We start from the raw sequence: 57671 nt of genomic DNA, 5'->3' as shown, positions 1-57671 counted from the left end.
GATGAGAGTCATCACCACAAAACTGATAAGGCAGTGAAGGATATTTGGTTTGAATATCGGCTAATGAGCGGCCAATTAAGCGCTTTGCTGAAACAATGGTATTTTCAGGATCGGAAATAGAAAATGACTTTGCTTCATCCCCTACAAGAATTTCATTTTCCTGATAACTGACAACGGAAGGCAAAATGTCACGTTGTTTATCATCAGAAATCGTTTCTGCTAAACCACTTTTAACAGTGGCGACCAATGAATTGGTTGTACCTAAATCAATACCTATTGCCAATTTATGATCATGAGGTACAGTACTTTGGCCTGGTTCTGCAATCTGTAATAACGCCATGTTTGAGCTCTTTAATTTTGTCGGTTTACGTGAGTCAGTTAATCGTCAAACAATAAATCTTCTAAACGATCTAACTCTACATGTAATTTTTGGTAAAATTTAAGCTTACGAAGCAATTCACTTGCTTGCTTGTTCGATGCTTCCGTATTATCAATTAAGGCAACTTGCATTGCTTTGAAGTGTTGTTCAAACTCAACTTCTAATACTTGAGACGCCTCAAAAACAGCACTTTCAACGTTATCAGCAAATTTTACTTCTGCAAGCATTTCACGCAATTCCATTTGTCTCATCAAAAAAGCATTATCGCTGAATGACGCCTGTTCGTTAGGTAACGAGACATGTCGTAACTCAAGCATATATTCAGCGCGACTTAATGGATTTTTTAACGTTTGATAAGCATCGTTTATCAGTGTAGATTTTTTTGCAGCAAGTAATTTCTCTTGATTGCTTGCATGAGCAAAGCGATCAGGGTGCACACTTTTTTGAATGGTTTGATAACGTTCTGTTAAGGTATTCAGTTCAAGCGAAAATTTTTCTTCAAGCCCGAATATTTCAAAATAGTTCACATTTACCACTTAGTGTTGGTTAGTTGTCAGAGGAAACTAGATCGGTAGCAGAAAGCTTAAACGTTAAAGCTTTCGCCACAACCACATTCGCCTTTGGCATTGGGATTTGTGAATTTAAAACCTTCATTTAACCCTTCTTTGACAAAATCTAATTCAATGCCATCAAGGTAAACAAGGCTCTTACCGTCAATTATGATATTAACGTCATCAACTTCAAACATTTGATCGTCATCGTTAAGCTCATCTACAAATTCAAGTACATAAGCTAAACCTGAGCAACCAGTAGTTTTTACGCCTAAACGCAAGCCAAGTCCTTTACCACGATTTGTAACAAAAGACCTGACACGTTCTGCTGCGGCTGGAGTCATTGAAATAGTCATTCAATGCCTACCTATTCACCGTGTTTTGTACGGTAATCTTCAATCGCAGCTTTAATAGCATCTTCCGCTAGAATTGAGCAGTGAATTTTCACTGGCGGTAGTGCTAACTCTTCAGCGATGTCAGTGTTTTTAATGCCCGATGCTTCATCAATACTTTTGCCTTTAACCCACTCAGTCACAAGTGAGCTTGAAGCGATTGCTGAACCACAACCATACGTTTTAAATTTAGCATCTTCAATGATACCTTCTTCGGTAATTTTTAATTGAAGTTTCATTACATCACCACAAGCTGGAGCACCAACCATACCGGTTGCAATCTGTGGATCTTCTTTGCTAAATGAACCTACATTACGAGGGTTCTCATAATGATCAATTACTTTTTCACTGTAAGCCATAATATTCTCTCCTGATAACGCTAGCGTATTAGTGCGCTACCCATTCAACTGAATCTAAATCAACACCATCTTTATACATTTCCCAAAGCGGTGACATTTCACGTAAATGTGCAATCGCTTTTGAAATAATACTGATAGCATGATCGACTTCTTCTTCGGTAGTAAAACGGCCAAAGCTAAAGCGAATTGAGCTATGTGCCATTTCGTCATTTAATCCTAACGCGCGTAACACGTAAGATGGTTCTAAACTTGCAGATGTACAAGCAGAGCCACTTGATACCGCTAAATCTTTTAGTGCCATAATGAGCGACTCACCTTCAACAAAGTTGAAGCTGACATTTAAATTACCGGGATAACGCTTATCAACGTCACCATTAATAAATACTTGTTCTAAGTTATCTATGCCAGCCCATAAGCGATCTCGCATGGCAGTTACGTGCGCTAAGTCTTGTGTCATTTCTTCTTTCGCAATACGACACGCTTCACCAAAACCAACAATTTGATGTGTTGGTAACGTACCACTACGCATACCACGTTCGTGTCCACCACCATGCATTTGAGCTTCTAAACGCATACGAGGTTTACGGCGAACATATAATGCGCCAATCCCTTTTGGACCATACATTTTGTGTGCAGAAATAGATAAAAGATCAACTTTTAACTGTTGCATATCTAATGGGATTTTTCCGGCACTTTGTGCTGCATCAACATGAAAAGCAATTTTACGTGCACGACACATTTCACCAATTTCAGCGATGTCTTGTATAACACCAATTTCATTATTTACGTGCATGATACTCACTAACACTGTGTCATCACGTAATGCTGCAGCAAGCTTGTTTAAATCAATTAAGCCATTTGCTTCTGGGTCTAAATAGGTTACTTCAAACCCTTGACGCTCTAATTCACGACACGTATCAAGCACAGCTTTATGTTCCGTTTTACAGGTAATAATGTGCTTGCCTTTTTTGCTATAGAAATTAGCAACACCTTTAATAGCAAGGTTATTTGACTCAGTAGCGCCTGACGTTATAACAATTTCACGCGGGTCAGCATTTAATAAGTCTGCAATTTGGTTTCTAGCAATATCAACCGCTTCTTCAGCTTGCCAGCCAAATTTGTGTGAACGTGATGCTGGGTTACCGTAACAACCATCTGTAGTTAGGTACTGCATCATTTTTTCAGCAACACGCTTATCTGCTGGTGTTGTTGCTGAATAATCAAAATAAATAGGAAGCTTCATTGACTAACTGTCTCCAATTTTAATCGACATTACTGCGCTAACAGTTTTGTATTAAATTCGTTGCGATTAAGGTCTCTAGTGCGTGCTTTTCTTCACGCTTTTGCAAGTTATCTTGCCGCTTTGAGACCTGTTTAACATTTCTTTGTTCAACTAACTCAGACAAAGAAATACCTTGTAAAAATTCTTCAATACGATTGCTTAAGTCAGTCCATAGTGAATGCGTTAAGCATTGATCACCTGACTGACAATCTCCTTTGCCACCACACCGGGTAGCATTAATGCTCTCATCAACAGCTGAAATAACATCAGCAACATATATTTGAGCAGAGCATTTTCCAAGGCGATACCCTCCGCCTGGGCCTCGAATACTATTAACAAGCCCGTGCTTGCGTAAACGAGAAAACAATTGCTCTAAGTAAGATAAAGAAATTCCCTGACGTTCTGAAATGTCAGCTAAAGAGACAGGCCCGTCTGCTGCATGGATAGCAACATCAAGCATAGCTGTAACGGCATAACGCCCTTTAGATGTGAGTTTCATTCTTTACCTCAATAAAATTGCGCGCAATTCTACATAACCCTATAAAATAGTCAAATAAATACCTGAGCAATATACTCAAGTATTCTACACACCTTTATAGTTTTTGCAATGAATACCTGAGTAATTTACTCAGGTATTTTAAGAAAGAAATGAACTTTTCTTTTATTAATAGGCAAGTCACTGATCTAATGCTTTAAACGATTATATTTCAGGGTCGAATGAATCTATTTTTTTTCTACGTCGTGCTGCTGCTGCAGCTTCGTCTTCGATAAACTCACCTACCCTTAATTCGGGTAAAGCATCTTGACAAACTTCGCCGCCCATACGGTTAATTTCTTTGCACAAATCAGCGACTTTATTGTCCATTAAATGCACATGATCTAATAAACGGCCTATCGCTTTTGCCACTGGATCAGGGCTATCTTCCGATACTGCGTATGCATCAAAGCCAAATTTTTCCGCGGTTTTCTCACGTAACTCATCAGTACCATTTTTGTTCGGATTAACAATTTTTCCGGGAATGCCAACCGCAGTCGCGTTATCCGGTAAATCTTTTACCACGACGGAGTTAGAGCCTACTTTACCGTTTTCACCAATTCTTATTGGCCCAAGCACTTGCGCGCCGGCACCAATAACAACGTTATTGCCTAACGTAGGGTGTCTTTTACCTGCTTTCCAACTGGTTCCACCTAAAGTAACGCCGTGATACAAGGTAACATCATCGCCAATTTCAGCTGTTTCACCAATCACAACACCCATGCCATGATCGATAAAAAAGCGCCGGCCAAGTTTAGCCCCCGGATGAATTTCCACACCGGTCAGCCATCGGGAAAAAGTTGAAAGCATTCGCGCGATTAACTTCCAGTTATTTCGCCAGAGTTTATTGCTTAGCCTGTGGATCCAAATTGCATGCATACCCGGATAATTGGTAAGCACTTCAAATGTGGTTCTTGCGGCAGGATCTCGATCAAAGACACTTTGAATATCTTCTTTGATACGACTAAACATAATTACTATTTCCTTTTACTGCTGTAACGCATTATTTCTTGGCTGACTTTTCAACCGAAGATAAAATTCCACGCCACATTTTAACTTCTTTACTATCAGGTCGTGCACGATTAATAAATCGACGTAACTTAGTCATAACCAATCCTGGGTGACTAGGTACGATAAAACCTGTTGCTTTTAATGCTTGTTCAAAGTGTTCAAACATTCGTTCTGTTTCTTCGACAACTGGGTAGTCTTCAATATCATTATTTTCGTATTGCTTATTTTCGCTCGCAAGAAAAGCCATACGCACTTCATAACTTAACGTTTGCACAGCCATGGCTAAATTTAATGAACTATATTCAGGGTTAGCTGGAATTTGCACATGAAAATGACACAACTGTAACTCTTCGTTAGTCAAGCCGCTACTTTCACGACCAAACACTAATGCAACCGGATATTTTTGCCCTTCAGCAACCATTTTTTCACCGCACGTCCTTGGTTCTAACATTGGCCAAGGTAATGTGCGAGACCGAGCACTAGTGCCAACCACTAAACCACAATCTTCAACAGCGTCTTCCAATGTTTTAACAACTTTTGCATTTGCTAAAACATCCGTAGCTCCTGCTGCTAATGCTTGCGCTTGGCCATTTGGCAACTCAATTGGGTCAACCAAATATAGTTCAGTTAACCCCATGGTTTTCATAGCTCGCGCTGCTGAACCGATATTACGACAATCCGAAGTGTTTACTAACACAATACGTACAGAATCTAACATTACCTTAAAATCTCTTTGCTTGATCAAACCGAGCGATTAAGTTGCTCAAATTAACTATCTAGATGGCTAAAACTGCGGATAATGTTAGCATAAAAACAATACCCCTGTATGGTAAAAAAAGCACGTAAATACGCTAAATTTAATAGAGCTTATCTTTCTGAATTATGATTATATTATCTATTAAAGTTTTACTCATGACATTACCGAACAAAAAACAACCTTTTCATTGTTCACATTTGCTCGCATTTATTATTTCTGTTTGCTATAATTCGCCGCCGAAATCAGAGTGTTGATTTTGTATTCGTTCTTTTACAAAGCTGTTTAAACTATTAAGGTATTGTTATGCACCCGATGCTAAATATTGCTGTGCGCGCTGCGCGTAGTGCTGGAAATATTATTTCTCGTTCTTTTGAGCAAGTAGATAAAATTGAGATTGAATTAAAAGGTACGAATGATTTTGTTACCAATGTAGATAAAATGGCAGAGCAAGCCATTATTGATACAATTCAAAAATCTTATCCAAATCATACGATCATCGGCGAAGAATCTGGTGCAATTGATGGCAGTGACAGTGATTACCAATGGATTATAGATCCCCTTGATGGTACAACAAACTTTGTAAAAGGCATTCCTCATTTTGCCGTTTCTATTGCATTAAAAGTAAAAGGTAAACTTGACCAAGCTGTAGTATTTGACCCTATTCGTGGTGAGCTTTTTACAGCCAGTCGCGGTAAAGGTGCTCAACTAAACGGCTTCCGTATTCGCGTTAAACAAAACAAAGAACTTTCTGGCGCTATTTTAGCGACAGGCTTTCCTTTCAAACAAAAACAGCACATGCCTGCATACATGAATATGTTTCAAGCCTTGTTTGTAAAAACAGCTGATATGCGCCGTGCTGGTTCTGCGGCTTTAGATTTAGCTTATGTTGCTGCTGGCCGAGTTGATGGATTTTTTGAATTAGGCTTAAAGCCTTGGGACACCGCCGCGGGTGAATTACTCGTGATTGAAGCTGGTGGTTTAATTACTGATTTTGTCGGCAACCATAATCATACTAATTCTGGTAACATTGTTGCTGGTAGCCCACGTTTATTAAAAGAAATATTAAAAGATATTCGCCCACATTTAGGCGAAGCGTTAAGTAAGTAATGGCTCGCGTTTAAACAAGAACAGAGTTGTTGTTTTCAAACACAATAACTCTGTTTCCAAGCGCATTTAAAAAAACATTCGCTTCCTTACACGAATTACGATCCAAACTATTAATGGTGATGTATAAATTCAATTAAGGCATCATCCTCTAACGGTTTGCTAAACCAATATCCCTGTATTTCATCGCATTCCATCGCGGTTAAGATGTCAAGATGTGCCGACTCTTCCACTCCTTCTGCGATAAGTGTTAACCCTAAACTTTTTCCTAGACCGATAATACTGTTAATAATGGCTTTATCTTGATCATTTTTATCGCAATCACGTACAAATGATTGATCAATCTTTAACTTATCAATAGGAAACTGTTTCAGATAACTCATTGAAGAGTACCCTGTGCCAAAATCATCGATTGAGAGTTGAATACCAAGTTGTTTAAGTTTATGCATCATTTCCAAGGTACTTTTTTCATGGTGCATAAAAACACCTTCTGTAATTTCAAGCTCTAAGTGCTGTGGATTAAGCCCGCTTTTCTCTAGGGCTTGCTCGACGGTTTCAATAAATTGTGGGTGTGAAAATTGTCTTGGAGAGATATTAACAGCTACGACTAATTCAATATTGTGTTGCTCAATGAGTTTTTGCCCAAATATACAAGCTTGTTGCAAAATCCACTGCCCTATCGTCACTATTAAACCAGACTGTTCAGCAAGCGGAATGAACTCTATTGGCGGAACAATTTTACCATTTTGACGCCAGCGAACTAATGTTTCTATTCCCGTTATCTTTTTGTGATTAATGCAAAGTTGCGGTTGATAAACAAGAAATAGTTCATCAAGAAGAACTGCATTCCTTAAACTATCGGTCATGGCAGCTTTCTTTTCAGCATGAGCGGCAAACTCAGGGGTAAAAAATGCATAATTTTCATGGGGATTTTGACAAGCAACGCCTAACGCAATATGTGCATTTTTTAAAAGGCTATTACTATTATTTGCATGCTCAGGAAAAGCAGCAAAGCCAAAATCAAATTCTATAAAAAATTCACCATAACGAGTGACTAGCGCATTTTCAGTTTGTTTATTTAGCTTATTTGCCAAAGTCACTAAAGTGGTACCTTTCTCACCTTCAAGCGTTAGCACAGCAAATTCGCCTTCACCAAGATGATAAAACTCAACGTGCTGGGTGATAGTATTACTGACAACGTTGGCAACACACCTAATTAACGATGTGGTGACTTCTCCTCCTAACGTTGCGACTTTGTCGTTATACTGTCTAATCGCAATAACCCCTAAAGAGAAAATGGCGTCACTCTCAATAAGTGCTGATAGTTTTTCTTTTAATTTATATTGATTTGGTAGACCGGTTTCTTGTGAGGTAAACGCTAAATGCTTTACTTCTTGTTGTGCAACAACCTGTTCGGTCACATCTTTAATGTGAATATCATACGCGTCGAACTCTTCTAACCAATTAACACTCACTTGCAGTATTTTATTTTTTAATGTTTGTTCAATAACAATATAATGATCATTAGATCGCGCAATTATCTCTCTTAGCGCTAAAAAATTACTGGGAATAAGTTTGCTTACCTCTTTATTATCGAAGCCTTCTTGCTTTAATAAACGCTCACAAGCAGGATTCGAAAAAAGCACCTCACCGTCACTGTTAACACTGATAATAGGGTTAGGGTTTCGTTGAGCAAAATGTGTAAGCCTAGTGCTTTTCGTTTGTGCCAAAATATACTGTCTGATATACCATGCAACAATCACTCCGATAACAACAATAAAAATACTATAAAAAGTGACAAGCATCGCAGTTTTATCAATTTGCTGAAGGGTTTCAACGTGCCCTTCATCAACTTGTTTTTTAGTAATTTTTTCAATATATTTAAGCGTAGGTAGCATTTGCAAACGTTGGTTTGATATTGCGGTTAGTACTTCCCTTAATGCATCCCAGTCCGGTTCATAAACATCCATTAACTGATCAAAACGATTAAATAGTTGAATAATCTCTTGCTGTTGCAATTGAATATTTTTCGTTTCTTGCCTGATACCTTGTTGTCCCTCTAATGCACTTAAATGCATAGCGAAAGTACGCTGTATATTACTTGATGAAGATAAAAATATTGCTTGTTCTTTAGAGCGATAATACTCATAAACTATTCGTTCTTGTTCTGTTAAATCAGCGATTAATTCATTGATGGCAGATAAGATAGGCAATCGATGTTCAACAACATCGACCGTTTGTACTTTAACTTTTTCATTGGCTTGAAAAACCAATAACGACAACACCAAACCAAACAATAAACTTAGTCCAGCTAATAATGAGGCCTTTAGTAGATATTTTCGTACCAATAATTGCATGCTTCAATTCACACCTTTCTAAGACAATAAACTCTGGTATTTTCATTTGCTTCGGCTAAACATTAAATCATTGCTGTACTTTTGCAATAGTAAACTGTTTAACAACCTTTAATTAGCGCAATTAATCGTAGAGCTGAACAAAATATATTAACGCTGCGTGGCGTATCAAATGATAAAAAGCTACAATCACTTCTTTTTAGTTTGTATGTTAAGCATGTCAGTATATTTTCCTCAAAATAAACAATCCTTTCAGGCTGGTGAAGTTGCATTAGTGGGGGCTGGCCCTGGTGATCCTGATCTATTAACACTTCAAGCATACCGTTTTATTCAACAAGCAGAAGTGGTTATTTATGATCGGTTAGTTAGCCAAGAAATTATGGCTTTATTGCCGAATGATTGTCAGCGAGTTTATGTTGGGAAAAAACAAGCTGAACATCGAGTTCCGCAAGATGGTATAAATCAACTACTGGTTGATCATGCGCTTGACAAAAAGAAAGTGCTTCGACTAAAAGGTGGTGATCCTTTTGTTTTTGGTCGTGGTGGAGAAGAAGCTTTATTCGTTTTAAAACATGGTATTTCATGTCATATTGTCCCCGGAATAACGGCAGCATCAGCCTGTACAAGCTATGTGGGTATTCCATTAACGCATCGACAAACCGCACAAAGCTGTACCTTTATTACCGGTCACGTTAAAGACTGTGGGCAATTAGATTTACCTTGGTCTACGTTACAAAACAGCAAGCAAACTATTGTGTTTTATATGGGTGTAAAAAGTATTCCTATCATTTCGCAGCAACTTATCGCCGCAGGTAGGGATAAAACGACTCCGGCTGCGCTCATTTATAAAGGTACTACCCCTGAACAGCGTGTTTACCGAAGCACACTCGAGTCGCTACATGAAACCGTCATTAAAGAAGCTATAAAGCCACCAACGTTAATCGTTATTGGTGACGTTGTCGGTATTTTCGACCAAGTAGAATTGAGTAATATTGGTTATTTAACTCCTCAGATAAGCTGATTAACTGAGAAAAAGGTTCTCAGCAATGTGATTGACAGTACGTTTAACACTGCGCAAATCAAACGACGCTTTAATTAATGTATATAACAACGTAAAGTAACGCTTGACCGATGAGTTACTCATCGCTTTATAGTTGTCTCACGTTTTATCATTCTGAGGATCACACATGCGCGTTAAGCAACTTGCTACTCGCAATAATATCAATATTGATACCGTAAAGTATTACACGAGAATTGGCTTATTAACGCCAACAACAAACCCTGTAAATAACTATAAAGATTACAATTTTGCAGATGAACAGCGATTACAATTCATCGTGCAAGCAAAATCGTTAGGGTTTTCATTACATGACATAAAACTCATTATTGAACAATCAACTCAAGGGCAATCTCCCTGTCAAAAGGTGCGAGAGATCATGCAACAGCGACTGACAGAAATTAAGCATAAAATCGATGCCATGCAACAAACCTATTACACGATGAAAGAGGCAACGAAGCACTGGCAACAACTGCCTGATTGCGTACCGACAGGCAACCACGTATGTCATTTGATTGAAAGTTTTGATAAGGGGAATTCACATCATGACTAATTGTTGCAACGAAACAGAAAAAAAGGGTGTGAATTCAACAACGGTTCAGCAAGATAACAACAATCAAAGCGCTTCATGCTGTGATACTGAAAAAAATCGCGTTGATTGGCTTCTATGGGTATCTAGCAGTATTGTCGCCCTAACGTTTATTGCTTATTGGTTCCAGAGTCCATCTGATCACTGGTATTACATTATTAGTAAAACCTCTGTTGAAATGATGAATGCAATGTGGATAGGTATGGCATTAGGGGTTATTGCTGTTGGTTGGTTAAATCGTGTGCCACGCGATATCGTCATCGCCACGTTAGGACAAGGACACACTGCTAAAGGTTTATTTAGAGCAACCTTTGCAGGCTTATTTTTAGATCTTTGTAATCACGGTATTTTAATGGTGGGTATGAAACTCTATGAACGCGGTGCAAGTTTAGGCCAAGTAATGGCGTTTATTATTGCTAGCCCATGGAACTCATTCACCTTAACATTAATTTTAATTGGTTTAATTGGCTTACCATGGACACTTGCCTTTATTGCGTTATCGTTAGTCATTGCTTGGATCAGCGGCTATATTTTTGACCGTTTAGAACAAAACGGTACGTTACCTGCCAATCCTAATAGTCACACCATACCAGAAAACTTTAATATCAAGGCTGCGCTTAAAACATTAGCACGTGACGCTGATTATTCTCCGAAAGCCAGCCTTTCTATGTTAGTTGATGGCATTAAAGGTTCTCGCATGGTGTTTCGTTGGGTGATGGTTGGTATTGTTATTGTTGCAGTTGTTCGTGCATTTGTACCGCCAGAAAGCTTTAACATGTGGTTTGGTGCAACAACAGGAGGCCTTTTATTAACCCTACTTGCCGCGACCATTCTTGAAGTTTGCTCTGAAGGCTCAACGCCACTTGCTGCAGATTTAGTCACACGAGCGAATGCACCCGGTAATGCGTTTACTTTTTTAATGGCTGGTGCTGCAACTGACTATACTGAAGTAATGGTGATAAAAGACACCATGAAAAGCTGGAAAATTGCTTTGTACTTACCCCTGATAACGGTACCACAAGTGCTGTTTATTGGCTGGCTAATCAACGCGAGTTTATAACCAATCTAATTTCTCAAAAAAAGCCCTATGTTATATTCATTGGGCTTTGTTACCTTTCTCGTATTCAAATAGTGCTAACTACCATAAATCTATACCGATCATCCAATAATGGCTCTTGGCTTGATACGTTGAGATATTCTCGCCGTAACCATTGAAATACGTTAGTTTTAAGGGGAAAAGGCCTGCAAAATGATGCACAAATTCAAGTCGATATGAGATATTATTCAGTTTATTTCCAGACGAGAGTGTCAAACTCCATTCCGTGTTATCTGCGAGATAATCTAACCAGTTTTTATCACCATTTCCGCCATGACAATCGTTATTCGCAATATCGGCACAACCTTGATAATCAAGTTTTCTATTCACCGTTAACTGGAAGGTTCGATAGTCATACACATTATCACCGGGGTGATCAATACCTTTTAACCAAGCAATATTTTCTTCACGCCCTTTTACGGCTCCTAACCCTTGCCAGTTAAAATAGGCTTTTGCAGTGAAATAAAAATCAGTTTGCACCGCAATTCGTCTACCAAATAAATCTCGCCGATGCATTAAAGTATATTTAGTAGAGGCGGCTAAGTAATCCCAACCTCTACTTAAATAATCTGTCGCCATAGCGTTTGCCCGTTTTTGATTAAAAGCATCAGATAAACAGCTTTCATGGCTTTCTTCACGACAAATACTGTCCAAAATATCTGCGACTTTGTTATCAAATACGCGCTCTTCATCTATTTCTTGGCCATTAGATTCATGAAAATAGCCCACTGAAAAGCTTTTATAACCACTCTGACGCGTTTCATATTCGTACTTATAAAATATACCTGGATTTTGCTGCCTAGAAATAACAGGGGCAGAATAGCGAGAGCCAAAGTAAAAATCATATTGCCCTGTATAAGCAAAGTAGACCGCTTGAGAACGCTCATCAATGGTATTTTCATCACCTATATCAACTAAACTTCCCCAAAGTGGGTATTTTAGCGAGACTTTAAATTCTAAATGTGAACCATCTAAGTGCTTCTCATCTCGACCAACATAGCCAAAATAAGAAGGTTCATAACCTGAAATACACCTAAAATACATGCCCTTTTGCTGGCATTTTTTTTCTTTAAATGCTTGGCCACTTTGTAAAAACTCCGTCCAAAAATCTTCTTCTGGTGAAGCTTCTAAAGGTAACAATTCTTGCTGAGAAGATGCCAACGACATTGCTGAATTAAGCAACAATGCTAAAGAAAATGTGATCAAAGTAAAACGCACTAAAACAATCCTTTTCGTCAAATAATAAAACGTTAACCCATCACCTTAATCGCTCTTGCCTGATGTAATTTTTTATAACTTTCAATCAGTCGTAAATGTTTATCTAACCCTTCAAGTTGCATATTAGTAGGTGTTAAGCCATAAAAAGTTACCTCGCCATTAATAGAGCCAATGACATTATCCATCACCTCTTGTCCGAACATACGGGTAAAGTTTGTTAGGTAATCATCTATTTCAAGATCTTCATTAATTGCCACTTCAAGCGTTGCAGCCATCGCTTGATAAAATAAACCACGCTCTACCGTATTATCATTAAACTGGAGAAACTCACCAACCAACTCTTGTGCTTCTTCTAACGCACCTAAAGCAAGGTAAATTAGTATCTTAAGTTCAAGAATGGTTAATTGTCCCCAAACAGTATTTTCATCAAATTCAATACCTATTAAAGTGGTAATATCGATATAGTTATCGAGTTGGCTGTCTTCTAATCGAGTAACTAACGCAGCAAGTTCATCATCAGATAAACGATGAATGTTTAAAATATCTTCGCGATATTGCAATGCTTTATTGGTGTTGTCCCAGATTAAATCTTCAACCGGATATACTTCAGAGTAATCAGGGACTAGAATACGACAAGCTTGGCCTATTTCAGTAAATTCAGCAATATACACCTCTTTACCCATCGCTGCTAAAATACTAAAAAGTGTTTCGCATTCTTCATCATTACTCCCTGAAAAATCCCATTCAACAAACTCATAGTCATGCTTTTCACTAAAAAAGCGCCAAGAAATAACACCTGATGAATCAATAAAATGTTCAACAAAATTTTCGGGCTCAGCAACTGCCATACTATTAAATGTTGGTCTTTGTACGTCATTTAATCCTTCAAAGCTTCGTCCTTGCAACAATTCAGTTAAACTACGTTCAAGAGCAACTTCAAAACTTGGATGAGCACCAAAAGAGGCAAATACACCGCCCGTTTTAGGATTCATCAACGTAACGCACATCACTGGAAATTGCCCACCAAGCGAGGCATCTTTAACCACAATAGGAAAGCCTTGGGCTTCTAAAGCTTGAATACCTTCATGTATACCAGGATATTGTTCGATAACCGCTTGTGGTACATCAGGTAAGACAATTTCTTGTTCAATTATCTGGCGTTTAACAGCACGTTCAAATATTTCCGATAAACACTGCACTTTCGCTTCTTGCAGGTTATTTCCTGCGCTCATGCCATTACTTAAGAATAAGTTTTCAATCAGGTTAGATGGAAAATACACGGTTTCACCATCTGATTGGCGTATATAGGGAATTGAACAAATCCCTCGCTCTACATTACCTGAATTAGTATCAATTAAGTGAGAGCCACGTAGTTCACCATCTGGGTTGTAAATATCTAGGCAATATTCATCTAAAATCTCATTTGGCAGTTCATCACTTTTACCCGGTTGAAACCACTGCTCACATGGATAATGAACAAAATCACTATTGGCAATGTCTTCACCCAAAAATTGATCGTTATAGAAAAAATTACAACTTAAACGTTCAATAAACTCCCCTAGTGCTGAGCATAATGCACTTTCTTTAGTCGCGCCTTTACCATTGGTAAAACACATTGGTGAGGCTGCATCGCGAATGTGTAAAGACCAAACATGAGGCACAATATTGCGCCATGATGCCACTTCAATTTTCATGCCGAGCTCTGCAAGCTTTTGTGTCATGTTTTCAATAGTTTTCTCTAATGGAAGATCTTTGCCTTCGATAAAGGTTGCCTCTCCATTACTTGAGAAATCAGTCAACATCGCTTGCGCGTCTTGCGCTAAATTATCTACTGCTTTAACATCAAATGTTGGCCCAGTTTGAATGACTTTTTTTACGGTACAGCGCTCAACAGAGCGTAATATGCCTTTGCGATCTTTTTCAGAAATTGCTTCTGGAATTTCTACTTGAATTTGAAAGGTTTGGTTATAACGATCTTCTGGATCAACAATATTGTTTTGAGATAACCGAATGCCATCGGTAGAAATATCGCGAGATTTACAGTAAACCTTAATAAAATAAGCCGCGCATAATGCTGAAGATGCTAAAAAGTAATCAAACGGACTCGGTGCTGAACCATCTCCTTTATATCGAATAGGTTGATCAGCAATCACTGAAAAGTCATCAAACTTCGCTTCAACACGCAAGTTATCCAAAAAGTTAACGTTAATTTCCATGAAAAATCCAAAACAGGCAAACAAATGTATATGACAATATTATCGTTGTTTTGAAGCCAATAGTCTTGGACTTTTTCGAAAGATTTACCTGACTAAGCCATTAAGATTTTTTTCGTGAAAACGGCGATGAATCTTCACGCTTTCATTCATAAACACAGCAGAAAAGTATAATTCTGTACAGGTAAAATGAAAAACACTTGCTAAAACATAAACCTAGTGTTTAAAGTGAACAATAGATTTAGAATATAATGTGGCAAACATTTCTCGTTGTAGTATCAATATGAACCCGAATTTATTTATCAATAGCAAACCGCCTGAGTCATACAGTCAAGGTTACTGGTTATGTTTAAAGCAACGGGATCAAAATAACCATTACCAGCAATATTATTAAACCAAGCAAGTTCAGCTAGGAGTTTAACTCTGAGGTCACAATGAAAATTATTTTCTCTCATGGCAAAGAAAGCGGCCCTTGGGGCAGTAAAATTACTACACTTGCAAAGATAGGCAAAGCTGCTGGCTTTCAAATTGATAGTTTAGATTACCGTCACATTGCCAACCCCGATGATCGGGTCATAATGCTCAATGATTACTTAGCAAAAGAGATGCAACCTTATGTTTTGGTTGGCTCAAGCATGGGCGGCTATGTTTCACTCGTAGCCGCGCAAACCAATAAACCACTAGGGCTGTTTTTATTAGCACCAGCTTTATATATGCCTAATTACGCACAACAAATGTATGACTCATCTGGTAACAATATTGAAATAATTCACGGTTGGTCTGACGATGTTATACCTGTTGAGCATTCGATTAGATTTGGACATCAAACGCAATGTGCTTTGCACCTAATTGATGGTGATCACCGTCTAAACTCTGCTATGGAACAAGTTTCAACGCTATTTGAATCTTTTATATTTTATATAAAAACGCAGTTTAAAAACAGGATAAACACATGATCCGTACTGCGATTATCTCCTCATTGCTTATCTTATTACTGAGTGCATCAGTCGCTTTTGCTGAGCGTGAAAATCACTTCGATAAGATACAATGGCAGTATGCCCATCAACATTTTAGCCAAGTAGGTACTGGGTTAGAAATTCAAATATTTGATGATTATTCCATTACTAAACAAGCGCTAACTCTCGGTAGCTATTTATGGTTCAAAGAACATAAGGGAGTAACGGATAAAACGAAAGAATTAGACCAGAAACTTGCGCAGCAATTGTTAATCTATGCAACAAACCAAGCTAATACTTTAAATAAATTCGATCAAGGTTATCTATTCAATTTGCTTGCACAAACTTATCAAGTTCAACGTATTACTCCTAAAGCTGCCTATTATTTTAATAAAGGCATTGACGTTGAATATCCCGATGCATGTAATAACTTAGGTGTTATGTGGGAGCAACAAGCAGACTTTAAAAAAGCAGAGCAAACTTACCTTCACTGTTTATCTCGTTCAAAAGAGTTTGCCACGGCATTACTTTATTTGAATCTTGGCACTATTTATTATAATGGCTTAGGGCAAGTAGCTTCAGATAAAAAGCTAGGTGCACTGTACTGGCAAAAGTCGTACGATCTATTTCCCTTTGATGCCGATATTAACTACAACCTAGGTGTTTATCATTTAAATCAAACGAAAAATTATGCTCAAGCACGGTACCATTTTGCCTATTGTGCTTATAAAGATTTACAGTGTGTGGCAGCCTTATCAAACAAAGCACTCATCGGAAAATATGCAAACAAACCCTATCTGCAAGATATTTTGACATTACAAGAGCAGTTTCAGCGGGAACATTTACTCAGCGATCGATTAAAACACGCTTTTGATGGCAATATTTATTTCGATGTTACGACAAAACACAATTTAATATTCACGATGCAAAAATCTCAAGTAGAGCAAGTAACAAGTGTATCTATCAGCTTTGAAAAAGCGCATGCAGAACGCGCAGTGAACATGCTAAATCGATTAATTTACATTGATATGTTTTCTGATCTTAATACCAAAACATTAACGCTAAAACATGCAATCAACAGCAATAAAAATTACACCTTTCATTATTTAGCACAGATGCATCAGTTAAAGTTTGAAGCCGACAAACTTCATTACAGTATTACCTTTAACGATTAACTGACGCTAAACATAATTAACGGGTAGTGCTGTAGTATACTTAATTTCTTCCATCGCAAAACTTGAGCTAATATCGGCAAAACTTGCCCGATCAATGAGTTTTTTATAGAAACTGTCATAGGCTTTCATATCGGAAACAACAACTCTTAACAAATAGTCTACTTCACCACTCATTCGATAAAACTCAATAATTTCTGGAAATTCTTTAGCTATTTTACCAAAGGCGGCTAACCACTGAGGGTTGTGTTGATTTGTTTTTATCATCACAAAAACCGTTAAGCCTACATTGAGTTTTTCCGGTTCCGCCAAGGCTACTCGCCCTTTAATAATGCCTTTTTTTTCTAACGATTGAATACGCCGCCAGCATGGAGTTGTCGACAAGCCAACTTTTGCTGCCACATCACTGACAGATAACGTGCAGTCTTGTTGAAGAATTTCTAGAATCTTTTTATCAAATTTGTCCATAAATATAACGCGAATTAACGCAACACAGGAATTTTATTCTACGTTATACCATTTTTTTGCATTTTTATAGCACAAATTTGGTATTAGCGAGTTTGGTATTACATCAATAACCTGTTGCCAATATTCTTGGTAGTTAACGGTAAACAAACACAATGGAAAATTACTCGCCAGCATCACGCGATGCTCACCAAACACATCAACACAGGTTAATACCATGGTTCTCAGCCATTGATGATCATAGCTTCTCGACACCATTTCCCAGCCAGAGCACTTTATTGCCACCGAAGGAAACGCCGATAATGCCAATAGCCCTTGATACCATTTATTGTTAATAACCTTTTCGTCAATTTGACTTGGTGAACCAAGATGATTAATCACTACTTTTAATGTTGGAGTTTGGGATAATAGCGTACACAACAATGAAACGGCTTTTTTATTGGCTAATGGCATTTGGCAATCAAAAATAAGTGAGTTTTCAGCAAGCCATAAAAAATTTTCTTTAACATTAGTGTTCGATAATATTTCAATGGCGTTATCATCAAGAATATATCGAATACCTACTACATGCCGATTCTGCATTAACGCTGTTATCGTTTGCTTGAAAACGACAGGTTCATCGGTAATATTTGCATATGCTATTGCAGTAAAAGGTAAAGTAACCGTTTGCTGTAGGTATTCGACCTCTTTAATCGGTTGCTGATTATCAAACCCTGCTTCAATGTGTACAAAACCACAAAGTGAAAATGGTGGCTGTAATTCGATATTTGCACAGGTAAAAGACCGATGAATGATAGGTTTATCAGCCCAAAACGGTGGATTTTCAGGCTTTAACCAATAATAGTCACCCTGCGTTATATCAAACAAGTGCAAATGTGGATCAATAATTTTTATCATATTACTGTGCGGTGTAACCACCATCGATCACTTGCAAGCTCCCTGTGATAAAGCTAGCTTCATCCGACGCTAAAAATGTGACTAAGGCCGCAACTTCCTCAGGTTGGCCTAAGCGATTTAACGGTTGTAAGCTTGCCTCCTCTTGATGCACTTCTGACTTGTCTGCCCCTGAACGTTCACAATAAGCGTTAATAGCATTATGATATAACGATGTTTCGATTGTTCCAGGGCATACGGCATTAGCTCTTATATTATACTGCGCGTAATCTAAAGCCGTTGTTTTCGCCATTGACGCAAGTGCAGATTTGCTCAAGTTATATGCAAAAGAATTTCGCTTCGCAATAATAGCTTGGTCAGAAGACATTAAAATAATAGCACCTTGTTTTTGCGCTTTCATTACAGGTAATACTGCTTGTATTGCTGAATAGGCGCCTTTTACATTGATATCGAATATACGTTGTAACTCATACGGCGAAGTATCTTCGATCGTCGCTGAAAAATGAACTCCAGCATTAGACACCAGCACATCAATACTTGATGACTCTGCAATCAATTCAATTGCCTGATGTACTGATTGATGATCAGTAACATCACAATGAAAAAATTCACCTACTCCACCGTCGTTAATATCTAAGTTACAAACTCGATAACCTTTTGCCATAAAAGACTGGGCAATACTCAGCCCGATACCTGAACTTCCGCCAGTTACAATACATGTTTTCATTATTAGTACTTGCCGTTAATTTTTATCACATAATACGCATAACCAGTATGTAGTACCAGTCTATGAAACTGTATATAAATAAACGAATGATGCTTTTTTCTAATTAATCAAGTGTATTGATAAGTTAAAATAAAGTTGCTAGTGTTAAAGATATTGAGGATCTTAGGATGTGTCGTTTTTAAAGGAATAAATACATGCACTACATTTTTTTGTGGAACCATCCGTTATTGCGCCAATTAAGCGCTTCTGAAAGATTTCGGCGTATTCATCATGCAATCGTTTTATTCAATGAAGAAAAAAGCACTGATTTTTATGGTAGGTATGCTGTTATCCTAATCCTTGCAATACTTCCCGCGGTGATCATCTTCATTAATTTTAGCTTTCTCTTTGCATTCGCAATGTTTTGGTTAAACATTGCGGTATTAGAAGCATTTATGGCGAAAAGTGAAGTTCCCTTTATCGCCAAGTGCTTAGAAGATGAAAGGTAAAACGACTAGCGTCAACTGAACCTAGTACGTATTACTTTGCTAATTCAACCATCGCTGCAGTATACATTTTCAAGTTCAAATCAAACTGTTTTTTCGTGATAAACTCATGCTCAGAGTGACCGGTATATTTTTCGCCGGGCATAGATGGACCAAATGCCACTGCCCCTGGAAATAAACGAGAATTAGTGCCTCCACCAATAGATATCGGCTGTGCGTTACTTATCCCGGTAAAGTGAGTAAATACAGATAATAACGTATCGATGTGAGGCGCGTCTGATTGTACAAACGGATCACCAATTTGGTGATCTAACTCAGTAAGTTCAGCAAGGTATTGTAACTTCCAACTTGCGATAGCTTGGGTAATTTCAGCCCTGAGTTGCGTAGCTGTTTTCCCCTTAGGGCGACGTATATTAATGTTTAATTCAAGACTATCTTTATGTTGTTTTATCACCGTAGGGGAAACTGTCATCGGCCCCATAAAGTCATCATGATAAGCAATTTCACCAAACTTTTTACCTTCTAATCCTAAGCCGATATTATCATTAATGAAGTTTACTAAAGTACCTGCTCCATTATTTGGCCAACGATGATCAGCTAGTAAGTCAGCTAAATATGGAATAGCATTAACTCCCTCTTGTGGCTTGGAAGAATGCGCTGACTTTCCTAAGGCTGTAATGGTTAATTGATTATCTTTTAAGGTAAAGTCAAAATTAACGCCTTGATATGATTGTGCTTTCTTCATTAATTTTTCTAATAGATTAATATCAGCATTTTCAATCACAGCCTTGGCATCTTCCGGTATTTGAGAGCCGAAATATCCACCCTCAAAGTGCTTGATATAAGTATCGAACGTTTGTTTCTGCAATTTATTAAACGCAATTTTTAACGTGCCGTAACCTTTCTCGGCTGTCACTACGGGGTATTCGGCATCAATTGTAATATTAGTCTGTGGCAACTCATGAGTTTTGACATAGTCTATTAACGGCTGCCAATCAGATTCTTCAGCCATATAAACATAAAGCTCAAGTCGTTTATTTAAAGGGATCCCTTCATCCTTAATGGCTTTCATCGCATAAAGTGCTGTTGCGATAGGACCTTTATCATCTTCAGTTCCTCGCCCAATTAACTTTCCTGGCTCACTCGTTGTGTCTAATTCAAAAGGAGACTTTACCCACTTATCAGGATTTGCTGGTTGAATATCACCATGGGTAATAATGCCCACTCTTTCTTTGCTGTTACCTAAACCTATGATGACAATATAACCATCATCTTGATAATCTAAACCAAGCGATAGTGCCTGCTGTTGAAGCTCTTTTTTAAACGCAATATGTGTTGGGTTTTGATCAGAAGGAATTCCTTTTGTCGCAACTGTATTATATTGTACTAATTTTGCTAAGCTATCTACCATAGCTTGTGAATAAGTATTTACGGCATACTCAGCAGTTTGCTGAGCAATATTACTCACCTTAAGTGCTTGGCTTGGTAGTGAAAACAAAGGCAGGCTGCAAATGACTCCTACCTTAACGAATTGATTAAATTTCGTAAGATTCAAAATATTCTCCAAAAAGTATAAAATTACTTTTATTAAAACTGTGGCATTCAACGAGTATTAAAAAGAGTTTAAACAAACTAAAAGTGTTACTTTTGTATTTGGGTCTGTTGCTATAACAAAAAATAGACAACTATTTTAAGTCATGGTTCAGCGCTAAAACAGCTACAATAAAGAAAAAAAACCACCTATACAGTTTTTCATCACTACAAATACACTAAATTATATAACCGACATTCATCATGTTTTAATACCATCAAAAATTTATACAATTAGGAGTTCATATGTCATTAACAATAAGGTCAGCAGTTATTGAAGATGCACCAACCATATTACACTTCATTCGCGAACTTGCTATTTATGAAAAAGCTGAAAATGAAGTTCATGCAACGGTAGCAACGATTGAATCAAGCATGTTTAATGCAAATTCTGGGGTACACGGGTTAATTTGCGAATTAAACGGTGATGCCATTGGCTTTGCGGTATATTTTTATAATTATTCAACGTGGCTAGCAAAACCTGGGCTTTATTTGGAGGACTTATATGTATCCCCACAATATCGAGGAAAAGGTGCAGGTATTGCTTTACTTAAACATCTTGCACAAACGGCAGTAAATAAAGAATGCGGCCGATTTGAATGGAGTTGTTTAGATTGGAATACCCCCTCTCGTGAGTTTTATGAATCATTAGGTGCAGAACCTCAACCTGAGTGGGTCGGATACCGTATGGCAGGTGATACGCTTTCGAACTTTGCCCAATCGTAGTAACCCCCCTATAAACAGTTGGCCAAGTTCAACTGTTTATTTAATCAAATTTCTCAATGAATACATCAAAAAGTTCAATAACTCCTATACTTAACATAGTCTCACATTTATAGGTACGAGTTATGGCAAAAGAAAATGAACTTGAAATTATCAGCCAACAAGATCTTGATAATTTACTGAGAATTAATGAATTCATTGAGCAAGAAGATGAAAATTCACTCGTGAGCGAACTTAAACAAGCAATTCTAGACTCAGGAAAACTAGAGTTATACCAATGGGAGTCATTACGAGATCACATTGCTGAAATTGAAGAATTAATTCCTCATATTGACTTAATCATTAAATTAAAAAGAGAAAATATTTAATACTGTGGTGAAAACTTAGTGTAGATACGTTAAAATTACCGCGCATTAACGTTTAAAAACGTTAAATTTTCATACAATTAATTAAGGATGACTACATGCGCACTTTATCGCTCGCAACTTTAGGCGTGACTTTAGCCTTAACTTCTCTTACCACTTCTTATGCACTCGCAACTGAACAACCAGACGCAGAAGAACTTGTAGGTAAAAATTATTTAGGTGCACACGGCCTTCACATCAATACAGATGATGATCGCTTAATCACAGACCCTAACTTCGGTACCACATCTCTCGATAATGGAGCAGGTGCAGGTCTTGAATTAGGCTACCGTATTACCAAAGACTTTGAAGCAAGACTGTCATACTCTTACATAAACTTAGACGCAAAAGACGATAGATTTGATGTTGCATCAGGCACAAACACAGCATTAGATTTGCTCTATTTCCCTTATCAAAAAAGTTTTTACATGGTAGCCGGAGCCAACTTTCTAGATGTTGACCACTCAAACCTTTCTCCTGGCGTAGGTGCGGGTTACCGTCACTACATCAGCAATAATGCTGCTTTCTACTTAGAAGGCCAAGGTATGTATCAACTTGATGATAATCATGTTGATTTTGTTAGTAAAATTGGCTTTATTTATTACTTTGGTGATATTGACTCTCCGGCGGCAGCCCCTGCAGCCAAGCCGGTTAAGCCAGCAAATAATCAACAAGAACAATTACCTGCTGATTCAGATAAAGACGGTGTTCCTGACGCTGTTGATAAGTGCATGAATACACCGTTAAACAATAAAGTGAATTCTGTTGGCTGTACAATATTTATGGAACGCGAAAAAGTGATGGATTTATCGGTTCACTTTGCTCACGATAAATATGAAGTAAAACCAGAAGCGCTTCCAGAAATAGAACGTGCGGCGAAGTTTCTTAAGCAATATCCGCAAGAATCTATCACAATAAATGGTCATACTTCTGCAGTTGGTGATGATAAATATAACCAAGAACTTTCACAAAAACGTGCTCAAGCAATTGTAAACATACTAACAGAGCAGTTTAACATTGACAGTTCACGCTTAACTGCTGAAGGTCATGGTGAAAGTGAGTTATTAGATTCTGCTAACACAGCTGCAGCTCATGCTAAAAACAGACGAATTGAAGCACGAATTGTCGGCACCAAACGTGTACCCGTTCAACGCTAACCATTAGCTTAAAGCATCTAATAAATTTGATACAGGCTGGATAACTTCCAGCCTTTTTTATAGCTACTCTTCAACAATCGCACAATTTAGTCTAAAAACTACTACTGACTCAGCATTCATTCCTTTATAATGTGAAAAACTTTAGTCAATAGGTCATTCAATGAAAGCTTGTGGTGTAGAACTTAAAGGCAATGATGCCGTTATTTGTGTCATGTCAAAATCAATGGGTTTGTATGATATTCCTCAGGTTCGTGTACCAAGAATTACCATCGATAACGCAGGTAACTCAGAAGATTTACGTAAATTCCAATTCACTTTTGCAAAATTTCTAGAAGATTACCAAATTGATAAAGTTGTTATTAAAGGCCGTGCACTTAAAGGTAAATTTGCCGGTGGTGCTGTTGGTTTTAAATTAGAAGCTGCTATTCAATTGGTTGAAGGCATTGATGCAGAAATTTTATCCGCTTCCATGATCAAATCGACCATCGCTAAATCACCAGTGCCAATAGACTTTAGAGATACTGGGTTAAAGAAATTCCAAGAAACCGCTTTTCAAACCGTTTTTGCTTATTTAGAAAGTAACTAACTTCATATCAGGGCTTAATAAAGTCAAAATGAAAGTGGTTAGCTTTGATTGATTCAATCTGACCACTTTTTTGTAGCTGATCAAATGCTCGTTGATATTTTAATACGGTCGCATCAGGCGTTTGTTTACTGAAAGCCAACCATAAGCCATTACCCCAGTTTTCAATGGTTATTAGTCGTATAAGTTCGCTGGGTGAACGGCCTGCTTGTGAGGCTAAATTAGTAATGGCTATTTCGCTTCCGAAAAGTAATTCTACTCGCCCATTAAACAATAAGTTAACCATTTGATCAGGGCTGGAAACTCTTGCTAAGCGTTTAAAGCCTTTGTTAGTTAATTGTTTATCTTCAAAGGCATTACCTGTCACTGCAATGATCTTCTTTTTTGCTTCATCTATATCAGTTATATGGTTTTTCTTTTTATCTCTTAAGGCATAGAAATAATGCACGTTTTCATCTATTTTACCCACCCATTTAAATAATTCATCTCGGGCAGGAATACGATACATAGAAAAAATTAATACATTTTTTTGCTCTTGCGCTTTACGGTAAGCACGCTTCCATGGAAGCACTTCAAAGGTAATGTCATCCCCCAACTGTTTACCCAACGCTTTAACAATTTCAACTGAAAACCCCGAAACATCGTGGTTACTTTTTAACTGCTGATAAGGCGGTAAATGTTCTGTCACAGCAATAATATGAGTTGCATGAGCAAAAAGACTGACTGATAAGCAAAATAAAAAAGTCGACCACTTTACAATTGCTTGCATGCTTACCTCCTATCACCCACTAAACTTTTTGTCATTAAGCCTTTATGTCACCAAACTTAAAAAAGTTCAAGCAAAAACGCTATAAACTCCCTTTTTAAAATACGCTATAACGCGATATTTTGTTAGTTACGCAGCGTTAAAAGAAAAGATGAATTAATGGCAAAAATGTCAGTAGACAAGTGAAAATAACATAATGAATTCATTTGTTTTCACTTGATAATCACCTATCATATCCGCAGAAAACTATAACAACATTAAAAGCAGGTACAATGTCGTTGCAAAAATCACTTAATCAAATACTTCTTACACTTAGTTTATTAGCACTAATAGCCTGTTCAGGCGAAGAAGGTCAGCTAAGTAGAACTGAACAAAAAGATAACAAAGAAAAAAAACAAGAATTTGCAATTCCAGTTGAAGTCACATTTTCCAAAGTAGGCGATGTTGCAAAGTATTATCAAACCACGGCTGTATTAGAGGCAGAACAAGAAAGTAAAGTTGTTAATGAAGTAACAGGAATGCTTGAGTCTATACATGCACAAGAAGGTCAAAAAGTAAAAGCAGGTGACTTACTCGCTCAAATAGATCCTCAAAGTTACGAGCTTGATTATGAACGAGCAAAAATTGACTATATGTCAGCTAATTCTGAATACCAACGAAGCCAACCTATTGACGGTGAACAGTTAATTTCTGAGAAAGACCTTGATAAACTCAGATTCAGAGTGCAAACCACAGAGAACCAGTTAGCATTAGCTCAAATTAAACTACGTAATACTAAAGTGGTCTCTCCTATCGACGGCGTTGTTGCTCAGCGATCTGTAAAAGCGCACAACATGTTAAGTAATGTGGGTAACGATATGTTCCACATTGTTTCATTAAACTCGCTTATAGGTATTGTTTATTTACCTGAGTCTGAGCTAAACCAAGTAAAAGTGGGTCAAATTGCTAAATTAAGTTTTCCTGCTGAGCCGTCTTTATCGTTAGAAGCAAAAGTACTGCGTATCGCGCCTTTGGTTGACAGTCAATTAGGGACATTTAAAGTTACCTTAACCATCGACAATCAAAGTGGAACATTAAAACCAGGTATGTTTGCTCGTGTTGCTTTACTGCTAGATAGCAAGCAAGCAGTCACCATGATCCCTGAAAGTGCAGTAATAAAAAAAGATGGTAACGCTACAGTATTTACCGCAAACGATAACCGCGCTAAAAAACTCGACGTCAAGCTAGGTTACTCACAAGACGGCTGGATAGAGGTCATCACACCATTAGCAAGTGATGATGGGGTGATCACAGTTGGTCAGCACGGCTTAAAAGACAATGCACTTATAAATGTACTTAATAAAGACAAAAGTGCTGCGTTATCACATTCTGACGACAACTCACAGCAGCTTTAAGCAACACTGAAGTAAGGATTATTTATGAATATTGCTAGGCTTGCTGTAAAGCGCCCAGTCACTATTACTATGCTCGTGTTGGCTGTAATGTTGTTCGGCATGGTAGGGTTTTCACGCTTAGTTGTGTCACTTTTACCTGATCTAAGTTACCCAACACTGACAGTAAGAACAGAAAATTCAGGGGCTGCTCCAGCGGAAATAGAACAGTTGATATCAAAGCCTATTGAAGAATCAGTGGGTGTTGTAAACGGCATTCGCAAATTACACTCTATTTCAAAGCCGGGACAATCTGATTTAATCATTGAATTCCAATGGGGAACCAATATGGATCTCGCCATTATGGAACTACGTGAAAAGCTCGATATGGTAGTGTTACCTGTAGAGTTAAGAAAGCCAGTAATATTACGATTTAATCCATCATTAGACCCAATTATACGTCTAAGCATTTCAGGTGAGGCACATACCAATGAACAATTACGTACACTAAGAACGTATGCAGAACAAGAACTAAAACGTGCCCTAGAACCAATTGATGGTGTAGCTGCCGTGCAATTAAGTGGTGGTCTTGAACAAGAAGTTCAAGTGCTGCTCGACCAACAACAAGCGATGATCCGCGGCATAACAGCAGAGACAATTAGCAACCGTATAAAAAGTGAAAACATTAATGTATCAGCAGGCCGAGTATATGACGGTCAACAAGAGTTTCTAGCGCGTACCCTAAACCAATTCACTAATATCGAAGAAATTGGTAATGTCATCATCAAACAAGAAGAAGGCCAAACAGTCTATCTCAAAGATATTGCAAAGGTTATGGATGGCGTAAAAGACCGTCAAGATATCACCCGTGTTAATGGCAATGAAGCCATTGAAATGGCATTGTATAAAGAAGGTGACGCCAACACTGTGGCAGTAGCCAAAAAGGTACAAGCCAAAATACAACAGTTGCGAGAAAATTTACCAGAAAATACAGAGTTAAAACTCTTATCAAACCAAGCTGAATTTATTGAAAAAGCCATTGATGAGGTAAAGCAAACAGCCATTATCGGCGGTATTTTAGCTATCCTAGTTCTCTACCTTTTCTTAGGTAAATTTACCCCTACCCTTATTATCGCACTGGCTATTCCAATCTCCATTGTTGCAACCTTTAATTTAATGTTTGCCAACGATATTAGCCTCAACATTATGTCGTTAGGTGGTATTGCCTTGGCAATTGGTTTACTCGTAGATAATGCCATTGTGGTGTTAGAAAATATCTACCGTAAAAAAGAACAAGGTGAAAATACAGAGCAGGCGGCCATAGATGGTACAAACGAAGTGTCTGGCGCAGTAACAGCATCTACCTTAACAACCCTCGCCGTTTTTGCTCCATTAGCCTTTGTTACTGGGTTTGCGGGTGAAATATTTAGTGACCAAGCTCTGACCGTTACTTTTGCTTTACTCGCATCGTTATTAGTAGCGTTAAGTTTTATACCAACCTTAGCTTCACGTCAGTTTTCTCTTCCAGAAGACAACCATATTACAAATACTGAAACCAGCCCCGACACAGTTAACACTGGTGGTCGAAAATGGCTTGGCTATATCTTCATGCCATTCACCTTCGTATTAGTAAAAATTCCCTGTTTTATTGGCCGTTGGTTACTAAGAATCGCTATGATGATAGCGAAAATACTTAGCTGGCTTGCCAATAAGATTATGCGCCCTGCCTATCTCGCTTTTAATAGCGTTTATACCTTGTTTGCTAACAGTTATGAGAAGATTCTTAAATCCGCCATGCAGCAGCGAATGGTTGTTGTCGTTGTTTGTTTCATTTTTGCCATCGCTATTACAAGTTTGCTGCCGAAGGTTGGCATGGAGTTAATGCCTGAGGTGGCGCAAACCGAGCTCACCTTAGAGTTAACCCTTCGTCAAGGTACACCGATTGAAAAAACTGATCAGCAGTTAAACCTATTAGCGCGCTCTGTGGTAGATATGCAAGGTGTCATCCACACTTATACGATGTCAGGCACCGGCAGCTTAATGATGAGTAGCGCTACACGTGGTGGTTCTCATTGGGGGCAACTCGTTGTTAAAACCCAAACACCTGAACAATTAACCGCAGTACAACAACAGTTAAGAACCCAGCTAGCAGCAATGGCAAACACCAACGCAGAATTTACTCAAAGTAAAATGTTTGAGCAAGAACGCCCATTAGTTGTCGTACTTAGTGGCTATCAATTAAATGAACTTAAATATTTCTCTGATAAATTACTAGCGACGTTGCAGCAACAAAGTCGCTTTGCCGACGTCACCACAACCCTACGTGAGGGGCAGCCTGAATTAAAAATTGAGTTTGATCATCAAAGACTCAGCCGCCTTGGGTTAACAGCAGCTGGCATTACAGATATATTAGCAACCAAAATTGGTGGCGATGTTGCAAGTAAATATAACCTAGATGATCGTCAAGTAGACATCAAGGTGCAAGTTGAACGTGATGCACGCAATTCTGTTAATGCAATACGAGATATGATCGTTCATGGTCAAGATGGTCAAAGTGTCCCCTTATCTTCGGTAGCACAAGTAACCGAGTCAATTGGACCAAATGAAATTAACCGCCTTGACCAAGCACGCGTTGCTATTATTACAGCCTCTGTAAACCATGGCGATTTATCTACAGCAGCGCAAGTTGTGCGTAGCGAAGTTGCAGCTTTAGGCTTACCTGAGCATATTTACAGCCAGGTAATTGGCCAAAACCAACAAATGGAAGAAGCGTATTCTTCATTGATAATGGCATTACTACTTGCAGTATTCTTAGTTTACTTGGTAATGGCGTCTCAATTTGAATCTTTGTTAAACCCATTCATTATCTTAATCAGTGTACCACTGGCTGTGCTAGGTGCGATATTCGGATTATTTATTACCGGCACAAATTTAAGCGTTATTACCTTCATTGGCCTGATCATGCTAAGTGGTATTGTCGTTAATAACGCCATCGTATTAATTGACCGTATTAATCAACTACGTTCTAAAGGGATGGCAATGATTGACGCGATATTTGACGCTGCAACATCTCGATTACGCCCAATAATAATGACAACCATGACGACAGTTTTAGGTTTATTACCTATGGCAATGGCAACAGGTGAAGGTGCCGAATTACGAGCGCCACTGGCTATTACCGTTATGAGCGGTTTATTACTAGCGACGTTTTTAACACTGGTGTTGATCCCTGTTTTATATAGCTTGTTTAATCGAGAAAAAGTCACTAACACCGCTAGCTTTAACAAGGCCGAACATGAAACAAGGTAAACTTAAAAAAAACTTAACCGCTTTGGCACTAAAGCGGCCAGTGACCTGTTTCATGCTAATGGTTTCAATGTTTGTTGCTGGCCTTATTAGTAGCAAGCTTATTCCGCTTGATAGCTGGCCCGCAGTTAATGCGCCACAAGTTAATGTACAAATATCTTATCCTGGCTCAACGCCAGAAGAAATTGAACGTTTAATTACCAAGCCTCTTGAAGAAGCAATGTCAACGATGAACGGCGTAAATACCATTCGTTCTCGCACCACCGCTAGTTGGGCAAATTTGTCGCTTCAAATGAAGTTTACGACTGACCTTAACAGCGCGATTTTAGAAGCGAGAGAAAAAGTCGACATGGTAAGGCACTTGTTACCTGAAGACTTAGAACGTATCAACGTAAGAAAATTTTCAACACAAGATATGCCGGTGGTAGAGCTCACTTTGCTGAGTGAGAAATCGCTCACGCATGATTACGAGTTATTAGAAAATCAACTCAAAACACCGTTAGAACGCATTTCGGGCGTAGGCCGTGTAGAACTATACTTACAACAACCACGTATCTGGATCCAACTTGATCCTGATAAATTAGCCATGAACCGTGTCGATATTCAAGCCGTAACACAGGTATTGCGTGATGCAAACTTTTTAAAGTCTGTCGGTGAAGTTCACACCAGCGATTATCGTTATACCGTTACCCCACAAGGTCAATACCGCAACATTGAAGATATTCGTGCACAACGAATAAACGAGCGAATTCGGTTATCAGATATCGCGAGTGTTGAATACGCCCTTACTGAGCGCGAGTGGCAACGCCGTGTGAATGGTGTACCTGCTGTTGGGTTAGATATCTTCCGAGAATCTGATGCCAATGTGGTAGAAATATCAAATAAAATTAAAGCGGTGCTTGATAATGCAATGCAGAATCCGCGATTACAACATATTACCCTTGACTATGATCGTGATGATGGCAACAGCGTTGAAGTGTCTATAGCTTCTTTACTACAAGCTGGTGCGATAGGCGCGATTCTGTCATTTTTGGTGTTATGGTTTTTCTTACGAAATCTAAAACTCACCAGTGTTGTTGTCTTAGCCGTTCCTGTCTCGCTCAGTATTTCACTGGCAGTTATATACTTTATGGGTTTTAGCTTAAATATGTTAACCCTGATTGGCCTTATCATAGCAATAGGTCTACTAATAGATAATTCAGTCGTGGTGTGTGAAAGTATTTTACAGCAACGCGCACAAGGCGACCAAGGCGCATCAGCAGTGATAGAAGGTGTTGATAAAGTCAGTACCGCTATTTTAAGCGCCACGTTAACGACTGTAGTTATATTTTTACCTTTGCAAATGGGCGATAGCAATTTTTTAACAATAATGCTTCAACAAATAGCAGTGTCGATATGTGTTCCATTATTAGTCTCATTATTAGTGGCCAAAACATTAATTCCCCTGTGTATGTATCGCGTGCTACCCAACAATGCTAGCGAGAATGAATCTGGCTCAGATACTGCTCAGCAAAAATACCGTGCATTTTTAAGCTGGGGATTAACACACCCAAAACGTGTAGGAGCATTTTTCTTAGTGATGTTCATCAGTGTTATGGCGGCTAAGAGCATTGTTGATAAAAGTTCGAGTGACGCACAGTCAGAAAAAAGACTGCGGATATTTTATGAATTTACGGGTGAGCCGGATCTAGAAAAAAAACTTGATTACCTTAAGCAAGTTGAATCTTATTTATTAACCCATAAACAATCGCTCGGCATACACAAGCTTTATTCTGGTGTTTTTAGTCGTGGTGCTTGGTCAAATATTAGATTTGTAGAAAACTTACCCCGCCCCATTGATGAAATAAAAAATGAAATCAAAGAAAACTTTCCATTATCGGCTTATGCAAAAGCTTCATTGCAACGAGCTGAAGGCTCTCGCACCGCGGTAAGTGTTTATTTACATGGGCGTTCAACTGCGAAACTAAATGACATAGCAACACAATTGATCCCCGTTGTTGAGGCTCATCCACACTTTTCAGACGTAAAAAATAGTGCTGAGGGTGAAGTATACGAAATGCAACTTATCGTTAATCGCCAACGTGCTATGCAATTGGGGGTGTCAACACAAGACGTTGCGTTTAACATTGGTAATGCGGTTCGAGGGATCAACCTAAAAACCATGCGCACTACAGATAAAGGTGAAGTAGAAATTGTAGCAGGCTACTTTGAAAAAGATGCTATTCCAATGGAAGATTTTAAACGCTTACCAGTAATGGAATCGAACGGAGCGGTATTAACGTTGCAACAATTAGTTGATATTGAAACGCGTCCTGCACCGCGTACAATTTCTCGCATGGATCGTCAAACTCAACTCTCAATTGACATGAATATTGAAGAAGTGAGCCACAAAAAAGCCGCAGAGTCATTAGATGAACTAATGAGCGCTATTACCCTGCCTAAAGGTTACTCTTGGGGGCTTGGACCAAAGTTTGCTGAGCAAGATGAGTCATTAAACGATATGGTATTTAATATGATCATCGCACTATGTTTGATTTTCATGATCATGGCCGCTTTATTCGAATCACTACTATTGCCAATCGCCATCTTAAGCTCTATTGGCTTAGGTTTTGTTGGCGTATATTGGACCTTTGCTATATTAGGCATAGGGCTTGGTGAAACAGGCTTACTCGGCATGCTAGTGCTCATGGGTATCGTGGTTAACAACGGTATTGTACTTATTGATCAAATTAACCGCTATAAAGGCACTGCTGAGCATTTGCAACAAGCGATTATTGATGCCTGTTCAACTCGTTTAAGGCCTATTTTGATGACAGTTGCCACCACTGTTATTGGTATGTTGCCTGTGCTTTTTGATAGTAACTCAGCAGATTCAGGTGTATTAGATTATAAGCCTATGGCGATCGCTATTATTGGCGGCTTGATTTTCTCAACTATTACCAGTTTAGCGTTTGTTCCTTATTGTTATTATATTCTCTATCGTCTTGGCCACGGTGCAAGTAATAAAGTGGCTAAAGCAAGAGCATATGCAAATCAAAAACTGGCAAAGCTAAATTAAGTGTAAGAAATCAGTGTTAAGTACCCCAGAACAATACTTAACACTGAATTATCGTGTCTGGTCTAAATGCTCAATCATTTATACCAGGCTTTGAAAATAGCGCTTGCACATACGCGGGCGATGCGCTTTTTTCCGCAAATCTTTTTACTAACTCAGACAACGTGGCCTGCATACCATGCTTAAGTGAACTAATGAACGCTTTGCACACTCTATATATTATTGACAACTTTCTATTAACGCTACGATAAACAAAAAGTTAACTGTTTGTAAGCAACCTAGCTTTATATGATTATGGGATTAATTTATTAGGAATTTCGCAAATGGACGCGCTCAAGCTTGATGAAAATCTTAGTTTTCCTAAGACACGTATCCCTAAAGAAATAAATGAGTTCAGCGTTCCAAGTCTTTTTACAGAGACTAATAAAGAAGACTATTCCGCTCAAGCTATTGATTTTAAGTTACCCATACTCCCCGAACTCTCTAACTCCCCCGCTTCTAAAAGTAAAAATGATAGCTATTTTTTTATCTTTTTAGCCTTGAGTGTTCATGTGTTTCTTATTTATTTGTTAATGACCACTACAATAAAGTTGGAACCTATACAAAGGCCAACAATAATAAAGGCTAGCTTATTTTACCCTACTCATATAAAACCGAAAAAAAAGAATAATATTGTTGAATCAATAGAAGCTCCGCAATCAGAGCGACAAGTCACTCAAAAGCATGTTCCAATGCCCCCTATTCGCCAATCAAAAGTGAAGTATTCCAATAAGAGCCTCCCACCTGCTAAGTTAAAAGATAAGCTTACAACCTCCCTGTCCTCAAAATCCCTTAGCTCGCTGGTAGATAAAGTAAAAAAACAGTCGCTTGATAAAAGTTTAGCTGATTGGACCCATGATCGTTTAGCAAAAGAAAGTTCGATTGCAAAGTCGCATGGTAAATTTCAAATAAAGGGGGATATTTCAGAATTAAAGCTCAAAAGAAAAACAGTAGATTGTGCAAACACCCTAAGTAAAAGCGCTGCTATCCTCAGTGGTTTATTAGGCGGAAGAATAAAATGTGAAAGACCCCCTTCGTTAACAAAATTCTTAGAAAACAAACAAAAATAACTATTGTACATTAGCGATTGCTAGTACGTTACCGTGCTTGTCTGACTCTAGTGCTTCTTAAGACACAAAAAAGACGCCCTAGGGCGTCTTTAATATTGAAGGTGGTGGAGCGGGGGGGAGTTGAACCCCCGTCCGAAAAACCTACATCCTCGGTACTACATGCTTAGTCGATCATTTTTTTAACCAGTCAGACGCCGAACGACAGGCTTCTTTCTGGTGAGTCTGATACTGTTTCGCGGTTCACCCTCAGACAAGGTTCCCTCGCTAACCTAGTATTCTATGACCATCGCACCACTAGCCTACAGGTAAAGCTTTGTGGGGATGGCTAGCATTAAGCTGCTAGTGCGAACGTTTCGTCGTTTGCAACTATAGTTTTGCGGCTTTTTACCAGGCCAACCGCCCCTGGGCATGCACCTTGGGTTTCGCGAATCCCGTCGAATCCTAAATCCGCCCCAAAGTTTTGAGATTACTCTCAAGCGCTTATTGTACTGCGCTTTAATGAAATAAACAACGTGGTAAATTTTAACCAATTGATTGTATGTTATTTATCCAAATTTTTGTTTTTCATTAAGCGGCCTTTATCTATTTGCCACTCACGATCTTTAATATCAGCACGTTTATCGTGTGTTTTCTTACCTTTACCTAAGTAAAACTCTAATTTTACCCAGCATTGTTTCCAGTACATTGCAGTCGCTATTAAAGAATAGCCATCTCGTTCTACAGCGCCTATTAGACGATCTAGTTCACGACGGTTCAATAATAACTTTCGAGATCTTACTGGATCACATACCACATGGCTAGATGCAGCATTTAACGGTAAAATTTCAGCACCAACTAAAAATGCTTCGCCGTCTTTCACCATCACATAGCAGTCAGAAATATTAACCTTTCCACTACGGATACTTTTAATTTCCCAACCTTGAAGACTCATACCTGCTTCGAATTTGTCAGACAAATCGTAGTTGTGACGAGCTTTTTTGTTGAGCGCAATTGTATTGCTATTTGATTTTTTAGATTTTTTCTTTCCCATAACGGCGCTTATTATACTCACACTGAGAGCGATTGAAATCATTTTCGACAATTATACTAAGCCTTTGCTATTATACTCGGCCAAATTCTAGGGGGAAAAATGCCAGTAATCAGTCGTAATGCATTAGTGATGTTTAATTGTCAGCAAATGTATCAATTAATTAATGATGTACGTGCTTACCCCGAGTTTTTATCTGACTGCGGTGACAGTAAAATTATCTCGCAATCACCCGATAAAATGACCGCTTCTTTGCTAGTGTCAAAAGGTGGGTTGAAGAAATGGTTCACAACAGAGAATACATTAGTAGATGGCAAAGAAGTGCATATGTCTTTGCTTGATGGCCCCTTTAAATATCTTCACGGGAATTGGCAGCTAACGCCGTTATCTGACGATGCATGTAAAGTCAGTTTACACCTTGATTATGAGTTTTCGAGTAAAGTGCTTGATTTAGCCTTTGGCCGTGTGTTTAATAACATTGCAAACAACATGGTACAAGCCTTTACTGAGCGTGCTAAACACGTATATGGAGCAAACATTGGATAACACCCCAAAGCCTAAAATTCAAATTGAAGTAGTTTATGGGACACCTGACAAGCAAGTGATCTTAACCATTACTGTGCCAGACGATTACACGGTTGAACAAGCGATTGAAGCTTCAGATATCAAATCTACTTTTAAAGAAATTGATTTATCTGTCAATAAAGTGGGTATTTGGAATCGAACCGCAAAGTTAACAGATACTTTGCAAGATTATGATCGCATTGAAATTTACCGCCCACTGATTGCCGATCCTAAAGAAGTAAGAAAACGCAGAGCTGAAAAAGCGAAAAATGAGGGCCGCGCCGATAAAGTGACGGGTGGTAGAGTAAACCCTTTACGTGGCAGTAACGAAAAATAGCCTAGCGGATTCTTCACTTGTTAGGCTATCGCATCCAGTGTAGATAATTTATCGTGATTAATTGAGCGTGGCGAGTTAGTTATGAAGTTACACTTCACCTGCCACATATTTTGTTTACCTTAACGACTAATGTTTTCGACTACTTATCTTAATGTTCACAAAGTAAACAAGCGATAAACAAAGTAAAATTATACTCGCAATACCACTTACCGCCTCAAACATGATGCCTGCTAAAATAAGCAAAAGCATAACTTGAAAAATAAACATTGGCTCTCGGCGTTTAAATTTCGGCAATTTCAAAGCAACCACAAAGTTAATGCACAACAAGATTATTAATACGGTTAATTCAACATTCATACGGTTTAAACCATTTCTACTAACAGAAGCTATCACTATAAAGCAGTTGAGTAATATAGAATACGCGGTAAAAACTTACCATCTTGAAAGCCGGCACTTCATAGAAGAAACTACGTAACATACTGATTTTATTTAACGACCAAAAGAATAAACTCACATTGTAAAAATATTGCATTAATGTTGTGTTAAACAATCAGCACTAAAAAACAAAAAAGCCTAACACAGTAGCCCCCTGTTAGACTCTTTCATTTTAATGCACGTATTATCGTGTCATTCACGCATAAGTAACGCCTATTGTGATTAATTTAGCATGGCGAGTTGGTCATGGTGTAGTTTTTCACGAGCGACATATTTAAGCCATTGACTTGCCGACTTTGCAGAAGCCTTTATCTGCTCTGCTTGCTCAAAAGCCGACATAGATTCAGAAAAGTTTTTCAAATTAAAATGACTCATTCCAACAATTAAGTGCATATCACCTACTCTGGTAACGCCACCTCGCTCAATGGCATTTTCTGCTGAATCTATTGCTAATTGCCATTTTTCAGTATTTAAATAAGCTTGTGCTAGCTGGGCATCAAATTTACCTGAATCAGCTATTTCAGCCGCTTTCACTAAAACAGGGATAGCTTTTTGATCTTCTTTCGCTGCCATTAACGATTGCGCTAACATTTCTAAGTGTTTTTCATTAGCGATCACATTGCCTTTGGCAATTTCTTTTTCCAGCAATACTGCCGCTTTATACGGCACATTATTGTAACGATATAGTTGTGCTAAGGTAATGATGTCTTGTGATTTAGTAATAAAGCCTGCTTGCCATGCCGACTCCATGGCTCCCATTTGCTTATCTTCACGGCCAATTTCACCGTACATCCCTGCCAGTTGCAGCCAATATTCGGGCTTGCTAAATAATTTAACCATGAGCTCCATCACTTCTGTCACTTTCTCTGGTTGTTTTAGCTCGTAATAGTTAGCACGCTGAAGAACTAGCCAATTTTCTTTCGGTAATTCACCGTTTTGTTTTGTTAATGCTACGGCATTCTCAATCGCAGTTAATGATTTTTTATAGTGTTTCGCTTGATAATATACTTGCGCAAATAACACATGTTGTTGCGGTGTTAATGCTTTGGTATTGACAGCTTTCCATTGCGTTAAATAATTCAATGTTTGCTTATAGTCTTGCTGTTGCATGGAAAGTTGCGCAAGTGAATACAACGTAGACATTCGCAATGATTCTGGAATAGCTTGCTCGGCAATAACCTGATTAAAACTCTCTACAGCTTTCGCTGTGTTTTCATCTGCGTAATACATAAAGCCATAAAAGTTCCACAACATTGCTTTTTCATAGCTGTTCATGCTGTCGATACGCGACTTCACTTCATCAAGCACTGCTAAGCCTGCTGCTTTATCACCTTCGTCGGCAATTTGTTGGGCTCGAGCCAACTGAGTATAAACACGATTGCGCATAGCGGGTACGCGCACAGATTCGCGCTGTTCTTCTGCTTTAGCTTCACTAACGATAAACGTAGGTGCAGCGTAAAGAGCAGATACACTGAGTAAAATACCAATTATTGATTTCATTTTTGTTCTCTCTTATTCGTTATTAACCGTCTATTTCGAAAGAAATTTTATTCTGTACACCGGCAACTTCCGTTGCTTCGCCATCAACAACACGAGGTTTATATTTAAACTTTAAGGCGGCATCTTTTGCAGCAGTGTCAAAAATACCCTCAGGTTTCGCTTCGATTACAATAGGATCACGCACTGAACCATTTTTGGTTACGGTAAATTCAACAATAACGTACCCTTCAATTCCTCTTGATTGCGCTCTTCTAGGATAGATAGGTGCAACCTTCACAATCGGTAAATAATCGCCATCAGCACTACTTAAATTTAACCCACCCGATAGACCGGTATCAGCTTGTACGTCAGCGGTAAAGTTCGTACTAACCGCATTATTATTAGGGTTCGACTGCTGCATTTGTGGTTGTTGCATTTGTGGCGGTGGTGTTTTAGGCGTAGGTGGTTTTTGTGGCTTACGCTCCTTTTTTTGTACCGTTTCTTCTTGCTTTAAACGAATAAAGTCAAGCACATTACCCCGTGGAGGTTCTGACATCACATTGTTACCACCGGCAATAAGGCGTTGCATACTCCACAAAAGTGCAATCGTCACCAATACCGCTAGCGCGAAAGATATTGCATATCGACTGACATTTTCTAACATCACTAAGCCTCATCCGCTGCAATTGAGACATCAAATACACCAGCAGCTCTTGCTGAATCCATTACTTTGATCAATACATCTGTCGTTGCTTTTTTATCGGCTTGAATAACCACGGTACCTTGTGGGTTTTCTGCTTTTAATCGCTCGATATTCGCTTGCACTGCCCGCACATCTACTCGGCGTTTATTGATCCAAATTTCGCCTTTATCGCTAATGGCCACGAGTATATTCGCACGCTCTTTCTTGACCGCTGTTGCAGCTTCTGGGCGATTTACTTCAATACCCGCTTCTTTTACGAAGGAAGCGGTGACAATAAAGAAAATGAGCAAGATGAACACAACATCAAGCATAGGTGTCATGTTAATTTCTTCTGCTTCTTCTTGCTCTTGTAATACTTTTGATAATTGAGAACGCATGTTCTAACCTCTTTAACTCAAACTTAGTGCGCTAGTGGTAGCGCGTCTTCCATTTGTTCTGTACGACGCTTGGTTTTACGTTGTAACCAAGTAACTATGAATACACCAGATAATGACCCCACCATGCCAGCCATTGTGGGTATGGTTGCTTTAGATACCCCGGATGCCATTGAACGTGCATTACCACTACCAGAAATAGCCATTACATCGAATACTTCTATCATGCCGGTCACTGTACCTAGCAAACCTAATAACGGACATAACACGACTAAACTTTGAATTAACGCCACATTATGGTTTAACGATTCTGTTACCTTAGACACATTAGCGATTCTAATTTGTTCAGCATTCCAAGAACTTCGTTCTGCCCTGCTTTGCCACGTTTGCATCATGTGTTTTTTCATTTTTTGATAACCGACAAAGAAAAAATACAAACGCTCAAATATTAATAACCACATTAGGCATATAACACCGGCAATGACGGTAAGTACCTGGCCGCCGGTGTCTAAAAATTCGCGAATGCTATTCATCAATTCGATGAATATAACCATGAGTTAGGCTCCCTTTTTCGCCAATTCTTCGCTTTCAGCACGCTCTGCAATAATGCCCGCACTTTGCTGCTGCAAAATATTAATGATGCCGCGACTACGCGTGTTTAATAACGTTGAAATAAATACCATCGGAATGGCAACAACTAAGCCAAGTACCGTGGTAACTAACGCTTGTGATATACCACCGGCCATTAGTTTAGGGTCTCCTGTTCCAAATAAGGTAATTGCTTGGAAGGTGTTTATCATACCCGTTACTGTCCCAAGCAAACCTATAAGCGGAGCAACAACAGAGACGATTTTTATTAAGGTGAGTCGGCTGGTAATTTTGGGTACTTCGGCCAAAATACGCTCTGATAATTTCAGTTCAAGTGTTTCAGTATCAGCATGTTTGTTTTCATCTTTAACCAACATGACACGACCTAACGGGTTATCATTTGATGCAACATCTGTTTTTAATTGACGTCGTACTTTACTGCCCATTAAAAATAAGGTGATGAAGCGTTCAAGGGCGATAAGTAAGCCAACAGCGCCAATGGCAAGAATGACATAACCAACGGCACCACCTTGATCAACACGTTCTTGCGTATCAGGGGCTTGCACTAACAAACTTAAAATTGAACCACCGGTAGGATCTAACGCAAATGGCACAACATCACCATTACTTGATGTTAACGCTTGAGCTGACGATAAATAACGGCTATTAGGTTGGCGAATCAACTCAGCTACTGAACCAGTCTCATCAATATATTCAAGATATTTACCCTTTGAAACCAAGCTAAAACCACCAACACGTATAACTTCTTGTTGTGACTTCGCGCCGTCTGCAGCAACAACTTCTCTGGTAAATTTGTGCACTTTACCGCTTTGCGTCATTTCACGTTGAAGCTCAAACCATAAGCGTTCAATTTCTTCGATAGAAGCAAGTTTTGATGTAGAACCCATGCTCTGTGCGAATTGATCTAAAAACTCACCACGACCTGGAATTTGTGCAGAAATCACCGAAGTTGTGAACTTACTACGCGCATCGCCTGCAACTTGCTGTAAAACGCCGAAGAGCTCTTTTAATTCACCCATGCGTTTATTCAATGCTTCAATACGATTACCTAACTCAATTTCGTTTTTTTGAAAGGTATCTTCAAGTTCAGTACTTAACTGCACGGCTTGATCACGGGTACTTTTGGCATCCGATAACATTTGATCTTGCTGTGCTTTACGTGCGTTAAAGTCTGCTTCACGTTGTTTATTTTCTTTACTTTGTGCAATTTGTCCCTGCGCTAATTGCGCTAACAATTGGTCAAGCGATGTTGCTTGTTGTTGAGCGAAAACATTTGTAGCTAAGGCACCAAGTAATAATGTGGCCAATAATTGGGTTATTTTTTTCATTGTTTTTCTCTTTACTCAGCAGATGTTTGAACAACAGGCGCAACAATTAAATCAGGTGCTAGCTGTTTGCGTGCAATGCGTAAGGCTTTGTTAATATCAGTGCGGTAATTAGCCGCCAAGGGCTGCCAGCTTTCACTTTGCTGATCCCACATTCCCATGTGTTGTCCATCACGTGTTCGATATACAAGACTTACTCGACCAATACGTAAAAAATCTACATCACGCTCTTCACCCGCTACATTTTGTAATCCTGTATAAGCTTCAATTGTTCGGCCGTAATCAACCTCAACCTGATACGCTTCTAGTACCTGTCTAAACTTTTCAGAAACAGATACATCAGCTCGTGTTAAAGTTCGCTGTAATGCTTCAATACGGTTATTGCGTTCTTCAGGTAAAAATGGCACATCTAGCGATACAAATAACGCTAACGATTCGATCATACGTGCCATTAACGGTGAAACTTGGCGCTCAATAACACTGACTTGTTCCATTGAAACGGCTAGTTGTGCTAGTTCAGTTTGTTGATTTTCAACCTGCGTTTGCATTTGCTGGTTATAAACATTTAAACCGTCTATTTCTTTATTTAAGGCTTTAAATTGTTGAAGTTTGGTTTGAATTTGCTCATTAATACGATCAACACGTTTTTGTGACTTATTTGCAGAAGTGGTTATTTTCTTACCGGCTTCAACAACATCTTTCACATCTGTTTGTTGAACAGCTACGCTTGGTAAGGACAAGGAAATGGCACCCAAAAACATACCTGCCGGTGCCAACTTGAACATTTTCATAATTAAACCTTCATTATGTGTAAACTGCTTAACAGCAGCTGGAAAAACGAAACGTTTATCCAAGTAAATAATGAAGCAAAGTGTAATAATTAATTATGACAGTAAGGTTTCAGGAATATTGCAACTTTATTAAATGACAAATAAATGACAATTTTTTTACAATGAATTATATACATCAATAACTTATCTATTCTACAAAACTCAATAGTGAACACCGTACCTTTTCAAAGACTTACCAAGTAAAAAATTCACCCTCCTTAGTAAAAGTTACTCACCAACATAAAGAAATAAAAATACAACTTTAAAATCAATAAGTTAGAAGTAAATACTCATGGAGCAGTTATTGCATATTGAAGATAATTTATTGGTCTATCATCGATAAGGATTCACAAGGTTATGGAATTAGCTGTATTTTTTAAATCAATATTATTATTGGCATTTTTCTTAGTGCTTGGAAACACGATAAAACACACATTGTTCAAAGGGTTAATTATTCCTTCTTCGTTAATAGCTGGAGTGCTCGCCTTGCTTTTAGGCCCACAATTACTGGGTCAGTTCATAGACATTTCGATTAAAGAACAAAGCCTTTGGATTGATGATGACATTGTTAATATATGGAAGGAGTTACCCGGATACTTAATTGTTGTCGTATTTGCGGGGCTATTCTTGGGTAAAAAAATCCCAACAATAAAACAATCAATTAATCAAAGTTTACCCAATCTTAGTTTTGGCTATACCATCGCGATTGGTCAATACGTGGTGGGAATGATCACAACGCTACTCATTTTAGCCCCTTTATTTGATACCAAAGCGTTTGCCGGAGCATTGATTGCGGTAGGCTTTCAAGGCGGACACGGTACTGTAGCTGGCTTGCAATCAACTTTTGAGGGGCTTGATTTCGCTAAAGGGATAGATTTAGGTTTAGGTATTGCCACAATCGGACTAATTAGTGCAATTACCTTAGGTACTATCATGTCAAACAAAACAGGTGATTCAGAGCAAGAGCTTGAAATGACTGATGACGATAACAACCGAGAAGTGAAAGATAGACCATTTGGATTACAGTTTGCCATTTTAGGTACAGTGATCATGCTTGCTTGGTTAATTTTAACTGGCTTACAAGTTACTGAAGAACAACTATTCCCTGAAGCATCGATTTCAATTTTTAAATATATGCCGCTATTTCCCGTCGCGATGCTGATAGGCTTATTGATTCAAGTCATGTTAAACAAGTTTGGTGCGGGTAACCTTATTAGTAATTATCAAATCAATTTATTATCCAACCTGTCGCTTGATCTTCTCATTATTGCCGCCTTAGGTGCATTAAACTTATCAGTACTTGCTGAATATTGGCAGAGCATTTTACTGCTAGGGGCTGTAGGTGTTGTTTATAGTGCAGCGATATATTTTATCTTTGGTAACTGGTTTTTTAACCAAGACTGGAAAATACGAGGCATTGGCGAGGTTGGCCAGTCAATGGGGACTACCGCAGTGGGTTTATTAATGTTAAAGCAAGCGACTACTTCGCCAGATAAACATATCAGACCTTTTAGTTATAAACAGCCGTTATACGAACCCATTGTTGGTGGCGGCATTGTCACTGCTTTGGCAATTCCTACCATTGCTAACTTTGGGCCATGGGTATTCACCGCAATCATGACCACGATACTCATTGCTATCATTACTGGGTTTACCTTTTATAAAAAACGTTACCTTAATGAGTAGCAGTATCAACAATTAAACGTTTATAATCTGTGATTCACAAGGAGCTGTGGAATATTATGTATGGCATTCACATTTATTCGTGTGAATGCCACTTCTCATTGATAACACGAAAATATAAGTAGGTATAACAACGTTGAGCATTCCCGCAGTTAATAAAGTGTTTATCATCGGTTTACCCCGTACAGGGACCACAAGTATCTGTAAAAAATGTTTAGACTTTGGATTTCATGTTGCTCACACCGCCTACACAGATAAAGCTTTTGAGCTCGCTACAGTGTTAGCTGACACACCAATGTTTGCTGATTACCAAGCACTTGATAATGCGTATCCAAACAGTAAATTTATTTTGCTTGAGCGTGAACTATCTAACTGGATACCATCAGTAAAGCAGCTACTACAACGCATGTATAAAAATGTAACTCGCACAGATGGCGGCTTTAACCCTATTATTAAACGCTGTTATCAACAAATATTCTCACCATTTACCTTTGATAACATCAGTGATGATGGTTTTTTATCGTGTGCATATGTAAAACATCAACAAGCTGTTTTACATTATTTTAATCAGCAACCAAGCAAGTTACTGTGCATTAATATTCATCAAAGCAACGCGGTAGAAGAGTTGAGCAAGTTTTTATCCATTAAAACTGACTCAACCCATTTTGAACATTTAAACAAAGGCGGTAAAGTAACTGCCTGGAAAGATATAGAACACCCCAATAAAGTGGCATCAACAAGAAAGGGTAAAGCAACAGCCCTACCTTATTCACGTTAACAAGGAAAAACCATGAACACATTACGATCTTTTGTTAGCTCGGCTCGTTTAGTCGTAAGTAAAGGCATTTGGAAGGCTTTGGCTTTTTTGATTGTGTTACTTATTGCAGGACCCGAGTTAATGATAGGTATGGAGCTAATAGCTCTTATAGAAGTGCTTGGTGCATCTACTTTTGTCATTGCATATTATGCAAGTATCAAAGTATTGTTAACAAACCTAAAAAACAAGTATCTGTCTTTCGAACGATATACGGTGCTCTTTATACCTTCGTGGCAACAATTTCGACAAATGCCTAGTTTGTGTTTACACGCAATTCCCCACCGTACCGTTATCATCTCTTTGTTTTCTACTGTTTACCTTGGTATGTTTTTCATACTCATTTAACACCTTCCACCATAAAAAAAGCCCCTTACTTTTCAGTAAAGAGCTTTTTTAGCATATGTTAGTTTACGACAAAGAATTAAAATTCGTAGGTGTAACTTAAACTAACACTTGTACCTATTTCTTTTTCTCTTACCGCAATATCTGATTGAGTAACCTCTTGTGATTCATCTAGTAAGTTCTTTACTTTCAGTTTCACTTTCGAGTTAAAATCTGGATAATAAGTGTAAACTAAATCTACGGCATGAAATGGCTGTTCCATGGCATCTTCACTACCACCTAAACCTGATGCCACAATACGCTCACCAAACACATTGTAAACTAAAGCTCCTGAATGATTACCATTTGCTGAATCGTAGTTTAATTGAAAATTAACCACATATTCTGAATGCCCTGTCATACGCTTCGTCGGATTGGTTAAATTCCCAGCCAAGGCTGGATCAATACTCACTTCAGAATCACTTAAGGTGATATTACCTGAGGTGAAAAAACCATCGGCTAAATACGTTAGATCATGCATCCATTCAACTTCAACACCTGTTACTTCAGCTATTTCACCGTTAACAAATGTTGCATTGTAAGATGCATCATTCGCTGTTAGAACTTTTTCAATCGGCGAAGAAATATCTTTATAAAACGCTGCCACAGTAAAGTTATCACCATTATCAGCGTAGTATTCATAACGAAGATCATAATTCTTCATTGGGCTACTTTGCAGACTTACGCGGCCAAAAGTACGAAAATCTGTCAGAGGATCAAAATAAGCAACTGGCACTACTTCTCGTAAATCAGGACGTACGACCGTTTCACCATAACTTGCACGTATTTGATAACGTTCACTACCTGAATAAGTGAAAGCCAGTGATGGATATAGGTCATCATCATTGATACTACCCGCTTCAATTTTTTCTGGCGCATAATAAATATCAAGTTCTTTCTTGCCAAAAATTAAGCTTGATGTACCAATTGAGGTTTGCTTAAACTCTTCATATCTAACACCACCGCTAAAGCGTAGATCACCGTATATAAAATCAAATGAACCATAGACAGCATCAATTTTTTGAGCTGCTAGATAATCATCAGCATCAGGTGCAGAAGGCTCATTAAAATCAACTAATATACGTTGTTCTTCAATAAACGCATCCGTTAAATAATTGGCATTATTTAACGGTGAATGAGAGCCGTCGTTAATCGTTATACTTGAACCAGAGTCATTATCGACTGTATAACTCGATGTTGTATAGAAACGGCCACGATCTGAGAAATCATAACCCGCTTTTAACTCTAGTTCATAACCTTCATTATAAATCGGTAGGGTGATGTTACCACCATATGACTTCACATGATCTTCCATGTCTGTGTAGTTATATACTGCTCGGTTATCATCTCCGGTAATACTAGAACTAGCATAAACACCATCTTCAAATCTATCAATAAAACGATAGCTTGCATCTAATGGTATTTCTGTATTTGCTTCCGATTCTGTATACTGCCAGTCAGCGCCAATCCCCCAATAATCAACAAAAGTATGTTGACCTATTACTTGATTAACCAATAATGTACGTTCTTCATATTTAAATTGATGAAGTCTATCGGCACGACCATCATTAACAATCGTATAAATGTTACTACCGCCTGGGCTTTGTATTTCACCCACTTCAACTTCATCTTCATTATCAACTAAATATAAGTTATTAAATGAAATCGAATGATTGTTTAATTTATAACCAAAATTTAATACACCATTGTAGCGCTCAGTCTCAGTAGTTACACTTGAGTTTTTGATAGTGGTATAACAACTTGCTGCAATGTCTTCTGCCGTGCCCAGTGAAGTTGAACAGTTATCAGTAAGGTTTTGGCTCACAATATTCGTAGACTTATCTGCAGAATCCCATTGACTTTCATAGGAAAAAGCGGCTAAAAACCCGATAGTTCCACCAAAATATGTTTCATCAATACTATTACCAATATGCGCTTTAATATCATATTTAGGATCAAGAGATTGTTCTTTTATTGTTAAATCTCTTGGTAATGCTTTTAACAATTCATTATTAGTAGCAACAGCTATTTCAGAGACTGTTTGAGTTTCTGATGCCGTAATACCATCTCGTTTTATAATATTGTCAATACTAAAGTTACCGCGATATTGTACAATGGCATCTTCGAGCTTTTTAGGAATATTTCCGCTAGGTCGCTCATAAGTAAATCCGTCATCCGCACTTGAGTCATAACCAATACCTACCTCAATACTAGAGGTAAATTGACTCGGTACCGATTTAGTTCGAATATCAATTGAACCACCACCAAACGCGGCAGGCATGTTGGCTGAAAATGCTTTTTGCACCGCCATGCTTTCAATAATGCTTGAGGGGATAATATCAAGAGGTACAACGTTACGTGTAAGATCTGGACTTGGGATGGTGGCACCATTTAAGCGTGCGCTTGAATAACGCTCACCTAAACCACGAACATAGATAAACTTTCCATCCACCAACGTCAATCCAGTTACTCGTCGTAATGCAGAAGCAGCATCACTATCACCCGTACGCGACATTTGTTCTGAGCCTAGAATATCAGCAACAAATGCTTGATTTTTACGTTCAGCAATAACTGATGCAGCACTTCCTTGCAGTCTGGTTGCTTTTGCTACAACCTCTTCCATTACCTGTTCTTCTTCAGGGGCAAGTGCATAACCAGTAACGCTGAACAAACCCAAACCGACTGCAACAGCTAGCTTTTGGAGTTTGTAATGATTTGTCATGTTAGTTTCCTAATTCAGTGTTCAATAAAAAGGCGCCAAGAGAGTTTTAACGGCGCCTTCTTGATTTGGATTTTAGGTGGAAATTAGTCTGCTTTAGCTGCTGCCACTGCAGTCTCTACCCACTTGTACCAAACTGAGCTAGTATCTTGATCTGAAACAGCACCGATGTAATTTACAGTATCGAAAAAGCTTGAATCTAATCCTGATAGGTCATTTGCATCAATGGTGATTGCAGTAGAACTGGTGTTGGTCGCAAAGCCGCTTTCTGAAAGAACGTCTGCATCAGCTGCAACACGGATATTAGAGCCGTCGTTTTCATACCAAGCTTCTACAGTCTTACCTGCTGGCATTTGTGTTGCGTCTTTAAATTCACTTGCACAAGCCATTACAGAGTTATTGAACATGATTTCAGCAGAATTCTTAAGTCCATCAGTGGTAAATTCTATACACTCTGAACCATTTGGATTTTCACGCTTAACAAATAACGCGTTGTAGTAATTAGATTTAATTGCATCATCAAACTTAATAGCTTGTGATAGTTTTTCATCGCGTACCGATGAACCATCTGTCGTTACAACAGTAACGTTAGCAATTGTTGGAAATGACGCTGGCGCTTCACTATAATCTGCACCACCGTTCTGCTCGCCATCAGTTTCAAAGCCATTATTACCCATAAATGCAGTAGCGCCGTTACGCGTTGTCACTGTTCCATGTTCGATATATAAAAACTGAGCGTTACCTTGCCAACCTGCATCAATATCAATCGCATCATCCTGTGTATCAGTTACAACAATGTGTTTGATATTAGCAGCGCCACCAAAGAATTCGATGCCATCATCGTAACCTTGATGAATATGTATATAATCAAATGAAGAGCCGGAGCCTACAGCATTTAGTGTCAAGGAGTTTAAATCTTCACCAGGTTCACCACCCACCTTAGGGCCAGAGCCTGCATACCAAATTTTAGCAAATTTGATGTTACCACTTCCATCTGTATTATCGTTACCACCAAAGAAGGTAGTAACACCTTCAAACTCTTGACTACAAGTATCTGCAGCACGTTGTGCATTAGTACAATGATTTGTTATACCATTACCATTAATTAAAATACCACCCCAATCAGAAAACTCAGGACCTTTACCTTCAAGATCATGACGATCATAAGCAAAAGCAGAAGTAAATGTGATAGGTTTTTCTGCTGTACCTACTGCTTGAATTTTTGCACCACGTGCAATTCGCACAATCGCTTCGCCTGATTTAAACGCTAAAGTAGCACCCGGCTTAACTGTCATCGTTGGGCCATTAGTTGGTACGACAAAACCTTCACTTGTGCGGCCATCTTTACCAATTAAAAGCGCATCTTCAAATACATGAACACCACCATCTGGTAATTCATCAAAAGTGATGTTTGCTGTTATTGAAATATTTTTACTTGCAAATGAATCGTTGTATAAACAATCTTTTCCATCAAACGTTCCTTCAACAGTCCCAGCGTCAGATTCGTAACTTGCACATTCAACAACATCTTGCTGTCCACCGTTATCAGTGTTATTCGAGTTGTTCACACTGTTATCTGTTGTTGTACTGTTATCATTTACTGTTGGGGTTATTTCGATATCGCCGCCACAACCTACTAATGCTAATGCACAAGCAACCGCACTGACTTTAAATAATGATTTCAATTGCATTTCATGTACTCCGAAGAATATTATTGTTAATTGTTCAAACTGATTAAGTGAAGCCTTCGTAGCGTCCTGCCATAAAAACTTCACTTAATCAGCTTGATTTAAGTTGAGCGTTATCCTACGGATGAAAAATGACAGAAATGTTTTAGAAATATGTAGTTTTTGTTTCGCTTACATGACAGATAGATGACAAAACACTACGCAAGCGCCGTAAACTCAGGTAAATTTAATTTGTACACGACAAAATAACTTGTAAAGCCGAAGCAACATATTGAAGTAATTTGTTAACTGATAAACTTTTTTCCAACAATTAATACGATAATAACAATAATATTTAGAGCAATCGTAAATGTTAAAAACAATAAAAATCAATGAATTAAAAGTGGGTATGTATGTCGAAGATATCATACTGAAAAACAGCCTGCACAAAGTAAAAAATAAAGGCAAAGTTAATTCGGCACGAACCATTGAACTGCTAAAAAAACAAGGTGTTGATAAAGTAACGGTAGACTTGCCAGATGAAGATCTTATGAGTAATAGAGCAATAAATAATGATCAAGAGCAATCATCCGTCACGCAAGAATTAGCAATATCATGTCAGTTATACGACGATGCCACAGCACAAGTTAAACAGGTATTTTTAGCAACCGCTAAAGATAAACCGCTTAACCCAACAGCACTTCAAACCTTAGCAGACGAAATTACCGCATCTGTCATGCGCAATGAACACGCAATGACGATACTAACTCGGATACGAAATAAATCTTACTATCACTATGAACATGCTATTAACTGTGCAGTGCTGATCTGCGGATTTGCTTTGCATTTAGGCTTTAAAGAAAAAACCGTTAAAGAAATTACTCTCGGTGCCTTATTGCATGATATTGGCAGTGCGAAAGTGCCAATGCCCATTTTAGAAAAACCAGGTGAACTGACAAACAATGAACGTTCTGTCGTTCAAAAACATGTCTATTGGGGGGTTGAACTGGCTAAAAAAGATAACTTTGCAAGCCCGCTCATTATTGACATGTTAGTTAATCATCATGAACGACTTGATGGGAGTGGTTACCCACGTGGTATTGATAAAAATAAACTGTCTAAGTTGTCATGTATAACTGCAATAGTCGACGTGTATGATGCCATGACCGGAAAGCGCCAACATAAAGAAGGCGAATTACCGTTAAACGTATTACGTTATTTATTAAAACATACCGATAAATTTGAGCAAACATTAGTTGAACAATTTGTTAAATACTTAGGGGTGTATCCGGTAGGTTCTTTAGTAAGGTTAAGCAATGATAAGTTAGCGGTAGTACTTGAAGCGAACCGCTTATCGCCGTTAAAACCTAAAGTTAGCATTATTTATAGTTTAATATTGAATAAGCTGATTAAACCGATAGAAAGTGATTTAACAACAGAATCTTATTGTATAGTTTCTGCGGTGAACCCTGAAAAGTATCAAATTAACATGAATAAAGTTATACGAAATATAGCTGCGCAATAGCCTTTCTTTTACACAAAAAAAACCACGCGATAAAGCGTGGCTAAAAACGTATATAAAGGTTGGGGATTACAAACGTTTAAATGCCTTTTGCGAAATGTTGAATGCTTTGACCATTACAAACGATACCGCGTAACGATGTACTTTGTTTCGCAGCAACTAACTCATAACCTTTCGTTGCAGCTTCTACACATAACTTGGTCTCTGCGGTTTGATCACCAGCTACAATTTTCACAAGTTTTGCTTTTACATCAGTATTTTTTGGTAAAGAAAATTGTTTGATGGCCACACCGTTACAAGTATTTAGATATAAAGATTTGGCATATTCTTTACTTATTTTTTCTGCTTCTTGGTAAGCTGCTTTAAAGCCTTTTGTTGCAGCTGTTACACATAATGTTGTTTCAAATGAACTGTCTATCGCAACAAATTTTGCATTATCACTTATTGCATTGGCGGCAGTTGCTGTTAACAGTAAAGACAAACTTAATAATAACTTTTTCATAACTACTCCAGTTAAACGGTTGTTGGGGTGCTGATTCATAAAACTAGAGTAATTATACTAATAAAAAATCATTAAGCAACCATTTTATGAAATTAAATTACATATTTTCTTGTATATATTAATTTATAGGAATTATATTTGTTTATTTTGGTAATTAAATTACATAATGAACATTAACTTTCATAAGTATATACAAGAGAAGAATGCGTTATCTATAAAATGGATAGGTTCTTGAGATTATATAAATACTAAAACCCTTGTTGATTAGTGCCATGATCATAATTGACTTGCACTTAACGCGATTGAAATCAGGCATTTTGTTTAAGCAATAAAGTTAGAAAGTTTTAGTAAGGAAGAATCAAAAAAAGAGCGCCTAATTGGCGCTCTCTTTCATTAAAACCGTCAACCTATTTCAGGACGGGACAGATGTTTCTATTTAAAACGAATAACGAACACCTAATAACACCCTTCTGCTTAAATCTGTTACCCCGTAAGGTAAATATCCCGTTTTATGTACATAGGTTTTAGCTATCATGTTTTCATCGGTCAGATTTAACACTTGAAACTGCACTTGCAAATTATCATTCACACTGTAATTTGCTGAAAAATCTAATTGACCATAATCATCCATAAAACGAGGTTCGCCAAAATCATCGGAAGTTTGCGCTAAATAGCGCTCGCGCCACGCATATGAAAGCTTAGCATCTAGCGTACCGTCATCATAATATAGCGACGCGTTGAAGCTAGTTGGTGATAAACCGGGTAACCCTGCACTTCGCACATCATTTTCGATACCAAAATCAGCGTCACTTGAAGTTTTAGTAAAATTAGCTAAGAAGCCAAAGTTCTGTAAAACACCTTCTGGCGCAAAGCTAAATGGTTGCTGGTATGATAATTCAAACCCTTTGATGGACGCTGACGCACCATTAGACGGTTGCGTAAAAAACACATCGCCGTTAAACACTTCGGGGCTAAGTTGGGTGACAAAGTCTCTATTAGCAGTAAATGTGGTTGTATCTATCAAACCATCTAGGTCTTTCCTAAAGACATTCGCAGCCAACAGCGCCTCATCAGAAAAGTACCACTCTATACTTAAATCGATATTATCTGAGGTAAAAGGCTTTAACTCTGGATTACCACGTTGACCTGTCGCTGAATTAACATCAGGTGCAAAAATTCGTTCAGAGGGAGCCAAGTCAGGTAAGTTAGGTCTAGTTAACGTTTTAGAATAAGCTGCTCTTAACAAGAGCCCTTCAGAAAGTTCATACCTCAAGCTAGCACTAGGTAAAACTTCAGTATAATCACTTTCAAAACTTATCGGGTCAATACCACCTAACGCAGTGGTAAAACCGTCAATATTTTGTGTTGTTTTTACATAACGTAAACCCACATTAGCGGTTAACTCTTCCCAGTCAAAGTCTGCTTTAACATAAGCATTTAACGTTTTTTCTTCAACTTGATAAGAATTTAAAGCCGCAGAGCTTGCCCTGTTTTGAACTGAGGTGCCTGGAACAAGTGAACTTCCATTCGGAGAAACATTTCCGCCTTGAAACCAAACATCTTGGAAGCCATTTGGATCAACTGAAAACATTTTATTGGTAAAACTAGGATCTGCTCCATCAACATCATAGTCAAGCATAATCATAGAGTCTGCAAGGCTCGGCCCCATATTAGGATTCCATCCAGCCTCTCGCCCTATGCGATAATCTTGTTCAACGACCTCTTTATCTTGCACGGTATAACGAAGACCAAAGTCGACTTTATTCATAAATTCATGATCAAAAAAGCGCGTAAAATCTACTTTTGAGGTCACTTCTTTTGCATCATCTTCACTCGGACGGAAAATTAAAACATTTAACGAGAAATCTTCAGGGTTTGAAGAAAAGTCAGTTAATGTGCTGTTAAAGTCTACGTAATCTCCGCGCACTTTATATGAAAGGATACCCGGTACATTACCGCCGGCTTCATTATTAAGCTTGAAAGATAACAGCGATTGTTTTCGCTTAGCTTCTCGGCTTGAAGCACCGATATATGGAGTGATTTCCCAGTAATCGTTTGGTTTCCAGGTTGCGGTTAAAGACGTTTGAAAAAACGTGTCATCAATATCAGTAATTCTTGGCCCAACCCTATGTTGAACATTGTCAAAACTTCCTTCAACTATCACTCCATTTTCAATCACTAAACTATCTTGCAACGCTTTAACACCGAGATGCTCAAGTGGAATATCATTGCGGTGTGCTGCTTTTTCGTTAGTCAATTCTGCATAAATGCTATTGAAGGTAAATGCTAATTCATTTGATGGACTATATTGAAGCGCTAAAGTACCTGCTGTATTTTCTCGATCTTCTAAAAAGGTATATAACCGCGTACCGTTTGCTACTAAAGCACTTCCCATGGGTGAATCTGGGTCTACGTCAGGATCTATCACTGAAAGTGGGCGCCATACACCGTTTTCTGCACCATCAGATCTAAACTCACTATTTGAATGGAACAAACCAATCGAAAAGCCAAATTTATCATCAATATTATTACTTACTGTAACAAAGGCCCGTGGATCAATATTGTCGGTAGTATCGCTATAATTGCCTTGAAGAGATGTAGAAAACTTCAACCCTCTATGTTGAAATGGCTGGGGAGTTTCTAACGTGACTAGCCCCGCTAAGCCACCCTCACTTTGGCTAGCATCTGAAGACTTTGTAACGGTTGCATTACTAAATAGTTCAGAAGGAAGTAATTCAAAACTAAAACCACGACCACCACCATTCGTACCTAGTCGGCCAGCACTGCCACCGCCTGGTGCCGTCATGCCATTTATTTCAACTCGAGTAAATTGTGGCCCTAAGCCTCGTACATTAATTTGTGACCCTTCACCATTTTGATTTCGATTAATGGTAACACCAGGGATCCTCTGTAGAGACTCTGATAAATTCATATCTGGAAATTTACCTAAGTCTTCCGAACTAATTGAATCTGAAACATTGCTGTCGCTATATTTATTATTAAGTGAACGAACGATACTCCCTCTAACGCCCTTTACCGTAATAACTTCAACATTGTCTTCTGCGCCACTACTTTCCTCAGAACTTGCAGCATGTACCAGACCGACTTGACTTGCTGAGATAGCCAAACAGCAGGCTAAATATGATTTTTTAAACTTGATTGAATGCATTTACTTTCCCCCTAGCTACTATATTTACTGTTATTTTCCACAGTTTTTTGATTTTTATTACTTATATTTACTTGAGCTACCTTTAACACATGTTCAAAAGTAACAAGAAAATATAAAATAATATGTTATCAATATACATACAAAGAATGATAATTCAACACAAATTTGAACAAATGTAACACAAAAAACAAAAATAAAATGTTACTAAATAACAGACAAGTTAAACATGAGAGAAATCATCAATGAAGGATTAAGCGAAAAGGTAATTAAAATAGCGGGATAAAATGTATAAACAACTAAGACTTAACATTTTTGTTGGTTCTGTTAGAGCAATCAGTAGATTAACCTATATTGGTTCAATAACCCTTTGAAAATTTAGGTTATTTGCACAATAAGAAATTTTCATCATGTAGTCATTTAACTCAACTTTGTACCTTAAAAGAAAAGGAATGAAGCTATAGAATTAAATAGTAAAGTTAATCTCCTAACGGTAACCACTGAGAACTGCCTCTGTGTTGATCTAATTGAACTTTCAACCTTCTTAGTTTTTCTCGTGATTTTCGTTGATTTTTAACCGCTAATTCACTGGCTAAGATATCAATAGCAGCTAACATGACATAGCGTGAAGCACTTGGTTTAAAAATATAATCGGCCTCATGTGTTTCAATAGGTAAATGTATATCAGCGATATCAGCTAATGGACCATTTGGGCAAATTGCAATAACATTCGCCCCATACTCTTTTGCAACGTTAGCAGAAGCCTGAACATCAGGGCTAACACCACCTAATGATAAGCAAATTACCGCATCATTTTTATCAACAGTTGCTGCTGTCATTCTCATCAGCATTGGATCTGAATAAGAATTACTGCTAAGCGCGAGTCTAAACAATCTATTATGGCACTCTTGCGCCATCACTGAACTGCCGCCGCCAACACCGAATATCAGCGTATGTCCTGCATCGGTAATTGTTTGACTGGCCTGATGTATATCATCATCAGTAATTAACCCTGCATTAAGCGCTAAAATCTCATTAATGCCTTGATAAATTGCAGGAATATCTTTTTTAACAACATTTTTGTTACTGGTAAACCTTTCCCCTACAGCAGCTGACTGAGCAAGACGGAGTTTTAACTCTCTCACATCTTTACAATCTAATGCCTTGGCTAAGCGAGAAATACTCGCATGACTAGTGTTTGCTTTGGCTGCCAGCTCATGGGTAGATACAGTCGCAGCGTAGCTTAAATCCGCTAAAATAATAGATGCTACTTTTTGTTCTGAGGGGCGTAAGTGTGAAAATCTATCGCGAATTGCTGACACTATATCCATCATAATTTATTACCCTAGATTGTTTTGTCTAATTTGCTAAACAACCATTACAGTAATCAGTTGTTTCTACTTGCCTATACTGTCATTTATTCATATTTAGTAACAGAAGTGAAGCAGTTGTTATATCTATTTGTTTACTGCATTATTCAAATAGGTATAACAATAATTAGCTAATCGCGTGTTTTCATGGTTTGTATAGCTTTAACCTTAATGGGGTATTTATGGTAGGCCGTGATATAAACGTTGTAACTAGAGCTTTTCTAAGCCTTATTATGCTTCCCTACAACTTCGGATATTGATGTAGTATTTTAATCACCTCATTTGCATCGATAGGTTTGGCAATAAATCCAACCATACCCGCTTGAAAGCACTTTTCTTTGTCGTCTTCTAATACATTTGCTGTCATAGCAACAATCGCAGGATGATTATCAGGCATAGATTCAATTATTTTTCGAGTTGCTGTTACGCCATCCATGGTAGGCATTTGCATGTCCATAAAGATAATATCATAAGAATTTTTCATTGCGGCTTTTAACGCCTCAACACCATCATTAGCTATATCTACTTTATAGCCTAATTTATCAAATAACTTATCAGCAATGACTTGGTTTATTTTATTGTCTTCAGCAATTAAAATCTTTAAAGGTTTTTGCTCTGCCAACTTATTATTTTCTGACACTAATTGTTGTTGGCCATATTGTTTACTATCAACATTCTCAGAGGTTTCCACTAGTGGAACAGTAAACGTGAAGGTTGAACCATGATTCAGTTCACTGGAAACGCTGATACTGCCATTCATCTGTTTAATCAATTGTGAGCAGATAATTAAACCTAAACCGGTACCACCATATTTTCGGTTGATTGATGAGTCAACTTGCGAAAATGGTTTAAATAGCTTTTCTTGATCTTGCTGTGAAATACCAATACCAGAGTCATTAACAATAACGGTTAAAAAATGATGATTAGGCTTTTCTAGAATTGCTTCTGATTTAACGGTCAGTTCAACCTCACCTTGATTAGAAAATTTAATGGCATTACTCATTAAATTTAATATAATTTGCTTAAGACGAAGTGAATCTCCCAAAAAGGTAGAAGGCATATTTTCTACTATCACTGATTTTATCACTAAACCTTTACTTGAGGTTTGCGGATCCAATAAAAAACAAATCTCGTTAATTAAATCTTTAACCTTAAATGCATGACTATCAATTGATAATTTACCCGCTTCTAATTTTGATAAATCTAAGATGTCATTAATCACTAATAAAAGACCGTTACCACTTGAACGAATGCTTTTTACATAACTCTCTTGTTCTTTATTAAGTTGGGTATCTTCTAATAATAAAAGCATACCCAAAATTCCATTCATAGGTGTTCGGATTTCATGAGACATATTAGCTAGAAAATCACTTTTTGCCTGCACTGCATTCATCATTTCACGGTTAGAAATGGCTAATGATTTCGCCATATAATTATAGGATTTGGCCAACGTATAAAACTCATCTTTTGAGTCAACGTTTATCTCTGAATCAAAATCACCGCCGGCTATTTTTTCAGTCCCGGTGATTAATTTTTCTAAATTACGTGATATTTTTCGTTGAATAGATACACCACTAACTAAGGCTACTAAAGCAGCAAATAGGCAGCCAATAACGATGATAAGTTTGGTAAAGAGGTTATCGTTTTGTTTTGATAACTTTCGCTTTTCCATTAAAATATGTTCTTCTTGGATAAAAGCATCAATAATTTCACGTATCTCATCACCGATTACCTTCCCCGCATTACCTTCAAGAAAACTAACAATTTCAGAAAAATCTCTAGAAATATCGACAACGTTTCGTCTTTTAATAATGGCAACTTCATTAGCAGCTTTCAGCCACTTTTTTTCTAATGTATTTATGGCATCTAGCCGTTTTACTTGCTTTGGGTTATCACTAACTAATTTTCTTAATTGAGCAAACTTTATATCCCAAACCTTTTTCGCTTCAAAATAGGGAGCAAGAAAATCATCGTTGCCGGTAATTAAAAAGCCGCGCTTTCCTGATTCTAAATCAAGTAACAACTTATTAAGCTCATGACCTTTTGCAATAACAGAATAAGTATGTTCAACCCAACGGGTTGACTCTTCATTTTTGGATATATTTACATAATTAACAACGGATAAAAGAAAAATAAAGACGAGCGGAATAGCAAAGCCAATGGTAATTTTACGGCGTATTGATAAATCATTTAAATGCAACAATGTTTACAGCTCCAAATCTTATTTTTCTAGAAAAATTTATCCGTTAACTTTTAAACTAAAGTTCAAAGTAGAATTATTGAGTTGAACAACACTCAATCCACTTGAATTATAGCCTGTAATGAATAATTAATGCTTAGACTTTCTATAAAATATAACTACAAAACCACACCAAACATCTGAATTGAAAGGTTTTACTCACATATATTATTTTAATAACCTAATTAGAGCGTGTTGATCTTTGCTGTTTGAGTTTTGTTCAAGGTAAACGCCTTCTGATCGCGGCACTTGGATTCTTGCAT

50 protein-coding genes and 1 other RNA gene (1 of these 51 running past the window's edge) are annotated in these 57671 nt (G+C 38.0%); 21 read left to right on the top strand and 30 right to left on the bottom strand.

The features are described 5' to 3' along the window. The 8 genes from hscA to trmJ form a co-directional block, all read right to left on the bottom strand. Positions 1-340, bottom strand: the beginning of a protein-coding gene (hscA, locus tag Q4489_RS11055; RefSeq protein WP_303480241.1) for a Fe-S protein assembly chaperone HscA. The gene continues 1523 nt to the left of window position 1, outside the view; the window shows 340 of its 1863 coding nt (coding positions 1-340); it begins with the start codon at positions 338-340; its stop codon lies beyond the left edge, outside the window. 38 nt (positions 341-378) lie between these two features. Continuing rightward, a complete protein-coding gene (hscB, locus tag Q4489_RS11050; RefSeq protein WP_303480239.1) occupies positions 379-906 on the bottom strand; it encodes a Fe-S protein assembly co-chaperone HscB in 528 nt (175 codons plus the stop codon). A 56-nt stretch (positions 907-962) separates the two neighbouring features. Further along, positions 963-1286, bottom strand: a complete 324-nt coding sequence (gene iscA, locus Q4489_RS11045) for an iron-sulfur cluster assembly protein IscA (RefSeq protein ID WP_074499116.1) — start codon at positions 1284-1286, stop codon at positions 963-965. Positions 1287-1297: 11 nt separating this feature from the next. After that, positions 1298-1681, bottom strand: coding sequence for a Fe-S cluster assembly scaffold IscU (iscU, locus tag Q4489_RS11040; RefSeq protein WP_074499115.1), 384 nt, complete (start codon positions 1679-1681; stop codon positions 1298-1300). A 28-nt stretch (positions 1682-1709) separates the two neighbouring features. Then, positions 1710-2924, bottom strand: a complete 1215-nt coding sequence (locus Q4489_RS11035) for an IscS subfamily cysteine desulfurase (RefSeq protein ID WP_303480236.1) — start codon at positions 2922-2924, stop codon at positions 1710-1712. A 37-nt stretch (positions 2925-2961) separates the two neighbouring features. Beyond that, the gene (iscR, locus tag Q4489_RS11030; protein WP_074499113.1) at positions 2962-3462 is read right to left on the bottom strand and encodes a Fe-S cluster assembly transcriptional regulator IscR; all 501 of its coding nucleotides are present in this window, start codon (positions 3460-3462) and stop codon (positions 2962-2964) included. 201 nt (positions 3463-3663) lie between these two features. Then, on the bottom strand, positions 3664-4470 hold the full coding sequence (gene cysE / locus Q4489_RS11025; protein ID WP_074499112.1) for a serine O-acetyltransferase: 807 nt from the start codon (positions 4468-4470) through the stop codon (positions 3664-3666). A gap of 31 nt (positions 4471-4501) precedes the next feature. Then, positions 4502-5227, bottom strand: a complete 726-nt coding sequence (gene trmJ, locus Q4489_RS11020) for a tRNA (cytosine(32)/uridine(32)-2'-O)-methyltransferase TrmJ (protein ID WP_303480199.1) — start codon at positions 5225-5227, stop codon at positions 4502-4504. 342 nt (positions 5228-5569) lie between these two features. On the opposite strand from trmJ, the gene suhB reads away from it, so the two are divergent. Continuing rightward, positions 5570-6373 (top strand): inositol-1-monophosphatase, encoded by an 804-nt coding sequence (gene suhB, locus Q4489_RS11015; RefSeq protein WP_303480196.1) that lies wholly within the window; start codon positions 5570-5572, stop codon positions 6371-6373. A gap of 110 nt (positions 6374-6483) precedes the next feature. On the opposite strand, the gene Q4489_RS11010 is transcribed toward suhB, so the two are convergent. Beyond that, on the bottom strand, positions 6484-8727 hold the full coding sequence (locus Q4489_RS11010; protein ID WP_303480192.1) for a bifunctional diguanylate cyclase/phosphodiesterase: 2244 nt from the start codon (positions 8725-8727) through the stop codon (positions 6484-6486). A 214-nt stretch (positions 8728-8941) separates the two neighbouring features. Here Q4489_RS11010 and cobA point away from each other — a divergent pair, with 214 nt between their 5' ends. The 3 genes from cobA to Q4489_RS10995 all read left to right on the top strand — a co-directional run bounded on the left by cobA (position 8942) and on the right by Q4489_RS10995 (position 11430). Continuing rightward, positions 8942-9745 carry a uroporphyrinogen-III C-methyltransferase gene (cobA, locus tag Q4489_RS11005; protein WP_303480190.1) on the top strand — a complete coding sequence of 268 codons (804 nt, stop codon included), beginning with the start codon at positions 8942-8944 and terminating at the stop codon, positions 9743-9745. Positions 9746-9911: 166 nt separating this feature from the next. Next, on the top strand, positions 9912-10334 hold the full coding sequence (locus Q4489_RS11000; protein WP_303480187.1) for a MerR family DNA-binding protein: 423 nt from the start codon (positions 9912-9914) through the stop codon (positions 10332-10334). Beyond that, the gene (locus tag Q4489_RS10995) at positions 10327-11430 is read left to right on the top strand and encodes a permease (protein ID WP_303480184.1); all 1104 of its coding nucleotides are present in this window, start codon (positions 10327-10329) and stop codon (positions 11428-11430) included. Before Q4489_RS11000 ends, Q4489_RS10995 begins: the two co-directional genes overlap by 8 nt. Before the next feature lie 78 nt (positions 11431-11508). Here the strand turns inward: Q4489_RS10995 and Q4489_RS10990 are convergent, their stop codons facing one another. Both Q4489_RS10990 and Q4489_RS10985 read right to left on the bottom strand, forming a co-directional pair. Then, complete coding sequence (locus Q4489_RS10990) at positions 11509-12684, bottom strand: phospholipase A (protein ID WP_303480183.1); 1176 nt, start codon at positions 12682-12684, stop codon at positions 11509-11511. A 32-nt stretch (positions 12685-12716) separates the two neighbouring features. Then, a complete protein-coding gene (locus Q4489_RS10985) occupies positions 12717-14900 on the bottom strand; it encodes an OsmC domain/YcaO domain-containing protein (protein ID WP_303480182.1) in 2184 nt (727 codons plus the stop codon). A gap of 431 nt (positions 14901-15331) precedes the next feature. Between Q4489_RS10985 and Q4489_RS10980 the strand changes: the two genes are divergently transcribed. Then, a complete protein-coding gene (locus Q4489_RS10980) occupies positions 15332-15853 on the top strand; it encodes a YqiA/YcfP family alpha/beta fold hydrolase (RefSeq protein WP_303480180.1) in 522 nt (173 codons plus the stop codon). Next, positions 15850-17028 carry a hypothetical protein gene (locus Q4489_RS10975; protein WP_303480178.1) on the top strand — a complete coding sequence of 393 codons (1179 nt, stop codon included), beginning with the start codon at positions 15850-15852 and terminating at the stop codon, positions 17026-17028. The genes Q4489_RS10980 and Q4489_RS10975 overlap by 4 nt, the downstream gene beginning before the upstream one ends. 6 nt (positions 17029-17034) lie before the next feature. Here Q4489_RS10975 and Q4489_RS10970 read toward each other — a convergent pair whose 3' ends face one another. From Q4489_RS10970 to Q4489_RS10960, 3 genes are read right to left on the bottom strand one after another with little or no spacing between them, the layout of a single operon-like run. Beyond that, on the bottom strand, positions 17035-17493 hold the full coding sequence (locus Q4489_RS10970; RefSeq protein ID WP_303480176.1) for an Lrp/AsnC family transcriptional regulator: 459 nt from the start codon (positions 17491-17493) through the stop codon (positions 17035-17037). A 33-nt stretch (positions 17494-17526) separates the two neighbouring features. Next, positions 17527-18387 (bottom strand): amidohydrolase, encoded by an 861-nt coding sequence (locus tag Q4489_RS10965; RefSeq protein WP_303480175.1) that lies wholly within the window; start codon positions 18385-18387, stop codon positions 17527-17529. Between the two features lies 1 nt (position 18388). Continuing rightward, complete coding sequence (locus Q4489_RS10960) at positions 18389-19114, bottom strand: SDR family NAD(P)-dependent oxidoreductase (protein ID WP_303480363.1); 726 nt, start codon at positions 19112-19114, stop codon at positions 18389-18391. Between the two features lie 191 nt (positions 19115-19305). Between Q4489_RS10960 and Q4489_RS10955 the strand changes: the two genes are divergently transcribed. After that, the gene (locus Q4489_RS10955) at positions 19306-19599 is read left to right on the top strand and encodes a hypothetical protein (protein ID WP_074499099.1); all 294 of its coding nucleotides are present in this window, start codon (positions 19306-19308) and stop codon (positions 19597-19599) included. Between the two features lie 31 nt (positions 19600-19630). Here the strand turns inward: Q4489_RS10955 and Q4489_RS10950 are convergent, their stop codons facing one another. Further along, a complete protein-coding gene (locus Q4489_RS10950) occupies positions 19631-21151 on the bottom strand; it encodes a dipeptidase (protein WP_303480174.1) in 1521 nt (506 codons plus the stop codon). Positions 21152-21432: 281 nt separating this feature from the next. On the opposite strand from Q4489_RS10950, the gene Q4489_RS10945 reads away from it, so the two are divergent. The 4 genes from Q4489_RS10945 to Q4489_RS10930 all read left to right on the top strand — a co-directional run bounded on the left by Q4489_RS10945 (position 21433) and on the right by Q4489_RS10930 (position 24056). Further along, positions 21433-21912, top strand: coding sequence for a GNAT family N-acetyltransferase (locus Q4489_RS10945; protein WP_303480173.1), 480 nt, complete (start codon positions 21433-21435; stop codon positions 21910-21912). Positions 21913-22034: 122 nt separating this feature from the next. Then, positions 22035-22277 carry a hypothetical protein gene (locus tag Q4489_RS10940; protein ID WP_303480171.1) on the top strand — a complete coding sequence of 81 codons (243 nt, stop codon included), beginning with the start codon at positions 22035-22037 and terminating at the stop codon, positions 22275-22277. Positions 22278-22372: 95 nt separating this feature from the next. Further along, complete coding sequence (locus tag Q4489_RS10935) at positions 22373-23470, top strand: OmpA family protein (RefSeq protein ID WP_303480166.1); 1098 nt, start codon at positions 22373-22375, stop codon at positions 23468-23470. A gap of 160 nt (positions 23471-23630) precedes the next feature. After that, entirely contained in the window at positions 23631-24056 is a 426-nt protein-coding gene (locus Q4489_RS10930) for a DUF3010 family protein (RefSeq protein WP_303480163.1), read from the top strand. A 7-nt stretch (positions 24057-24063) separates the two neighbouring features. Here Q4489_RS10930 and Q4489_RS10925 read toward each other — a convergent pair whose 3' ends face one another. Further along, positions 24064-24822, bottom strand: coding sequence for an ABC transporter substrate-binding protein (locus tag Q4489_RS10925; RefSeq protein WP_303480160.1), 759 nt, complete (start codon positions 24820-24822; stop codon positions 24064-24066). A 269-nt stretch (positions 24823-25091) separates the two neighbouring features. Between Q4489_RS10925 and Q4489_RS10920 the strand changes: the two genes are divergently transcribed. The 4 genes from Q4489_RS10920 (at position 25092) to Q4489_RS10905 (ending at position 33659) form a co-directional block, all read left to right on the top strand. Next, a complete protein-coding gene (locus Q4489_RS10920) occupies positions 25092-26213 on the top strand; it encodes an efflux RND transporter periplasmic adaptor subunit (RefSeq protein ID WP_303480159.1) in 1122 nt (373 codons plus the stop codon). Positions 26214-26237: 24 nt separating this feature from the next. Then, positions 26238-29498: an efflux RND transporter permease subunit gene (locus Q4489_RS10915; RefSeq protein ID WP_303480156.1), complete on the top strand. Its 3261-nt coding sequence runs from the start codon at positions 26238-26240 to the stop codon at positions 29496-29498. Further along, entirely contained in the window at positions 29485-32553 is a 3069-nt protein-coding gene (locus Q4489_RS10910; RefSeq protein WP_303480153.1) for an efflux RND transporter permease subunit, read from the top strand. The genes Q4489_RS10915 and Q4489_RS10910 overlap by 14 nt, the downstream gene beginning before the upstream one ends. A 320-nt stretch (positions 32554-32873) precedes the next feature. Then, entirely contained in the window at positions 32874-33659 is a 786-nt protein-coding gene (locus Q4489_RS10905; RefSeq protein WP_303480150.1) for a hypothetical protein, read from the top strand. 102 nt (positions 33660-33761) lie between these two features. Here Q4489_RS10905 and ssrA read toward each other — a convergent pair. Beyond that, positions 33762-34113: a transfer-messenger RNA gene (ssrA, locus tag Q4489_RS10900) on the bottom strand. Between the two features lie 87 nt (positions 34114-34200). Continuing rightward, the gene (smpB, locus tag Q4489_RS10895; protein WP_303480148.1) at positions 34201-34689 is read right to left on the bottom strand and encodes an SsrA-binding protein SmpB; all 489 of its coding nucleotides are present in this window, start codon (positions 34687-34689) and stop codon (positions 34201-34203) included. Between the two features lie 99 nt (positions 34690-34788). Between smpB and Q4489_RS10890 the strand changes: the two genes are divergently transcribed. Together Q4489_RS10890 and Q4489_RS10885 are read left to right on the top strand one after the other, a co-directional pair. Continuing rightward, positions 34789-35232, top strand: coding sequence for an SRPBCC family protein (locus tag Q4489_RS10890; RefSeq protein WP_303480147.1), 444 nt, complete (start codon positions 34789-34791; stop codon positions 35230-35232). Then, positions 35213-35587 carry an RnfH family protein gene (locus Q4489_RS10885; protein ID WP_303480144.1) on the top strand — a complete coding sequence of 125 codons (375 nt, stop codon included), beginning with the start codon at positions 35213-35215 and terminating at the stop codon, positions 35585-35587. Before Q4489_RS10890 ends, Q4489_RS10885 begins: the two co-directional genes overlap by 20 nt. 657 nt (positions 35588-36244) lie before the next feature. Here the strand turns inward: Q4489_RS10885 and Q4489_RS10880 are convergent. Genes Q4489_RS10880 through Q4489_RS10855 form a run of 6 tightly spaced genes read right to left on the bottom strand, consistent with a single transcriptional unit; the run spans position 36245 to position 41303 of the window. Beyond that, positions 36245-37522 (bottom strand): lipopolysaccharide assembly protein LapB, encoded by a 1278-nt coding sequence (locus tag Q4489_RS10880; RefSeq protein ID WP_303480141.1) that lies wholly within the window; start codon positions 37520-37522, stop codon positions 36245-36247. A 22-nt stretch (positions 37523-37544) separates the two neighbouring features. After that, the gene (locus tag Q4489_RS10875) at positions 37545-38165 is read right to left on the bottom strand and encodes an energy transducer TonB (protein WP_303480362.1); all 621 of its coding nucleotides are present in this window, start codon (positions 38163-38165) and stop codon (positions 37545-37547) included. A 2-nt stretch (positions 38166-38167) separates the two neighbouring features. Beyond that, complete coding sequence (locus Q4489_RS10870; protein WP_303480139.1) at positions 38168-38581, bottom strand: biopolymer transporter ExbD; 414 nt, start codon at positions 38579-38581, stop codon at positions 38168-38170. A 23-nt stretch (positions 38582-38604) separates the two neighbouring features. Then, positions 38605-39132: a MotA/TolQ/ExbB proton channel family protein gene (locus tag Q4489_RS10865; protein WP_303480136.1), complete on the bottom strand. Its 528-nt coding sequence runs from the start codon at positions 39130-39132 to the stop codon at positions 38605-38607. A gap of 3 nt (positions 39133-39135) precedes the next feature. Continuing rightward, complete coding sequence (locus Q4489_RS10860) at positions 39136-40515, bottom strand: MotA/TolQ/ExbB proton channel family protein (protein ID WP_303480133.1); 1380 nt, start codon at positions 40513-40515, stop codon at positions 39136-39138. 11 nt (positions 40516-40526) lie between these two features. Further along, positions 40527-41303, bottom strand: coding sequence for a DUF3450 domain-containing protein (locus Q4489_RS10855; protein ID WP_303480130.1), 777 nt, complete (start codon positions 41301-41303; stop codon positions 40527-40529). A gap of 396 nt (positions 41304-41699) precedes the next feature. Here Q4489_RS10855 and Q4489_RS10850 point away from each other — a divergent pair, with 396 nt between their 5' ends. The 3 genes from Q4489_RS10850 to Q4489_RS10840 all read left to right on the top strand — a co-directional run bounded on the left by Q4489_RS10850 (position 41700) and on the right by Q4489_RS10840 (position 44187). Further along, positions 41700-43028, top strand: coding sequence for a sodium:glutamate symporter (locus Q4489_RS10850; protein WP_303480129.1), 1329 nt, complete (start codon positions 41700-41702; stop codon positions 43026-43028). Positions 43029-43167: 139 nt separating this feature from the next. Continuing rightward, positions 43168-43803: a sulfotransferase gene (locus tag Q4489_RS10845; RefSeq protein ID WP_303480361.1), complete on the top strand. Its 636-nt coding sequence runs from the start codon at positions 43168-43170 to the stop codon at positions 43801-43803. A 12-nt stretch (positions 43804-43815) separates the two neighbouring features. Next, a complete protein-coding gene (locus Q4489_RS10840; protein WP_303480127.1) occupies positions 43816-44187 on the top strand; it encodes a hypothetical protein in 372 nt (123 codons plus the stop codon). A gap of 76 nt (positions 44188-44263) precedes the next feature. Here the strand turns inward: Q4489_RS10840 and Q4489_RS10835 are convergent, their stop codons facing one another. Continuing rightward, entirely contained in the window at positions 44264-46945 is a 2682-nt protein-coding gene (locus Q4489_RS10835; RefSeq protein WP_303480126.1) for a TonB-dependent receptor plug domain-containing protein, read from the bottom strand. A gap of 83 nt (positions 46946-47028) precedes the next feature. Beyond that, positions 47029-48633 carry a hypothetical protein gene (locus Q4489_RS10830; protein ID WP_303480124.1) on the bottom strand — a complete coding sequence of 535 codons (1605 nt, stop codon included), beginning with the start codon at positions 48631-48633 and terminating at the stop codon, positions 47029-47031. Between the two features lie 346 nt (positions 48634-48979). On the opposite strand from Q4489_RS10830, the gene Q4489_RS10825 reads away from it, so the two are divergent. Next, a complete protein-coding gene (locus tag Q4489_RS10825; protein WP_303480123.1) occupies positions 48980-50134 on the top strand; it encodes an HD-GYP domain-containing protein in 1155 nt (384 codons plus the stop codon). Positions 50135-50210: 76 nt separating this feature from the next. Here the strand turns inward: Q4489_RS10825 and Q4489_RS10820 are convergent, their stop codons facing one another. The 4 genes from Q4489_RS10820 to Q4489_RS10805 all read right to left on the bottom strand — a co-directional run bounded on the left by Q4489_RS10820 (position 50211) and on the right by Q4489_RS10805 (position 57372). Continuing rightward, positions 50211-50633, bottom strand: a complete 423-nt coding sequence (locus Q4489_RS10820) for a hypothetical protein (protein ID WP_303480121.1) — start codon at positions 50631-50633, stop codon at positions 50211-50213. A 436-nt stretch (positions 50634-51069) separates the two neighbouring features. Next, positions 51070-53802, bottom strand: a complete 2733-nt coding sequence (locus Q4489_RS10815; protein ID WP_303480118.1) for a TonB-dependent receptor — start codon at positions 53800-53802, stop codon at positions 51070-51072. 476 nt (positions 53803-54278) lie between these two features. Beyond that, on the bottom strand, positions 54279-55133 hold the full coding sequence (locus Q4489_RS10810) for a MurR/RpiR family transcriptional regulator (RefSeq protein ID WP_303480116.1): 855 nt from the start codon (positions 55131-55133) through the stop codon (positions 54279-54281). 277 nt (positions 55134-55410) lie between these two features. Next, complete coding sequence (locus Q4489_RS10805; protein ID WP_303480114.1) at positions 55411-57372, bottom strand: CHASE3 domain-containing protein; 1962 nt, start codon at positions 57370-57372, stop codon at positions 55411-55413. Between the last annotated feature and the right edge of the window lie 299 nt (positions 57373-57671).

The organism is Thalassotalea sp. 1_MG-2023 (assembly GCF_030546745.1).
Lineage (GTDB): Bacteria > Pseudomonadota > Gammaproteobacteria > Enterobacterales > Alteromonadaceae > Thalassotalea_C.
The sequence above is the reverse complement of the archived record's forward strand: the minus strand, read 5'-3'. Positions and strand labels throughout refer to the sequence as shown.

Coding starts and splice junctions, on each gene's coding strand:
- iscA (WP_074499116.1), bottom strand. CDS start 1,286: ATGACTATTTCAATGACTCCAGCCGCAGCAGAACGTGTCAGGTCTTTT.
- iscU (WP_074499115.1), bottom strand. CDS start 1,681: ATGGCTTACAGTGAAAAAGTAATTGATCATTATGAGAACCCTCGTAAT.
- Q4489_RS11035 (WP_303480236.1), bottom strand. CDS start 2,924: ATGAAGCTTCCTATTTATTTTGATTATTCAGCAACAACACCAGCAGAT.
- iscR (WP_074499113.1), bottom strand. CDS start 3,462: ATGAAACTCACATCTAAAGGGCGTTATGCCGTTACAGCTATGCTTGAT.
- cysE (WP_074499112.1), bottom strand. CDS start 4,470: ATGTTTAGTCGTATCAAAGAAGATATTCAAAGTGTCTTTGATCGAGAT.
- trmJ (WP_303480199.1), bottom strand. CDS start 5,227: ATGTTAGATTCTGTACGTATTGTGTTAGTAAACACTTCGGATTGTCGT.
- suhB (WP_303480196.1), top strand. CDS start 5,570: ATGCACCCGATGCTAAATATTGCTGTGCGCGCTGCGCGTAGTGCTGGA.
- Q4489_RS11010 (WP_303480192.1), bottom strand. CDS start 8,727: ATGCAATTATTGGTACGAAAATATCTACTAAAGGCCTCATTATTAGCT.
- cobA (WP_303480190.1), top strand. CDS start 8,942: ATGTCAGTATATTTTCCTCAAAATAAACAATCCTTTCAGGCTGGTGAA.
- Q4489_RS11000 (WP_303480187.1), top strand. CDS start 9,912: ATGCGCGTTAAGCAACTTGCTACTCGCAATAATATCAATATTGATACC.
- Q4489_RS10995 (WP_303480184.1), top strand. CDS start 10,327: ATGACTAATTGTTGCAACGAAACAGAAAAAAAGGGTGTGAATTCAACA.
- Q4489_RS10985 (WP_303480182.1), bottom strand. CDS start 14,900: ATGGAAATTAACGTTAACTTTTTGGATAACTTGCGTGTTGAAGCGAAG.
- Q4489_RS10980 (WP_303480180.1), top strand. CDS start 15,332: ATGAAAATTATTTTCTCTCATGGCAAAGAAAGCGGCCCTTGGGGCAGT.
- Q4489_RS10975 (WP_303480178.1), top strand. CDS start 15,850: ATGATCCGTACTGCGATTATCTCCTCATTGCTTATCTTATTACTGAGT.
- Q4489_RS10970 (WP_303480176.1), bottom strand. CDS start 17,493: ATGGACAAATTTGATAAAAAGATTCTAGAAATTCTTCAACAAGACTGC.
- Q4489_RS10965 (WP_303480175.1), bottom strand. CDS start 18,387: ATGATAAAAATTATTGATCCACATTTGCACTTGTTTGATATAACGCAG.
- Q4489_RS10955 (WP_074499099.1), top strand. CDS start 19,306: ATGCACTACATTTTTTTGTGGAACCATCCGTTATTGCGCCAATTAAGC.
- Q4489_RS10945 (WP_303480173.1), top strand. CDS start 21,433: ATGTCATTAACAATAAGGTCAGCAGTTATTGAAGATGCACCAACCATA.
- Q4489_RS10940 (WP_303480171.1), top strand. CDS start 22,035: ATGGCAAAAGAAAATGAACTTGAAATTATCAGCCAACAAGATCTTGAT.
- Q4489_RS10935 (WP_303480166.1), top strand. CDS start 22,373: ATGCGCACTTTATCGCTCGCAACTTTAGGCGTGACTTTAGCCTTAACT.
- Q4489_RS10930 (WP_303480163.1), top strand. CDS start 23,631: ATGAAAGCTTGTGGTGTAGAACTTAAAGGCAATGATGCCGTTATTTGT.
- Q4489_RS10925 (WP_303480160.1), bottom strand. CDS start 24,822: ATGCAAGCAATTGTAAAGTGGTCGACTTTTTTATTTTGCTTATCAGTC.
- Q4489_RS10920 (WP_303480159.1), top strand. CDS start 25,092: ATGTCGTTGCAAAAATCACTTAATCAAATACTTCTTACACTTAGTTTA.
- Q4489_RS10915 (WP_303480156.1), top strand. CDS start 26,238: ATGAATATTGCTAGGCTTGCTGTAAAGCGCCCAGTCACTATTACTATG.
- Q4489_RS10910 (WP_303480153.1), top strand. CDS start 29,485: ATGAAACAAGGTAAACTTAAAAAAAACTTAACCGCTTTGGCACTAAAG.
- Q4489_RS10905 (WP_303480150.1), top strand. CDS start 32,874: ATGGACGCGCTCAAGCTTGATGAAAATCTTAGTTTTCCTAAGACACGT.
- smpB (WP_303480148.1), bottom strand. CDS start 34,689: ATGGGAAAGAAAAAATCTAAAAAATCAAATAGCAATACAATTGCGCTC.
- Q4489_RS10890 (WP_303480147.1), top strand. CDS start 34,789: ATGCCAGTAATCAGTCGTAATGCATTAGTGATGTTTAATTGTCAGCAA.
- Q4489_RS10885 (WP_303480144.1), top strand. CDS start 35,213: ATGGAGCAAACATTGGATAACACCCCAAAGCCTAAAATTCAAATTGAA.
- Q4489_RS10880 (WP_303480141.1), bottom strand. CDS start 37,522: ATGAAATCAATAATTGGTATTTTACTCAGTGTATCTGCTCTTTACGCT.
- Q4489_RS10875 (WP_303480362.1), bottom strand. CDS start 38,165: ATGTTAGAAAATGTCAGTCGATATGCAATATCTTTCGCGCTAGCGGTA.
- Q4489_RS10870 (WP_303480139.1), bottom strand. CDS start 38,581: ATGCGTTCTCAATTATCAAAAGTATTACAAGAGCAAGAAGAAGCAGAA.
- Q4489_RS10865 (WP_303480136.1), bottom strand. CDS start 39,132: ATGGTTATATTCATCGAATTGATGAATAGCATTCGCGAATTTTTAGAC.
- Q4489_RS10860 (WP_303480133.1), bottom strand. CDS start 40,515: ATGAAAAAAATAACCCAATTATTGGCCACATTATTACTTGGTGCCTTA.
- Q4489_RS10855 (WP_303480130.1), bottom strand. CDS start 41,303: ATGAAAATGTTCAAGTTGGCACCGGCAGGTATGTTTTTGGGTGCCATT.
- Q4489_RS10850 (WP_303480129.1), top strand. CDS start 41,700: ATGGAATTAGCTGTATTTTTTAAATCAATATTATTATTGGCATTTTTC.
- Q4489_RS10840 (WP_303480127.1), top strand. CDS start 43,816: ATGAACACATTACGATCTTTTGTTAGCTCGGCTCGTTTAGTCGTAAGT.
- Q4489_RS10835 (WP_303480126.1), bottom strand. CDS start 46,945: ATGACAAATCATTACAAACTCCAAAAGCTAGCTGTTGCAGTCGGTTTG.
- Q4489_RS10830 (WP_303480124.1), bottom strand. CDS start 48,633: ATGCAATTGAAATCATTATTTAAAGTCAGTGCGGTTGCTTGTGCATTA.
- Q4489_RS10825 (WP_303480123.1), top strand. CDS start 48,980: ATGTTAAAAACAATAAAAATCAATGAATTAAAAGTGGGTATGTATGTC.
- Q4489_RS10820 (WP_303480121.1), bottom strand. CDS start 50,633: ATGAAAAAGTTATTATTAAGTTTGTCTTTACTGTTAACAGCAACTGCC.
- Q4489_RS10815 (WP_303480118.1), bottom strand. CDS start 53,802: ATGCATTCAATCAAGTTTAAAAAATCATATTTAGCCTGCTGTTTGGCT.
- Q4489_RS10810 (WP_303480116.1), bottom strand. CDS start 55,133: ATGATGGATATAGTGTCAGCAATTCGCGATAGATTTTCACACTTACGC.